Annotated in this window: 44 protein-coding genes and 1 other annotated feature (1 of these 45 cut by a window edge); of the genes, 24 read left to right on the top strand and 20 right to left on the bottom strand. The window is 68.5% G+C overall.

The features are described 5' to 3' along the window. Positions 1 to 2,978 carry the 3' portion of an efflux RND transporter permease subunit gene (locus ALIDE2_RS00235; protein WP_013721135.1) on the top strand. It extends 118 nt beyond the left edge of the window, so only the last 2,978 of its 3,096 coding nucleotides appear in the window; its start codon lies off the left edge, out of view; the stop codon is at positions 2,976 to 2,978. Between the two features lie 155 nt (positions 2,979 to 3,133). Here the strand turns inward: ALIDE2_RS00235 and ALIDE2_RS00230 are convergent, their stop codons facing one another. After that, positions 3,134 to 4,783: a methyl-accepting chemotaxis protein gene (locus ALIDE2_RS00230; protein ID WP_013721134.1), complete on the bottom strand. Its 1,650-nt coding sequence runs from the start codon at positions 4,781 to 4,783 to the stop codon at positions 3,134 to 3,136. 126 nt (positions 4,784 to 4,909) lie between these two features. Beyond that, on the bottom strand, positions 4,910 to 7,141 hold the full coding sequence (locus tag ALIDE2_RS00225) for a heavy metal translocating P-type ATPase (protein ID WP_013721133.1): 2,232 nt from the start codon (positions 7,139 to 7,141) through the stop codon (positions 4,910 to 4,912). Between the two features lie 169 nt (positions 7,142 to 7,310). On the opposite strand from ALIDE2_RS00225, the gene ALIDE2_RS00220 reads away from it, so the two are divergent. From ALIDE2_RS00220 to ALIDE2_RS00210, 3 genes are all read left to right on the top strand, one after another. Continuing rightward, the gene (locus ALIDE2_RS00220) at positions 7,311 to 7,508 is read left to right on the top strand and encodes a heavy-metal-associated domain-containing protein (RefSeq protein ID WP_013516962.1); all 198 of its coding nucleotides are present in this window, start codon (positions 7,311 to 7,313) and stop codon (positions 7,506 to 7,508) included. Beyond that, a complete protein-coding gene (gene cueR / locus ALIDE2_RS00215) occupies positions 7,505 to 7,942 on the top strand; it encodes a Cu(I)-responsive transcriptional regulator (RefSeq protein ID WP_013516961.1) in 438 nt (145 codons plus the stop codon). The genes ALIDE2_RS00220 and cueR overlap by 4 nt, the downstream gene beginning before the upstream one ends. 97 nt (positions 7,943 to 8,039) lie before the next feature. Further along, positions 8,040 to 9,917, top strand: a complete 1,878-nt coding sequence (locus ALIDE2_RS00210) for a beta-galactosidase (protein WP_013721132.1) — start codon at positions 8,040 to 8,042, stop codon at positions 9,915 to 9,917. Here the strand turns inward: ALIDE2_RS00210 and ALIDE2_RS00205 are convergent. The 3 genes from ALIDE2_RS00205 to ALIDE2_RS00195 all read right to left on the bottom strand — a co-directional run bounded on the left by ALIDE2_RS00205 (position 9,886) and on the right by ALIDE2_RS00195 (position 12,838). Next, positions 9,886 to 10,173: a DUF3297 family protein gene (locus tag ALIDE2_RS00205; protein WP_420796267.1), complete on the bottom strand. Its 288-nt coding sequence runs from the start codon at positions 10,171 to 10,173 to the stop codon at positions 9,886 to 9,888. The two genes, ALIDE2_RS00210 and ALIDE2_RS00205, sit on opposite strands and share 32 nt — an antisense overlap. A gap of 450 nt (positions 10,174 to 10,623) precedes the next feature. Then, the gene (locus tag ALIDE2_RS00200) at positions 10,624 to 11,877 is read right to left on the bottom strand and encodes a nucleoside recognition domain-containing protein (RefSeq protein ID WP_013721130.1); all 1,254 of its coding nucleotides are present in this window, start codon (positions 11,875 to 11,877) and stop codon (positions 10,624 to 10,626) included. Positions 11,878 to 11,896: 19 nt separating this feature from the next. Next, positions 11,897 to 12,838: a recombination-associated protein RdgC gene (locus tag ALIDE2_RS00195; protein WP_013721129.1), complete on the bottom strand. Its 942-nt coding sequence runs from the start codon at positions 12,836 to 12,838 to the stop codon at positions 11,897 to 11,899. Positions 12,839 to 13,054: 216 nt separating this feature from the next. On the opposite strand from ALIDE2_RS00195, the gene ALIDE2_RS00190 reads away from it, so the two are divergent. Together ALIDE2_RS00190 and ALIDE2_RS00185 are read left to right on the top strand one after the other, a co-directional pair. Beyond that, entirely contained in the window at positions 13,055 to 13,648 is a 594-nt protein-coding gene (locus ALIDE2_RS00190) for a Spy/CpxP family protein refolding chaperone (RefSeq protein ID WP_013721128.1), read from the top strand. A gap of 114 nt (positions 13,649 to 13,762) precedes the next feature. Next, positions 13,763 to 14,368: an acyloxyacyl hydrolase gene (locus ALIDE2_RS00185; RefSeq protein WP_013516955.1), complete on the top strand. Its 606-nt coding sequence runs from the start codon at positions 13,763 to 13,765 to the stop codon at positions 14,366 to 14,368. A gap of 259 nt (positions 14,369 to 14,627) precedes the next feature. Here the strand turns inward: ALIDE2_RS00185 and ALIDE2_RS00180 are convergent, their stop codons facing one another. Next, on the bottom strand, positions 14,628 to 15,392 hold the full coding sequence (locus ALIDE2_RS00180) for an IclR family transcriptional regulator (protein WP_013721127.1): 765 nt from the start codon (positions 15,390 to 15,392) through the stop codon (positions 14,628 to 14,630). 94 nt (positions 15,393 to 15,486) lie between these two features. Between ALIDE2_RS00180 and ALIDE2_RS00175 the strand changes: the two genes are divergently transcribed. Genes ALIDE2_RS00175 through ALIDE2_RS00155 form a run of 5 tightly spaced genes read left to right on the top strand, consistent with a single transcriptional unit; the run spans position 15,487 to position 21,665 of the window. After that, positions 15,487 to 16,287 (top strand): enoyl-CoA hydratase, encoded by an 801-nt coding sequence (locus ALIDE2_RS00175; protein ID WP_013516953.1) that lies wholly within the window; start codon positions 15,487 to 15,489, stop codon positions 16,285 to 16,287. Positions 16,288 to 16,301: 14 nt separating this feature from the next. Continuing rightward, positions 16,302 to 18,395, top strand: coding sequence for an acetate--CoA ligase family protein (locus ALIDE2_RS00170; RefSeq protein ID WP_013516952.1), 2,094 nt, complete (start codon positions 16,302 to 16,304; stop codon positions 18,393 to 18,395). 37 nt (positions 18,396 to 18,432) lie between these two features. Then, positions 18,433 to 19,398, top strand: coding sequence for a tripartite tricarboxylate transporter substrate binding protein (locus ALIDE2_RS00165; protein ID WP_013516951.1), 966 nt, complete (start codon positions 18,433 to 18,435; stop codon positions 19,396 to 19,398). A gap of 46 nt (positions 19,399 to 19,444) precedes the next feature. Next, positions 19,445 to 20,632 carry an acyl-CoA dehydrogenase family protein gene (locus tag ALIDE2_RS00160; protein WP_013516950.1) on the top strand — a complete coding sequence of 396 codons (1,188 nt, stop codon included), beginning with the start codon at positions 19,445 to 19,447 and terminating at the stop codon, positions 20,630 to 20,632. A gap of 4 nt (positions 20,633 to 20,636) precedes the next feature. Further along, positions 20,637 to 21,665 (top strand): acyl-CoA dehydrogenase family protein, encoded by a 1,029-nt coding sequence (locus ALIDE2_RS00155; RefSeq protein WP_013721126.1) that lies wholly within the window; start codon positions 20,637 to 20,639, stop codon positions 21,663 to 21,665. 10 nt (positions 21,666 to 21,675) lie between these two features. On the opposite strand, the gene ALIDE2_RS00150 is transcribed toward ALIDE2_RS00155, so the two are convergent. Continuing rightward, positions 21,676 to 22,647 carry a tripartite tricarboxylate transporter substrate-binding protein gene (locus ALIDE2_RS00150; RefSeq protein WP_013516948.1) on the bottom strand — a complete coding sequence of 324 codons (972 nt, stop codon included), beginning with the start codon at positions 22,645 to 22,647 and terminating at the stop codon, positions 21,676 to 21,678. A 186-nt stretch (positions 22,648 to 22,833) separates the two neighbouring features. On the opposite strand from ALIDE2_RS00150, the gene ALIDE2_RS00145 reads away from it, so the two are divergent. Beyond that, on the top strand, positions 22,834 to 23,637 hold the full coding sequence (locus ALIDE2_RS00145; RefSeq protein ID WP_013721125.1) for an IclR family transcriptional regulator: 804 nt from the start codon (positions 22,834 to 22,836) through the stop codon (positions 23,635 to 23,637). Between the two features lie 66 nt (positions 23,638 to 23,703). Here ALIDE2_RS00145 and ALIDE2_RS00140 read toward each other — a convergent pair whose 3' ends face one another. From ALIDE2_RS00140 to ALIDE2_RS00110, 7 genes are all read right to left on the bottom strand, one after another. Next, entirely contained in the window at positions 23,704 to 27,324 is a 3,621-nt protein-coding gene (locus tag ALIDE2_RS00140; RefSeq protein WP_013516946.1) for an EAL domain-containing protein, read from the bottom strand. Between the two features lie 592 nt (positions 27,325 to 27,916). Then, on the bottom strand, positions 27,917 to 29,020 hold the full coding sequence (locus ALIDE2_RS00135) for a 3-deoxy-7-phosphoheptulonate synthase (RefSeq protein WP_013516945.1): 1,104 nt from the start codon (positions 29,018 to 29,020) through the stop codon (positions 27,917 to 27,919). Between the two features lie 38 nt (positions 29,021 to 29,058). After that, positions 29,059 to 29,538: a C40 family peptidase gene (locus ALIDE2_RS00130; RefSeq protein ID WP_013516944.1), complete on the bottom strand. Its 480-nt coding sequence runs from the start codon at positions 29,536 to 29,538 to the stop codon at positions 29,059 to 29,061. 66 nt (positions 29,539 to 29,604) lie between these two features. Further along, positions 29,605 to 30,234 carry a 3'-5' exonuclease gene (locus ALIDE2_RS00125; protein ID WP_013721124.1) on the bottom strand — a complete coding sequence of 210 codons (630 nt, stop codon included), beginning with the start codon at positions 30,232 to 30,234 and terminating at the stop codon, positions 29,605 to 29,607. A gap of 12 nt (positions 30,235 to 30,246) precedes the next feature. Further along, positions 30,247 to 32,421 (bottom strand): ATP-dependent DNA helicase DinG, encoded by a 2,175-nt coding sequence (gene dinG / locus ALIDE2_RS00120; protein WP_013516942.1) that lies wholly within the window; start codon positions 32,419 to 32,421, stop codon positions 30,247 to 30,249. A gap of 159 nt (positions 32,422 to 32,580) precedes the next feature. Then, positions 32,581 to 33,966, bottom strand: coding sequence for a homoserine dehydrogenase (locus ALIDE2_RS00115; protein WP_013721123.1), 1,386 nt, complete (start codon positions 33,964 to 33,966; stop codon positions 32,581 to 32,583). Positions 33,967 to 34,283: 317 nt separating this feature from the next. Next, positions 34,284 to 34,556, bottom strand: coding sequence for an ATP-binding protein (locus ALIDE2_RS00110; protein ID WP_174764487.1), 273 nt, complete (start codon positions 34,554 to 34,556; stop codon positions 34,284 to 34,286). Between the two features lie 39 nt (positions 34,557 to 34,595). Between ALIDE2_RS00110 and ALIDE2_RS00105 the strand changes: the two genes are divergently transcribed. The 6 genes from ALIDE2_RS00105 to ALIDE2_RS00080 all read left to right on the top strand — a co-directional run bounded on the left by ALIDE2_RS00105 (position 34,596) and on the right by ALIDE2_RS00080 (position 42,779). Beyond that, positions 34,596 to 34,901, top strand: a complete 306-nt coding sequence (locus ALIDE2_RS00105) for an acylphosphatase (RefSeq protein WP_013516939.1) — start codon at positions 34,596 to 34,598, stop codon at positions 34,899 to 34,901. Between the two features lie 111 nt (positions 34,902 to 35,012). Continuing rightward, positions 35,013 to 36,623: an acyl-CoA carboxylase subunit beta gene (locus tag ALIDE2_RS00100; RefSeq protein ID WP_013721122.1), complete on the top strand. Its 1,611-nt coding sequence runs from the start codon at positions 35,013 to 35,015 to the stop codon at positions 36,621 to 36,623. Between the two features lie 131 nt (positions 36,624 to 36,754). Continuing rightward, on the top strand, positions 36,755 to 37,918 hold the full coding sequence (locus ALIDE2_RS00095; RefSeq protein ID WP_013516937.1) for an acyl-CoA dehydrogenase family protein: 1,164 nt from the start codon (positions 36,755 to 36,757) through the stop codon (positions 37,916 to 37,918). Between the two features lie 16 nt (positions 37,919 to 37,934). Then, a complete protein-coding gene (locus ALIDE2_RS00090; RefSeq protein WP_013721121.1) occupies positions 37,935 to 39,953 on the top strand; it encodes an acetyl/propionyl/methylcrotonyl-CoA carboxylase subunit alpha in 2,019 nt (672 codons plus the stop codon). Beyond that, positions 39,950 to 41,722, top strand: coding sequence for an acyclic terpene utilization AtuA family protein (locus ALIDE2_RS00085; RefSeq protein WP_013516935.1), 1,773 nt, complete (start codon positions 39,950 to 39,952; stop codon positions 41,720 to 41,722). Before ALIDE2_RS00090 ends, ALIDE2_RS00085 begins: the two co-directional genes overlap by 4 nt. 34 nt (positions 41,723 to 41,756) lie before the next feature. After that, positions 41,757 to 42,779, top strand: coding sequence for a Bug family tripartite tricarboxylate transporter substrate binding protein (locus tag ALIDE2_RS00080; RefSeq protein WP_013516934.1), 1,023 nt, complete (start codon positions 41,757 to 41,759; stop codon positions 42,777 to 42,779). Here the strand turns inward: ALIDE2_RS00080 and ALIDE2_RS00075 are convergent. Then, complete coding sequence (locus ALIDE2_RS00075; protein ID WP_013516933.1) at positions 42,776 to 43,618, bottom strand: LysR substrate-binding domain-containing protein; 843 nt, start codon at positions 43,616 to 43,618, stop codon at positions 42,776 to 42,778. The two genes, ALIDE2_RS00080 and ALIDE2_RS00075, sit on opposite strands and share 4 nt — an antisense overlap. 53 nt (positions 43,619 to 43,671) lie before the next feature. Between ALIDE2_RS00075 and ALIDE2_RS00070 the strand changes: the two genes are divergently transcribed. Together ALIDE2_RS00070 and ALIDE2_RS00065 are read left to right on the top strand one after the other, a co-directional pair. After that, on the top strand, positions 43,672 to 44,529 hold the full coding sequence (locus ALIDE2_RS00070) for an enoyl-CoA hydratase/isomerase family protein (protein WP_013721120.1): 858 nt from the start codon (positions 43,672 to 43,674) through the stop codon (positions 44,527 to 44,529). Positions 44,530 to 44,538: 9 nt separating this feature from the next. Further along, positions 44,539 to 45,732 (top strand): CaiB/BaiF CoA transferase family protein, encoded by a 1,194-nt coding sequence (locus tag ALIDE2_RS00065; RefSeq protein ID WP_013721119.1) that lies wholly within the window; start codon positions 44,539 to 44,541, stop codon positions 45,730 to 45,732. A 24-nt stretch (positions 45,733 to 45,756) separates the two neighbouring features. On the opposite strand, the gene ALIDE2_RS00060 is transcribed toward ALIDE2_RS00065, so the two are convergent. Next, positions 45,757 to 46,170, bottom strand: coding sequence for a YkgJ family cysteine cluster protein (locus ALIDE2_RS00060; protein ID WP_013721118.1), 414 nt, complete (start codon positions 46,168 to 46,170; stop codon positions 45,757 to 45,759). A gap of 496 nt (positions 46,171 to 46,666) precedes the next feature. Here ALIDE2_RS00060 and ALIDE2_RS25140 point away from each other — a divergent pair, with 496 nt between their 5' ends. From ALIDE2_RS25140 to ALIDE2_RS24145, 4 genes are all read left to right on the top strand, one after another. Continuing rightward, positions 46,667 to 46,831, top strand: a complete 165-nt coding sequence (locus tag ALIDE2_RS25140; RefSeq protein ID WP_158307686.1) for a hypothetical protein — start codon at positions 46,667 to 46,669, stop codon at positions 46,829 to 46,831. Positions 46,832 to 46,893: 62 nt separating this feature from the next. Then, positions 46,894 to 47,364: a hypothetical protein gene (locus tag ALIDE2_RS00055; protein ID WP_148262952.1), complete on the top strand. Its 471-nt coding sequence runs from the start codon at positions 46,894 to 46,896 to the stop codon at positions 47,362 to 47,364. 266 nt (positions 47,365 to 47,630) lie between these two features. Beyond that, a protein-coding gene (locus ALIDE2_RS00045) for an IS3 family transposase (protein WP_085945337.1) occupies positions 47,631 to 48,865 on the top strand; the annotation gives its coding sequence in 2 pieces (ribosomal slippage) (positions 47,631 to 47,919 and positions 47,919 to 48,865; 1,236 coding nt in all). Then, positions 47,909 to 48,025 (top strand) — a sequence feature (AL1L pseudoknot). Its footprint overlaps the gene before it by 117 nt. Before the next feature lie 493 nt (positions 48,866 to 49,358). Further along, positions 49,359 to 50,489, top strand: coding sequence for a helix-turn-helix domain-containing protein (locus ALIDE2_RS24145; protein WP_013721114.1), 1,131 nt, complete (start codon positions 49,359 to 49,361; stop codon positions 50,487 to 50,489). Here the strand turns inward: ALIDE2_RS24145 and ALIDE2_RS00030 are convergent. The 4 genes from ALIDE2_RS00030 to dnaA form a co-directional block, all read right to left on the bottom strand. Then, positions 50,480 to 51,112, bottom strand: a complete 633-nt coding sequence (locus ALIDE2_RS00030) for a hypothetical protein (RefSeq protein ID WP_013721113.1) — start codon at positions 51,110 to 51,112, stop codon at positions 50,480 to 50,482. The genes ALIDE2_RS24145 and ALIDE2_RS00030 overlap by 10 nt on opposite strands. 64 nt (positions 51,113 to 51,176) lie before the next feature. Next, on the bottom strand, positions 51,177 to 53,759 hold the full coding sequence (gene gyrB, locus ALIDE2_RS00025; protein ID WP_013721112.1) for a DNA topoisomerase (ATP-hydrolyzing) subunit B: 2,583 nt from the start codon (positions 53,757 to 53,759) through the stop codon (positions 51,177 to 51,179). Positions 53,760 to 53,877: 118 nt separating this feature from the next. Beyond that, the gene (gene dnaN / locus ALIDE2_RS00020) at positions 53,878 to 54,984 is read right to left on the bottom strand and encodes a DNA polymerase III subunit beta (protein ID WP_013516928.1); all 1,107 of its coding nucleotides are present in this window, start codon (positions 54,982 to 54,984) and stop codon (positions 53,878 to 53,880) included. Between the two features lie 126 nt (positions 54,985 to 55,110). Next, a complete protein-coding gene (gene dnaA, locus ALIDE2_RS00015) occupies positions 55,111 to 56,532 on the bottom strand; it encodes a chromosomal replication initiator protein DnaA (RefSeq protein ID WP_013721111.1) in 1,422 nt (473 codons plus the stop codon). Positions 56,533 to 56,635: the final 103 nt, after the last annotated feature.

The following is a 56,635-nucleotide window of genomic DNA, read 5'->3' as shown; positions in this document are numbered from 1 at the left end:
ACGTGACGGACACGCAGGTGACCATCATCGCGCTCTACCCCGGGCGCGCCGCCGAGGAGGTGGAAAAGCAGGTCACGCTGCCGATCGAGGTTGCCCTCTCGGGCCTGCCCAATGCCATCCGCGTGTTCTCGCACACGCAGTTCGGCCTGTCGTTCACCGTGGTCACCTACGACGACAACGCCAGCGTGCACATCGTGCGCCAGCAGGTGGGCGAGCGCCTGCGCAGCGTGGACCTGCCGCCGGGCGTGGAGGCCGAGATCGCCCCCAACGCCACGCCAGTGGGCGAGATCATGCGCTACCGCCTCCGGGGCGACGGCTACTCCACCACCGAGCTGCGCAGCACCGAGGACTGGGTGGTCGAGCGCGCGCTGCGCCAGGTGCCCGGCGTGGCCGACGTGGTGGCCATGGGCGGCTCCATCAAGCAATACGAAGTGCAGCCCGACCTGGACAAGCTGCGCGCCTACAAGCTCACGTTCCAGAACCTGCTCGACGCGCTCGGGCGCGGCAACGCCAACGCGGGCGGCAGCTACGTCGCCCAGGGAACCCAGCAGTACGCCATCCGCGGCATCGGCCTGCTGCAGTCGAGCGAGGACATCGGCCGCATCGTCGTCGCCGCGCACGGCGGCACGCCGGTGCTGATCCGCGACGTGGCCCAGATCAGGGTGGGCGCCGTGCCGCGCCTGGGCACCGTGGGCCAGGACGACGACGACGACGTGGTCACCGGCATCGTGGTGATGCGCAAGGGCGAGAACCCCAGCGTCGTGCTCAAGGACGTGAAGGCCAAGATCGCCGACCTGAACGCGCGCAGCCTGCCGCCGGGCATGCAGATCGTGCCGTTCTACGACCGCACCTGGCTCATGGAGAAAACGCTGACCACGGTGTTCCGCAACCTCGTGGAGGGCGCGCTGCTCGTCTCGCTCGTGCTCTACATCTTCCTGTCGAACCTGCGCGCGAGCTTGGCCGTGGTGGTGGTGATCCCGCTGTCGCTGCTGGCCACCTTCATGGGCCTGAAGTTCATGGGCGTGCCGGCCAACCTGCTGTCGCTGGGCGCGATGGACTTCGGCATCATCGTGGACGGCGCGGTGATCGTGATCGAAAACATCATGCACCGCCTGGCCGAACGCGGCGAGGACATGGACGACCGCGACCGGCGCGAGACCATCATCGAGGCCGCGAGCGAGGTGGGCCGTCCCACGCTGTTCTCGATGCTCATCATCATCGCTGCGCACATCCCCATCTTCGCGCTGCAGCGCCACGAGGGCCGCATCTTCCAGCCCATGGCGCTGTCGGTGACCACGGCGCTCGTCGGCTCGCTGATCTTCTCGCTCACGCTGGTGCCGCTGCTGGCCTACTGGATGCTGCGCAGGAAGCTGCCGCACGGCGACAACCGCGTGGTCGTCTCGGCCAAGCGCCTGTACGGCCCGGTGCTCGACTGGGCGCTCGCGCGCCGCCGCACGGTGGTGGTGATATCGCTCGCCATGTTCGCCGTCGCGCTGGCCGCGGCATCGCGCCTGGGGTCGGAGTTCCTGCCGGAACTCGACGAAGGCACGATCTGGGTGAACGTGCGCCTGCCCGCCAGCGTGTCCAACGACGAGGCCGCGCGCATGCTGCGCCAGGTGCGCCAGGCCCTGCGCACCGTGCCCGAGGTGCGCACCACCATCTCCAAGGCGGGCCAGCCCGAGGACGGCACCGACCCCAAGACCATCAGCATGGCCGAGGTGTTCGTGGACGTGAAGCCCGCGGACCAGTGGCGCGCCGGCCTCACGCACAAGCAGCTCATCGAGGAGATGGACCGCGCGGTCTCCGCGATCCCCGGCCTTGAGCCCGCGTTCTCCCAGCCCATCCGCGACAACGTGCTCGAATCGATCTCGCAGATCGACGGGCAGATCGTCATCAAGGTCTCGGGCGACGACCTGGGCGAGCTCAAGCGCATCACGCAGGGCATAGAGCGCGAGATCAAGCAGGTGCCCGGCGTCTACCGCGCGGAGATCGACCGGCTGGGCGACCTGCCCCAGCTCGTGATCGACATCGACCGCGACCGCGCGGCGCGCTACGGCCTCAACGTGGGCGACATCCAGGACGTGATCGAGGCGGCCCTGGCCGGCAAGGCCACCACCAGCCTGTGGGAGGGCGAGCGCAAGTTCGCCGTCGCGGTGCGCCTGCCCGAAGACCGGCGCGCCATCGCCAGCCTGCCGGGCACGCCCATCGCCACGCCGGACGGCGGCTACACCACGCTCGGCGCCGTCGCCAGCATCCGCGAGACCACGGGCGCGATGAACATCGCGCGCGAGAACGGCAGCCGCACCATGGCCATCGGCATCTTCATCAAGGACCGCGACATGGGCTCGGTGGTCAAGGACATGCAGGAGCGTGTGCGGGCCCGCATCCAGCTACCACCGAGCTACCGCGTGACCTGGTCGGGCGAGTTCGAGAACCAGGAGCGCGCCATGAAGCGCCTGTCGGTCGTGGTGCCCATCTCGCTGCTGCTGATCTTCGTGCTGCTGTTCGACGCGTTCAAATCGTTCAAGACCGCCTCGCTGATCCTCGTGAACGTGCCGCTCGCGCTCATCGGCGGCTTCATCGCGCTGTGGGTGCTGGACATTCCGCTGTCGGTGTCGGCGGCCATCGGCTTCATCGCGCTGTCGGGCCAGGCCGTGCTCAACGGCGTGGTCATGCTCTCGGTTTACCAGCAGCTGCAGGCTGGCGGCATGGGCGTGCTCGAGGCCGTGCGCCAGGGCTCCATGCAGCGCCTGCGCACCGTGCTCATGACGGCGCTGCTGGCCATGCTGGGCCTGCTGCCCATGGCGCTGTCGCACGAGATCGGCGCCGAGACGCAGCGCCCCCTGGCCATCGTGGTCATCGGCGGCCTGGTCACGGCCACGCTGCTGACGCTGGTGGTGCTGCCGGCCCTGTACGTGGCCTGGTTCGCGCCGCGCAGGAACGGCCCCGCACCCGATGCGCCCGTGGCCATCGCCTGACGGAGTGCCGGGCGGGGCGCATGCAGGAATTGCATAAAAAATGCCTGCAGCGCCCGCCCATAAAGTGCTTCTAGCTATTGAGTCGATAACAAAAAAGCGCACCCTGGGGTGCGCAAAGGGGGAGACCCATGGGGCGGCCCGCGCCGCCCCGGCGGTCAGGCCACGCCCAGGCGCGGCAGGGCCGGGTCGGACTCCAGGGCGGCCCGTGCCGGGGCGGCGGCGCGCGCCGCCGCCTGCTGGCCATCCGCCAGCTGGAACTGCTGCACCACCTGCGACAGGCGCGCGGCCTGCTCACGCAGCGACTCGGCGGCCGCGGCGGACTCTTCCACCAGCGCCGCGTTCTGCTGCGTCATGCGGTCGATCTCGCCCACGGAGGCATTGACCTCGCCGATGCCCGCGGCCTGCTCGGTGGCGGCGGAATGGATCTCGCCGATCATGTCCGTCACGCGCTGCACGCTGACCACGATCTCCTGCATGGCCTTGCCCGCGTCCTCCACGTGGCGCACGCCGCCTTCCACGGCCTGCACGCTCGACTGGATCAGGCCCTTGATCTCGCTGGCCGCCGCTGCGCTGCGCTGCGCGAGGTTGCGCACCTCGCCGGCCACCACGGCGAAGCCCCGGCCCTGCTCGCCCGCGCGCGCGGCCTCCACCGCCGCGTTGAGCGCCAGGATGTTGGTCTGGAACGCGATGGAGTCGATCAGGCCGATGATGTCGCCGATCTTGCGGCTGGAGGCCGAGATCTCGTGCATGCTGCTCACCGCCTGCTGCACCACCTGGCCGCCGCGCGTGGCCGTGCCCGATGCCGAGGCCACGAGCTGGTTGGCCACCTGCGAGGACGAGGCCGTCTGCTGCACCGTGGCCGTGAGCTGCGACAGCGCGGCCACGGCCTCCTGAGCGTTGCTGGCCGTCTGCTCGGTGCGCGCCGACAGGTCCTGGTTGCCCATGGCGATCTCCTGGCTGGCGGTGGCGATGTTGCCGCTGGCGTCGCGCACCTGCGAGACCAGCGCGCCCAGGCCACCCTGCATGTCCAGCAGCGCGCGCTGCAAGTCGGCCACCTCGTCGCGGCCGTCGACCTCGATGCGCTGCGCCAGGTTGCCGCCGGCGATGGACTGCGCCAGCGCGCGCGCCGCCTCCAGCGGGCGGCAGATCGACACCATGTTGAGCAGCGTGAACGGCACCACCACCGCCACGGTGATCAGCACCGCAAGGCCGAACAGCCACTGGGTCTGCTCGGCGATGCTGCCCTGGCGCGCAATGGCGCCGTCCACCTCGGCGCCCAGGGCCTTGTCCAGGGCCTGCAGCTTCTCGGCGGCGACCACGAACTGCGCCACGGCCTTGGTGCTCATGCGGTTGGCGATCGTGGCCGTGTCGTAGCCGCCCTCCTCCAGCTGGCGCGCCACATGGGCGAACTGCTCGCGGTAAGTGTCCAGATGCTTGGCGATGTCCCGCGCCAGGGCCTGTTCCTGCTCCAGATTCAGGCCGTCGATCCTGGTCGCCACGGCCTTAGCGCGGTCCAGCGCCGTCAGCCACTGCGTGTGCGCCGCGCGCACCGCCTCGGGCCGCTCGTAATGGATGATCATGTCCTTCTCGGCCTGGCGTATCTGCCCCATCTCCCCGCGCAGCTCGCCCAGCAGGCGCACCGCCGCATGGGGCTGGGCTATGAAATCCTGGCTCAGTCCATGGAGGCGGAACATGCCCAGCATGCCCGCGCCTCCCAGCATGAACAGCAGGGTGAGCACCACACCGATGGCGCCAATCATGCGCATGCGAATCGAGAACCAGCGCATGAGCGCGTACATAGTCATCACTGTCTTCCTTTTGTCATACGAGAGACACCGTCTTGCAGTGCCGTGCGTGAATATGCAACAAATTGCTGCGACCTAACAGACAAAATGGAGAATTTGTGGCAATTACTTACATTTTATGCGGTGCTATTCGGCGCGCCAGCGCTTGAGCAACAGGGCGTTGGTCATCACGCTGACCGAGCTCAGCGCCATGGCCGCGCCCGCCACCACGGGGTTCAGGTAGCCCAGCGCCGCCAGCGGTATGCCGGCCACGTTGTAGGCAAAGGCCCAGAACAGGTTCTGGCGGATCTTGGCCACGGTGCGGTGCGACACGTCGAGCGCCGCCGCCACCAGGCGCGGCTCGCCGCGCATCAGCGTGATGCCCGCGGCGTGCATGGCCACGTCGGTGCCGTTGCCCATGGCCATGCCCACGTCGGCCGCGGCCAGCGCCGGCGCGTCGTTCACGCCATCACCCACCATGGCGACCACCTTGCCGCCGACCTTGAGCGCAGCAACGGCCGCCGCCTTGTCGCCGGGCAGCACCTCGGCCATGACCTCCCCCGCCGCAGGGTCCAGGCCCAGGCGGCGCGCCATGGCCTCGGCCGCGCCGCGGTTGTCGCCCGAGATCATCACGCAGCGCACGCCCCGGGCCTTGAGCCGCTCCAGCGCCTCGCGCGCGCCGGGCTTGGGCTCATCGCCGAAGGCCAGCAGGGCGCGGGCCGCCAGCCCCTGGGTGACGCGCTCGGCCACGGCCGACACGGTGGCGCCCTGCCCCTGCAGCGCGGCGGCCTGCCCGGCCAGCGGCCCCAGGTCCACGCCCAGCTCCTGCATCCAGCGCAGGCTGCCCACCAGGTAGCTGCGGCCCGCCACCTCGCCCTCGGTGCCGCGGCCGGGCACGGCGCGCACGCCCTCGGGCTGGGCCAGGGCCAGGCCGCGCTCCTGCGCGGCGGCCACCACCGCGCGCGCCAGCGGATGCTCGCTGCCGCTTTGCACCGCCGCCACGGCGGACAGCAGCGCCGGTTCATCCGATTCAGGATGCGCGTGGAATGCCGTCAGGCGCGGGCGCCCCACGGTCAGCGTGCCGGTCTTGTCAAAGGCCACCGTGCCCACGCGGTGCGCCACCTCCAGCGCCTCGGCGTCTTTGATCAGGATGCCGTACTTCGCGGCCACGCCTGTGCCGGCCATGATGGCTGCGGGCGTCGCCAGGCCCAGCGCGCAGGGGCAGGCGATGACCAGCACCGCCACGGCGCGTATCAGCGCCGTTTCCAGCCCCACGCCGGCCCACAGCCAGCCAGCCAGCGTGACCAGCGCGATCGCGATCACCGCGGGCACGAACACGGCCGACACCTGATCCACCAACCGCTGGATCGGCGCCTTGGCGGCCTGGGCGTCCTCCACCAGGCGGATGATGCGCGCAAGCACTGTTTCGCCGCCCACGGCCGTGACCTGCATCACGATGCGGCCGTCGCCGTTGATGGAGCCGCCGGTCAACGTTCCGCCCGCCTCGCGCACCACGGGCAGGGGCTCGCCGGTCAGCATGGACTCGTCCACCTGCGTGTGTCCCTCCTGGACCAGCCCATCCACGGGAATGCGCTCGCCGGGGCGCACCACCAGGCGGTCGCCGGCCATCACCTCGGCGATGGGCACGTCCACCTCGCCGTCGCGGACCAGCAGGTGCGCCACCTCGGGCCGCAGCGCATGCAGCGCGCGGATGGCCGCCGTGGTCTGGCGCTTGGCCCGCGCCTCCAGCCACTTGCCCAGCAGCACCAGTGTGACGACCACGGCCGAGGCCTCGAAGTACAGGTGCGGCGCGTGGCCCGGCGCGGCCGTCCACCACAGCCACAGCGACAGGCCGTAGCCCGCGCTCGTGCCCAGGGCCACCAGCAGGTCCATGTTGCCCGTGAGCGCCTTCGCCGCATGCCAGCCCGCCTTGTAGAAGCGCGCGCCCAGGATGAACTGCACCGGCGTGGCCAGCAGGAACTGCGCCCAAGCCGGCAACATCCAGTGCCGGCCAAACAGGTCGCCGAACATCGGCAGCACCAGGGGCGCCGACAGCAGCAGGCCGATCGCCACCGACGTGAAGCCGGCCCAGGGCGACTGCTCCGCGGCGGCGTCCGCGTCCTGCTCCGCCACCGAGCGCGGCTCGTAGCCGGCATTGCGCACGGCGCGGCGCAGCACGGCATCCATGCCCGCAGCCGCGGCGGCGTCGACGACGATGTGCGCGCGCTCGGTCGCCAGGTTCACCGTGGCGTCCCGCACGCCCGGCACCTTGCGCAGCGCGCGCTCCACACGGCCCACGCAGCTCGCGCAGGTCATGCCGCCGACACCCAGGTCCAGGGTATCCGGGGCATCGGCAGTTCGAAGGGAGGCAGAGTTCATGGCTGGCATCTTGCAATCAACGATTGGCGCCACCTTAAACCCTGACATGATGGCAGAGTCAAGCATCGCCTCCGACCTTGACTTTGACACCATGTCAGGCTTCATGATGCAGCCGTCGGCCACGCGCTGGCCCGCACTTTCCTCCACAGCCCTCCACGAAAGGACCCCCATGCAATACACGTTCCAAGTCCAGGGAATGACCTGCGGCCACTGCGAGCGCGCCGTGGTGCACGCCGTGCGCCAGGTCGACACCGATGCCATCGTCAAGGTGGACCTGGCCACGGGCCAGGTCGCGGTCGAGAGCGACCAGCCGCGCGAGGTCCTGGCCGCCGCCATCCAGGAAGAGGGCTACAAGGTCGCCGCGTGAGCCGTCAGATCGCCGCACCCGCGCAAGACTGGCCCGTGCCCATAGGCACGGCGGCCGAGCGCGCCGGCGTCTCGGCGCGCATGGTGCGGCACTACGAATCGCTAGGCCTGCTCACCGGCGTGGCCCGCACAAGCAACGGCTACCGCCAGTACACCGAGGCCGACGTGCACACCCTGCGCTTCATCCGCCGCGCGCGCGACCTGGGCTTTTCCATGGAAGAGATCGCCGCCCTGCTCGGCCTGTGGCAGGACAAGGCCCGCGCCAGCAGCCAGGTCAAGCAGATCGCGCAAAAGCACATAGCAAGCCTGAGCGAACGCATCGCCGCCATGCAGGCCATGCAGCGCAGCCTGCAGGCGCTGGTGGGCTGCTGCCATGGGGACGACCGGCCGGACTGCCCCATCCTGGACGACCTTGCCGGGCCGGGCGCGCATTAGGGCTCCTGATGCGTCGGCGACGGACAGGGGATTGCGACGGTCTTCGAGCACGTTCGACTATAAGAGAATATGTGGTTCCCGGCATTCAAGAACGCACATGAACTTCCTTCTCCGCTCAGCCGCAGCACTGCTGTGCTCTCTGTTTGTCGGCGGTGCTGCAACTGCCAAGCCGCAGGTGGCCACCCTCATCGTCATGCCCCAGGATCTGCGTCAGAACCCGCAGATCGTCAGCGACCTACAGCGCCGAGGCATCAACCACGCCACGGTGTACCTTACCTGGGCCGACGTCGAAGCACAGCCGGGCCATTTCGACTTCTCGGCCTACGACCCGTACTTCGACCAGCTCACCCAGGGTGGACTATCGCTTGTCGTCGTGCTCGACATGGGGGGCCGCGCGTACTTCGATGGAACGGGCAAGCATTTCCCCGGCCGCACCACCGTGCCTGAATGGCTGTACAGGCAGGTGCCCGATGGGTTTATGAAGAACTTCTCGGGCCAGTCCACGCCGCAGCCCGACTTCATGAACCCCACGGTGCGCCAGTTCTCGGCCCAGTTCGTGCGCAATGCCGTGGCCCATCTCTCGCAGCGCTATCCCGGGAAGGTCACGGCCTACTCCATCGGCCTGCAAGAAGAGCATGAAATCAAATACGGCCAGACCGGCTACCAGTGGCGCGACTACGCCGACGCCGCGCAGGCTGCCTTCCGCCAGCAAACGGGCGCACCGCTGCCCGTCATCAACTACACCAGCGACATTGCCCTGGGCCTGCCCAGGACGGAGCCGCTGCTGCACGCGCACAAGCAGTTCCGCGAAGCGAATCTGAAGGAGGCCACCTGCTTCTACGCCGACGCCATCCGCAGCCAGGGCGGCCGCGCCATGAGCTACTTTGGCGAACTCTTCACCGCGCACGACGGCATCTACGCCACCAGCGTGGCCGAGCAACTGGCCGACTGCCTGGACATTGCCGTCATCGACTACAACTTCTACGACGGGTACAGCTTGTCGCCCGACGCGCGCGTGCTGCCCATGCTGGCCAACTACATGGCCTCGGTGGGCTACAAGCAGATCATGGTGGGCGCCTATGCCGAGCAGTGGGAGCGCGTGAAAAAATCCACCGAACTCCTGCCCGTCATCAGCCGCACCCTGTCCACCGCGCTGGCGCAGCCGAACGTGATCGGCTACGAGGTGGGCGGTCTGCAGCGCCAACTCGACACGCACCTCACCGGCACGGTGGATCTCGATAAGCTCCAGGCCCTGCGCGTGCAGCCCCCCGTGCCCGCCACTGCCAGCACGGGAAAGAAACTCACCGTGGGCATCCTCGCCTCCACCAGCAACTACTACGTATGGCACGGGGACCGCAGCGGCGGCGTCAACGTGCACCGCGAGGCGCTGCTCGAAGCCTACAACCTCCTGAGCACGCAGCCGGGCTTCGACGTCCACGTCATCGGTGAAAAGAACCTGCAGGAAGACGATCTGCTGCAGCGCCTGAACGCCATCGTAGTTCCACACCAAGCCGCCCTGCCCGCATCCATCAAGCAGCAGCTCAAGGCCTACTGGAAAAAGGGCGGCACGCTGGTCCAGGACATGCGCCTTGGCGAATTCGATGAGAACGGCAAACCCGTCTACGACTGGATGCACGAGGTTTTCGGCATCGAGAACATTACGTGGAGGCCGCGCGGCGGCATCTTCCTGACGGACGACGGCCAGATCCTGCGCCTGAAACCTGCGCGCAAGCTGTACACGGGCTACGCGGCCATGACCCCGCGTCCTGGCTATCGCCTGCTGGCCACCGACATCCTCAACAAGCGCCAAGGCATCATGGTGCGTGGCGAACGGACGCTGGTGTTCGGCTTTACGCCGCAATTGGTCGAAGATGCCACCCAGGCCATGTGGCAGCAGATTTTCGTGCGCGAAATCGCCAACGCCGTGCGATGCCCCACACTCGCTACTTGTAAAACGCCTCCACGCTCCCCTTGAGCGTGATAAGCAGCGGCCGCCCCCTGCGGTCCAGCGTCTTGCCCGCGGGCACCTTGATCCAGCCCTCGCTCACACAGTACTCCTCCACGTCGAAGCGCTCCTTGCCGTTGAAGCGGATGCCTATGTCGGCTTGCTGCTGGAACACGGCCGCCACGTGGTAGGGGCTGCGCGGGTCTACGGCCAGATGGTCGGGCAGGGGAATCAGGGCGGAATCGGTCACGGGAAGAGTCTCGGAAGAAAACGGACGGGCCCGCATTGTCCCGCAATCGCGCGGCCGCGACGGTCCGCACGCTTCATAGCTCCTGAAAAAATAGCTATCTGCGCCTGTTAGTAAAGCGCTTGGGCCACTTTTCACTCAAAAACCACGCCTGTGGATAAGTCTGCGGAGCGTTCCGGCACAACCCGCAGCTTATGCACAGGCGCAGGCCGGATCGCGGGCTTGTCCCCATTCGCGCGACAGCGGGCGCCCGTTCCCGTCCCCATGCTTTGGCACACTGCAAGTGGTTGATACGCAAAGTAAAAACTGGTTTGCCCACAGCCGGGCCGGGCCTCTACTACTACGACTATTCTTTATAAGAACATTAAAGAACAACCAGGAACGAACCGGAGCGCCGCGCAAAAGCTCCCTGCCCGGCCGCGCCGGTGCGTGGCGAAGCGGTACTCTGCCGGGTATTTGAGGGAGGAAAGGGAGCCGACCGGCCGCCGGTCAGCGCAGCATGGCGTAGCCCACGCCGATGGCGGCGATGAGCCCCACGGCGTCGGCCAGCAGCGCGCAGGCGAGCGCGTGGCGCGTGTGCTTCACGCCCACGCTGCCGAAGTACACGGCCAGCACGTAGAAGGTGGTCTCGGTGGAGCCCTGGATGATGGCGGCCAGGCGCCCCACGAAGGAGTCCACGCCGTGCGTCTGCAGCACGTCGATCATCAGGCCGCGCGCGCCCGCGCCCGAGAGCACCTTCATCAGCCCCACGGGCAGGGCGGGCAGGAAGTCGGTGTTCCAGCCCAGCGCCGCCACGCCCGCGCCCAGGGCGGCCAGTAGCGCGTCCATGCAGCCGGCGGCGCGGAACACGCCGATGGCTACCAGAATGGCGATCAGGTAGGGAATGATCTGCACGGCAACGCCAAAGCCCTCCTTGGCGCCGTCGATGAACGCGTAGTACATGTTCACGCGGCGCCAGGCGCCGGCCAGCAGGAAGAGCGCCACCACGCCCAGGATGACGGCCGCGCCCGTGGTGCCCGCCACCTGGGCCGCGCGCTCGGCAGGCAGGCGCGAGAGGGCCGCCACGGCCGCCGCCAGCAGGCTGCCCACGGCCAGCAGCGGCAGCAGCAGTCGCGCGCGCCACAGCGGCAGGCGCTGCGCCACGGCCACGGACAGCACGCCTGCAAGCAGCGAGGCGAAGGTGACCAGCAGCGTGGGCAGGAAGATATCCGCCGCGTTGAAGCCCGCGCCCAACCCCTGCTTGAGCGCCACGCTCTGGCGTATGGCGATGACCGAGGTCGGTATCAGCGTGAGCCCAGCCGTGTTCATGACCACGAACATGATCTGCGCGTTGCTGGCCTGGCCTTCGGGCTCGCGGTTCAGGGTCTGCAGCTCCTGCATGGCCTTCAGGCCCAGCGGCGTGGCGGCGTTGTCCAGCCCCAGCAGGTTGGCCGATATGTTCAGCGTCATCGCGCCCTGGGCCGGGTGGCCCGCGGGCACGCCGGGAAACAGCCGCCGCAAGAGCGGCCCGGCCAGGCGCGCCAGCAGCTCCACCATGCCGGCCTGCTCGCCCACGCGCATCAGGCCCAGCCACAGCGCCATGATGCCGGCCAGGCCCAGCGAGATCTCGAAGCCCGCGCGCGCGCCGTCGAACATCGCCGACAGCAGGGCCTGGAAAATGCCCGCCTCGCCCAGCAGCCAGCGCACGGCGGCGGTGGCGAAGGCGATCAGGAAGAAGGCGGTCCAGACCCGGTTGAGCGCCATGGCTTAGAGGCTGGAAGGGCTAGAAAGGCGCGCCGCCGTCGTCCTGCGGGGGCTGTGCGGGTGAGCCCAGCTCGGTGCGCCCTTCCCCGCCCAGCGCTTCGATCAGGTCGGGGATGAGCTTGGAGAGCTCACCCGTGGCGATGGCCACGTCGGCGTCGAAGCCGCCATCGTCCTGCGGCTGGCCCTCGAACACCGTGTCCAGGAAGGCCAACTTCTTGAGCTGCAGCCCCTCGGTGAGCACGAAGCTCACGCGGTCGTCCCAGGTCATGGCCAGCTTGGTGGGCAGCTTGCCGGCCTGGATGTGGGCCTGCACTTCCTCGATGTCCAGCGGGTGGCGCGCGTAGCGCACCACGGCCTTGCTCTCGTCCGCGGCCTTGAGCTCGCATTCGCGGTCGATGGAGAAGCCCGCGGGCGGCTCCTGCTCCTTGAGCCAGTGGGCCATGGCGGCCTGCGGGCTGGTTTGCGTATCGACGAGCGCGACCGACAGGCCCGGCAGCGCCTCGACCAGGGCCGTGACGACCTCGTCGGCACGGCCCTGGGCGCCCGTGTCCAGCACCAGCAGCCGCGCCTCGCAGTCCACCCACAACCAGGTCGATCCCTGCTTGGTGAAGGCCATGGGCAGCAGGTCGAGCTTGGCCTCGTCCTTCAGTTCGCGCGTTTCCTTCTTGCCGGGCTTGCGGCCGGTTTGCTGCTCGATCTGCGCGGCCTTCTCCTTGACCTTGCGCGCCAGCACCGTGCCCGGCAGCATCTTGGACTCGGTCATGAAGCGCAGGATCCACTGCCCGCCCACACTCTCGGCTAGCAGGCCATGGGCCTCGCCGCGCGGCGGCACCCAGCCGCTGGACTTTTCCTGCGTCGCGCCGCATTCTTGGAACGGTGCCTTGGCCAGAGCCTCCTCCAGCTGGGTCAGCTCTGCATGCCACTCGGGGGCGATGCGGTACACGATGATGTTCTTGAACACTGGAGACGCTTCCTTTTTAATAGCTTACAGCGCTTTATGGTAAAGCGCTAAGGCCTGTTTTTGCTTGAAATTACAGACTGCGGGCGCGGCGCGTGCGGCGCGGCCTGGCAGAACTTTACACAGGTGCAGGATTCGCACACGGTGGCGTTACACGGGCGCCGCACATTACTTCTCAAGCGCCGGGGTGGTCCCGGCGACGCAAGAAAGGAAGTCACCATGACCCGTTTCAAGATCACCCAGCGCCTGGCCTGCACCGCCCTGGCGGCCGCGTTGGCCGGCATGGCCATCCCGTCCATGGCCCAACCCGCGCCAGGCGCCGGCCCCACCGCGGAACAGGCGCAGCGCCAGGGTCCGCGCGCCATGACACCCGAGCAGCGCCAGCAGTTCATGCTCCAGCGCGCCGAGGCCTTCAAGCAGAAGCTGCAGCTCACGCCCGCGCAGGAGCCGGCCTGGAACACCTTCATGCAGTCCATGCGGCCGGACGCCGGATCGCGCAAGGCCTGGTTGGAAATGAAGGACATGGACAAGCTCACCATCCCCGAGCGCATCGACCGCATGCGGGCCATCCGCGCGCAGCGCGCGGCCGAGATGGACCGCCGCGGCGACGCGGTGAAGGCCTTCTACGCCACGCTGACGCCGGCCCAGCAAAAGACCTTCGACGCCGAGGGCACGCGCATGTATGGCCGGCGCGGCGCCCAATGGGACAGGCACATGGGCGATCACAAGGGCGACTGGCGTGGCCCCAGGAACGGCATGCACCGCCATGGCCCGGGCCCCATGCCGGCACCCGGCGCGCCCGCGGCGCAATGACCTCCCTCCACGGCCGCATGCCACGGCCGTGGCCTATGGCGCAGAGGATGCATGGGCTCATGGTTGTGGCTACAGTTGTTACGCTTGTGCGACACAACATCGTGGATGGATAGCATGCAACCTCTCGTCTCCCCTGGTCTCCTTTGCTTATCCGGCGCAGGCAGGCACGGCCGCCGCCCTCTTCTCTCGGCCACGGCCGCCTGCCTGCTTTGCGCCATTCCCCCCGCCTTCGCGCAGCAGGCTGCGCATTCCCCGTCGGTCTACCTGCAGGCCAGCCGCGCGCAGCACGGCACCGACGCCGTCACGCTCGGCGCCACCCTGCCCTTCGGCACATGGAGCATGCCGCTGTGGGGCGGCGAGCTGCGCGGGCATTGGGACATGTACCTGAGCCGCTGGTCCTTCGACGGCATCGCCGGCCACGACAGCACCCTGGTGTTGGGCGTCAAGCCCACGCTGCGCCTGCGCCCGGACCAGGGCCGCTCCGCGTGGTTCTGGGAGGCCGGCGTGGGCGGCACCCTGGCCAACCATCGCTACCGCACGGCGGAGCGCGAGTTCAGCACGCGCTTCAACTTCGCCTCCTACCTGGGCGTGGGCATCAACCTCGGCGCGCGGCGCCAGCACGAGCTGCTGCTGAGCGTGGAGCATCTCTCCAACGCCAGCATCAAGAAACCCAACCCCGGGCTGAACTTCGTGCACCTGCGCTACGCGCTGCACTTCTGACGCCCGCTGTGGACAAGGCTGGGGATGGCCGGCCAGTGAACTGTCGCTTGTCCACAGAAACGGGCCGCGCGCGGAAGTTGTTCCCTTTTCGCGCGCGGGTTGCACCGCCCTCCGGGCACAGGCTTGGCCATACCGCAAGTGCTTGCAGCCATTGGACAAAAGCACCTTGTCCACAAAAAATGGGCGGCTCTACTACTACCACCATGTATTGATAAATACCTTGATGGAATAACAGCGGGGCTGGCCGTGCCGATGCGCTTCAGGCGCCGCCGGCCTGGTTCGACACCAGCTGGTCCATGAGGAGCCGCGCCATCTCCCGCTTGCGCTCGGGTGGCAGGCGGGGCGTGATGGCGCCGAAGCTGATGGCAGCCAGCGTGCCGGTCGACGCCGCGAACGTGGCGCCCACGCCTGATACGCCGACGGTGAGCGTGTCCACGATGTCGGCGTAGCCGGCGGCGCGCGTACGCCGCACGGCCTGTTGCAGGCGCTCGCGCGTGAAGCAAGCCTGGGTGTATTCCTCCACGTGGCGGTCGAAGATGCGCTCCACCTCGGCGTCGGAGAGCTGCGCCATCAGCGCCAGCCCGCCCGCGCCCAAACCCAGCAGCCGGCGCCCGCCCACGTCGGTGGTGAACACCTTGACCGGGAAATGCCCTTCCTCGCGGTGCAGGCACAGGCAGTAGTCGCCCTGGCGTATCACGAGGAATACCGTGTCGCCCGACATGCGCGCCAGCCGCTGCATGAGCGGGCGGCAGTGGTCCACCAGCGGCACGCGCCGCATCGAGGCGAAGCCCAGCTGCATCGCGTCCAGGCCCAGGCGGTAGGCCTTGCTCCCGGGGTCGCGCTCGGCGAACTGCTCCTCCACCAGGCAGGACAGAAGGCGGTGGGCCGTGGAGCGCTCCAGGCCAGAGGCGGCCATGACCTCGGTGAGGCGGATGCCGTCCTCCTGGTGCTGCGCCAGCAGGCGCAGCAGCTGCAATGCCCGGCGCAGGCTCTGCGCGCCGGCGGTTCCCTGTGGTGTATCCATATTGTGGGAAAAAAGTCGGTTGTTGTTTGTTATGCAGGAATTCGCAAGTCTAGACTGCCCGCAGACCTGCTACCGATTCAATGGAGACAGCCCCATGGCGTTTGACACCCTCGAAATAGAAAACCACGGCGCGGTGCGCCGCATCCTGCTGGCGCGCGAGGCCCAGCGCAATGCCCAAAGCCAGCAGATGCTCGACGAGCTGATGACCGCTCTGGACGACGCCCGGCATGACGACGGCGTACATGCCGTAGTGATCGGCGGCAAGGGCGCGCATTTCTCGGCCGGGCACGACCTCAAGCAGGCCCAGGCCGAACGCTCCAGCTTTACGGTGGAGGAGCGCTGGGCCTACGAGGAGCTGCGCTACTTCGACTACTCGCTGCGCATATGGGACTTTCCCAAGCCCACCATCGCCCAGGTGCAGGGCGCCTGCGTGGCCGGCGGTTTCATGATCGCCAACATGTGCGACCTGGTGGTGGCCGGCGAGTCGGCGTATTTTTCCGACCCCGTGGGCCACACGCTGGGTGCGGCGGCCACCGAGGTACTGATCCACCCCTGGGTGATGGGCGCGCGCAAGGCCAAGGAACTGCTGTTCACGGGCGGCAGGCTCAGTGCCAGCGAGGCGCACGCCATCGGCATGGTCAACCGCGTGGTGAGCGATGCCGGGCTGGGCGAGTCCACGCTGGCCCTCGCGCAGCAGATCGCCAAGGCGCCGCCTTTCGGCCTGCGGCTGATCAAGCGATCGATCAACCGTACGCTGGACGCCCAGGGCCTGCGCACGGCACTGGCCGCGCATTTCGACACGCACCAGCTGTCGCACCTGAGCGAGGGTTTTCTGACGGCGCGCGACCGGGGCCTGGCCAACGCGATCCAGAAGAACCGGGAAGCATCCGCCTGAGGCGCGCCGCACCCATGACGACGCACCGCCTGGAACCACTGCTGAACCCGGCATCCATTGCCATCGTGGGCGCCAGCAGCAATCCCGCGCGCATCGGCGGCATGCCGCTGGCGCACCTGACGAGGTTCGGCTACGCCGGCCGGATCTACCCCATCAACCCCAAGTACGAGGAAGTGTTCGGCCTGCGCTGCTGGCGCGACATCGAGGCCCTGCCCGCCGCGCCCGACCTGGCGGTGCTGGCGATCGCCGCGCAGGACGTGCTGCCCATGCTCCGGCGCTGCGCGGCCAAGGGCGTGCGCGCCGCCATCGTCTACGCTGCGGGCTTTGCCGAGGCGGGCGCGCAGGGCGCGGCGCTGCAGGCCGAGCTGGAAGCCTTCGTCGCCGGCACGGACATGGTGGTCGCGGGCCCCAATGCCATGGGCTTCGCCAACCTGAACAGCCAGGCGCACACCAGCTTCGCCTCGGTGTTCAACACCGCGCCCATGCAACAGGGCCCCGGCAGCGTGAGCCTGCTCACGCAAAGCGGCAACGTGTGCGCGGCGGTGTATGCCATTGCGCGGCGCCTGGGCGTGGACTTCAGCCACTTCATCAACACCGGCAACGAGGCCTGCGTGGACTTTGCGCAGTACCTTGAATACCTGGCGCAGGACGCTGCCACGCAGGTCTGCGTGGGCTACATGGAGGAACTGCGCGACGGCCCGCGCTTCATCGCCGCGGCCGAGGAGTTCGCCAGGCGCGACAAGCTGCTCGTCCTCTACAAGGCGGGCGAGACCGACAAGGGCGCGCAGGCCGTGCGCTCGCACACCTCGGCGCTGGCGGGCGACCAGGCCATCTACCGGGCCGCCTTCCGGCAGCTGGACATCATCCAGAGCCACGATTTCGTGCAGATGGCGCAGCTGGCGCACCTGGCGGGCTACCGCCACAGGCGCGCGGGCCGGCGCGTGGCCATCATCACCATCAGCGGCGCGCTGGGCGCCATCCTGGCCGACAAGTTCATCGGCGCGGGCCTGGATGTGCCCACGCTGCCGCAGGCGCTGCAGGACCAGCTGCGCGCGGGCATTCCCGACTACGGCATGGTCTCCAACCCCGTGGACGTGACGGGCAACGTGGTCAACGACCCCGGCTTCGTGCGCACGGCCATGCAGGCGCTGGCGCAAAGCGATGCGGTGGACACCGTGCTCGTCTACGCGCCGGGCTACCTGCTCGACCGCATGGCCGACGACCTGTGCGCCGTGTCTCGGCAGTACCCCAAGCTGTTCGTGGCCATAGACACCGGCGCCGCCACGGCGCGCGAGCAGCTGCGCGCCGGCGGCGTGCCGGTGTTCGAGGACATAGGCGTGGCGACCTCGGCGCTCGCGCCCTTCCTGCTGTGGCAGGAGCGGCGCCGGCGCAACCGCTGGATGGCCGTGCGCCGGCAATCCGCCCCTGCCCGCGCGGCACTGCCGGACAGCCTGGACGAATACCGCACCAAGCGGCTGCTCGCGCAGCATGGCGTGCCCGCCGCCCCCGAGCGCGTGGCCGCCACGGCCGACGAAGCGGCGGCGGCGGCTGATGCGATCGGCTATCCGGTAGTGATCAAGGTGCTGTCGCCCGACATCGCCCACAAGACCGAGGCTGGCGGCGTGCGCCTGCGCCTGGCGGATGCCGCCCAGGTGCGCCAGGCCTTCGGCGAAGTGCTGGCCAGCTGCCGCCGCCACGACCCGCGGGCGCGCATCGAGGGCATCCTCGTCTGCAGGATGGAATCGGGCGTGGCCGAGCTCATCGTGGGCGCCACGCGCGACCCGGTGTTCGGCATGACGCTCACCGTCGGCCTGGGCGGCGTGCTGACCGAGCTCTACCAGGACGTGAGCCACCGCGTGCTGCCCGTGGACGAGGCCATGGCCCGCGAGATGCTGGGCGAGCTCAAGGCCTTCCCGCTGCTTGCCGGCTACCGTGGCCGCCCGCCGGGCGACGTGGATGCCGCGTGCGCTGCGATCGCCGCCTTCTCGCGCGCCGTGCTCGCCTTGGGCGACCAGGTGGCCGAGGTCGAGGTCAATCCGCTGCTCGTCAAGGAGGCGGGCCAGGGGGCCTGCATGCTCGACGCGCTGGCGATCCCCTCGGGCCAATGACTTTTTTTCACCACCACAAGCACCAGGAGACAGACCCATGATCAAGCAACTGATGGCGGGCATCGCCCTCGCCGCCGCGGCCCTGTGCGGCCCTGCCCAGGCCCAGAACTACCCCAGCAAGCCCGTCACCATCGTCGTGCCGTTCGCGCCCGGTGGTGCCACCGACATCATGGCGCGCACCCTGGCCGAGCGCCTGAACAAGCGACTGGGCCAGCCCGTGATCGTGGAGAACAAGCCCGGCGCCGGCACCATGATCGCCTCCGAGCATGTGGCCAGGGCGCAGCCCGACGGCCACACCGTGCTGCTGGCCGCCTCCTCGCTGGGCATTGCGCCGGCGCTCTACGCCAAGGTCAACTACGACCCCGTCAAGGACTTCACGCCGATCTCGCTGGTCGCCTCCGTGGTCCACGTGCTGCAGGTGCACCCCAGCATCCCCGTCAAGAACGTGGCCGAGCTCATCGCCTGGGTCAAGGCCAACCCCGGCAAGGCCAACTACGGCTCGGTGGGTGCGGGCACCTCGACCCATCTGGAGTCCGAGCTGTTCAACACCATGGCCGGCGTGAAGATGACCCATGTGCCCTACAAGGGCAGCGCTCCGGCCCTGATGGACCTGGTGGGCGGCAACCTGCAGGTCATGTTTGACGCCTGGGCCTCTTCCGGCCCGTTCGTCAAGGACGGCAAGACGCGCCTGCTGGCCGTGACCACGGCCCAGCGCTCCAAGCTGCTGCCCGACGTGCCCACCGTCGCCGAATCCGGCCTGCCCGGCTACGAGGCCATGCCCTGGCTGGGCTTCGTGGCGCCCGCAGGCACGCCTGCCGCCGCGGTGAACAGGTTCCATGCCGAGCTGATGGAAGTGCTCAAGGAGCCCGAGGTGCAGGACAAATTCCGCGCGCTGGGCCTGGACATCATCGGCAACACGCCGCAGCAGTTCGCCGACTTCATCAAGCGGGACATCGTCAAGTGGGCCAAGGTGGTCAAGGATTCGGGCGCCAAGGCGGATTGACTTCCCCCACCTCCCGAGGGAGGGAAAACCGAGAAGAGAAACAAGCATGCAAGTGGGCTACCCGGCGGAAGACGAAGCCTTCCGCCTCACGCTGCGCGAATGGTTCGAGACCCATTACCCGCGTTTCAAGGCCGGCTGGCCCGTCCAGCCCGATCCCAACGAGCTGGCCTGGCGCCGCGCCTGGGAGGACTACGTGTGCCGGGCCGGCTGGTCGGGCCTGGGCTGGCCGCTGGAGTACGGCGGCAAGGCCTGGCCGCTCACGCGGCAGGCCATCTTCCACGAGGAGCAGGCGCGCATCGGCGCGCCGCTGGGCGTCAACATCATCGGCCACGGCATCCTCGCCCCCACGCTGATCCACTTCGCGAGTGCGGCGCAGAAGGCCCGCTACCTGCCCGGCATCCTCGCCAACCGCGACATCTGGTGCCAGGGCTATTCCGAGCCCGGCGCGGGCTCCGACCTGGCGGCGCTGGCCACGCGCGCCGAGCGCCGGGGCGACCACTACGTGCTCAACGGCCACAAGATCTGGACCTCGTTCGCGCACATCGCCGACCATTGCTTCGTGCTGGCCCGCACCGACCCCGGCGCGCAGCGCCACAAGGGCATCAGCTTCCTGCTGGTCGACATGAAGAGCCCCGGCGTGCGCGTGGAGCCCATCCGCCAGATCACCGGCGAGGCCGACTTCAACGAGGTCTTCTTCGAGGACGTGCGCGTGCCGCTCGATGCCCTGGTGGGCGAGGAGAACGGCGGCTGGCGCCTGGCCATGGCGGCCGCGAGCTTCGAGCGCGGCACCTATTTCATCCCGCGCCAGGTGCGCTTCGCGCAGGAGGTCGAGGCGCTCGCGCGGCTCGCGGCGGGCATTTCCCGCGAGGGCGGCGAAAGCGCGCTGCAGGACCCGCACCTGCGCCGCGAAATCGCCCGCCTGGCCGTGGACAGCCATGTGCTCAGGCTCAAGGGCCTGCGCGCGCTCACCCATGCGCTGCGCGGCGGCCCGCCGGGGGCAGAGGGCTCGTCCGCCAAGCTGCATTGGAGCGAAGCGCACCAGAAGATGATGAGCATTGCCATGGAACTGCTGGGCGAGCGGACCCTGCAAGGCCCCGGGCCCGCGGGCGCCGACCCGGCCGCGGCGCTGTGGGCGCGCGACTACCTGTGGACGCGCGCCGAGACCATCCTCGCGGGCACCTCGGAAGTGCAGCGCAACATCCTGGCCGAGCAGATGCTGGGCCTGCCGAGGTGACCCCATGGATTTCGCATTGAACGAAGAGCAGCAGATGCTGCAGGCATCGGCCCGCCGCTTCCTGGCCGACCATCATCCGCTGGCGCGCGCGCGCCGTGCCCTGCCCTGGAGCGACGGCGCGCAGCAGCGGCTGTGGAAGGAAATGGCGGCCATGGGCTGGATGGCCCTGCTGCTGCCCGAAGCGCACGGCGGCCTGGAACTGGGGCTGACAGAAGCCAGTCTGGTGGCCGAGGAAGCGGGCCGCCAGCTGCTGAACCTACCCTGGGCCAGCAGCGCCGTGCTGCTCGCGCTGTGGTTCAAAGCCGCGCCCAACGACGCGCCCTCCGTGCTGCGCGACGCGGCGCAGGCCGCCACGGCCGGCACGCGCGCCCTGCACTGCGTGGCCGACACCGACGCCTGGTGGGACCATGCGGGCCAGTGCAGCGACATCGTCGTGGTGCGCGGCTGGCACGATGGCGCGGCGCCACTGCGGATCGCCCTGGTGGACGCCGCGCAAGTGGCCGCTGCGCCGGCGCTGGACCCCACGCTGCGCCAGGGCGCCGCAGCCCGGATGCCGCTGCAGTGGCACACGCTGGACGTTCCGGCGCGGCAGCGCATGCATGCCCGCGCCGCCCACCGGCTGATGCTGGCGGCCGAGCTGGTGGGCGTAGGTCAAGCGGCGCTCGACATGGCCAGCGCCCATGCGAAGGAACGCGTGCAGTTCGGAAAACCCATCGGCAGTTACCAGGCCCTCAAGCACCAGCTGGCCAATGCCTGGATGGGCGTGGACAACGCCCGCCTGGCCGTGCTCTACGCCACGGCCGCGCTCGATGGCGGTTTGCCGGACGCCCGCTTCGCCTGCGCCGTGGCCGAGTACACGGCCATCGACGGCGCCCTGCAGTCCACGCGCACTGCCATCCAGGTGCACGGCGGCATGGGCTTCACCTGGGAGCACGACGCGCACCTGCTCCTCAAGCGCGCGCAGCACCTGGCCGCGCGCCTGGGCGGCGCCTCGCGTGCTCTTGCGCAGGTCGAGACGCTGACGCTGCCTTGAGGGCAGCCGCCTACTTGCCCAGCCCGAGCTTGTCGATGATGACCTTCTCCGTCTTCATCGTGTCCAGCGCGTACTGGCGGTAGGTGGCGCTGTCCATGTAGTAGGTGTCCATGTCGAACTTGGCCAGGGATTCCTTGTAGTTGGGCATCTCCATGGCCTTCTTGAACGCGTCGTGCAGCACCTGCACGACCTTGGGATCCGTGCCCTTGGGCGCGGCCAGGCCGAATGGCGAGGTCTGCACCAGGTTGATGCCCGACTCCTTGAGCGTGGGCGTGTTCGGGAACTTGGCCGAGCGCTTGTCGCCCCAGGTGGACAGCAGGCGCAGCTTGCCCTGCTCCACGTAGGGCGCCCAGCCGGGCGTGTCGGCCACCGACATCACGTGCCCGCCCAGCACCGCCTGCAGCGATTCGGAGTTGCCCTTGAAGGGGATGTGGTTGAGCGTCACGCCCGCCTGCATGGCGATGTTCTCCATTGTCAGGTGCAGCGTGGTCAGCGCGCCCGGCGTGCCGTAGTTCAGCTTGCCGGGGTGGGTTTTGGCGTAGGCGATGTAGTCCTGCATGGACTTGATGGGCGAGTCCGCGGGCACCACCAGGCCGAAGGCGTAGCCGGCCAGGCCGATCACGTACTGCAGGTCGGTGGCCGGGTCCCAGTTGATCTTCTGCGTGTACGGCAGGCGGAACACCGGCAGCGGGATCTGCGCCAGCGTGTAGCCGTCGGCGGGGGTGTTCTGCATCATCTGCGCGGGCAGCACGCCGCCGGCGCCGGGCTTGTTCTCGATGATGACCGGCTGGCCCAGGATCTTGGAGGCGTTCTCTGCGAGCACGCGGAACGGCACGTCGGTCGAGCCGCCGGCCGTGAAGCCGATCAGCACCTTGATCGGGCGGTTCGGGAAGCGGTCGGCCTGCGCCAGGGCGGGGCCGGCGGCGAAACCGGCGGCCAGCAGCAGGGCCAGGGTGCGGCGGGAGAAGAGGGGTCGGGTCATGGAGTGCCTCGGGACGGGAAGCTGTATGGTGGATGGTTTCTCTCTGCGGAATTCAAAACAGAATTTTGCAGGAAGCATGGACAGTATCTCTCAGATGAGTTTTTGAATTAATAGGGAAATCCTCAAAAAACCTCATCTATTGACTCATGAAATAATTCCGCTTAGAGAAATTAATTGGAGAAAATCATGGCCAGAACCCGGCAAATCGACTTCGACGAGGGAGCGGACAGCCGCCGCTTCGTGACCGCGCTGGCCCGTGGGCTGGACGTGCTGGCCTGCTTCCACATGGACGAGAAGTGGCTGGCCAACGCCGAGATCGCCGCGCGCACCGGCCTGCCCAAGCCCACGGTGGTGCGCCTGGCCTACACGCTGTGCGTGCTGGGCTACCTGCGCCATTCGCGCGAGAGCGGCAAGTACGCGCTGGGCGACAGCGTGGCGGCGCTGGGCATCACCATGGTGTCCAACCTCAAGCTGCGGCGCATCGCGCGGCCCTACATGCAGGACCTGGCGGACCGCTACGACATTTCGGTGTCGCTGGGCATCCGCAATGGCCTGTCGGTGCTGTACGTGGAGAACTGCCGCTCGGGCGCGCCGCTGTCGCTGGGGCTGGACCTGGGCTCGCGCATCCCGGTCGCGGAAACGGCCATGGGCCACGCGCTGCTGGCCGTGATGGAGCCACGCGAGCGCGAGCGGCTGCTGGCCGAGGTCCGCCAGGCCGAGCCCGCGCGCTGGCCGCGGCTGCGCGAGGCCATCGAGGCCGGCTGCGCCCACTGGCAGGCGCGCGGCTTCACCGTGGTGGTGCGCGACTGGCAGACCGACATCGCCGGCGTGGGCGCCGCCATCCGCCAGCCCGACGGGCGCGTGATCACCTTCAACGCGGGCGGCTCGGCCAGCAAGTTCCCGCGCGAGCTGCTGGAGCAGGAGATCGGCCCGCAGCTCGCGCGCATGGTCAAGGGGCTGGAATCGTTCGTGCGCAGCGACGATGCCTGAATTACTATAGAAAAAGTAGCATGAAGCGCTTTTGCAGAAAGCACTGGAGGCACTTTTGATGCTAGATCAATCCAGCCCGCCGGGCGGGCCGAGATAGGAGCGCAGCAGACCGTCCAGCCGGTCCGAGGACAGCGGGCGGTTGAAGAAATAGCCCTGGTAGACGGTGCAGCCGGCGCGGGTGAGCCAGTTGCGCTGCTCGTCGGTCTCCACGCCCTCGGCGATGACGCTCAGGCCCAGGCTGGCCGCCAGGGCGACGATGGTGCGCACGATGGCCGCGTTGTTCTCGTCGGCGAGCAGGTCGCGCACGAAGCTGCGGTCGATCTTGAGCTGCTCCAGCGGCATGCGCTTGAGATAGGCCAGCGATGAATAGCCCGTGCCGAAGTCGTCCAGCGAGAAGCCCACGCCGTGGGCGCGCAGCGCCTCCATGGTGGCGATGGTGGACACCATGTCCTCCACCAGCAGGCTTTCCGTCAGTTCGAGCTTGAGCTGCGCCGACGGCGCCCCGGTGACGGCCAGCACGCGCGCTACGTCGCCCACGAAGCCCGGGTCGCGGAACTGGCGCGAGCTCACGTTGACCGCCATGGTCAGGTGCGCCAGGCCGGGGAACTTCTGCCAGGCCGCGAGCAGGGTGCAGGCCTTGTGCAGCACCCAGCGCCCCAGCGGCAGGATGAGGCCGGTCTCTTCGGCCACGGGGATGAATTGCGCGGGCGAGACCATGCCGCGCTGAGGGTGGGTCCAGCGCAGCAGGGCCTCCACGCCCAGGATCCCTCCGCGGGAGTCCACCTGGGGCTGGTAGTGCAGCGTGAATTCCTGCTGCGACAGTGCGTTGCGCAGGTCCGCCTCCAGCGTCGCGCGCTCGTCCACCGCCCGCTGCATGCCCGGGTCGAAGAAGCGCAGCGTGCTGCGCCCCGCGTTCTTGGCCTGGTACATGGCCAGGTCGGCCTGCTTGAGCAGATCGCCCATGCTGGTCGGCGTGTCGTCGAACAGCGCGATGCCGATGCTGGGCGTGCTGCGGTACTGGTGGCCGGCCAGCGCATAGGGCACGCACAGCACGTTCAGGATCTTCTCGCCGACCTTGTTGGCGTGTTCGGCCAGGGTGGCGGCGTGGGCGGTGAGCTGCTCCAGCAGGACCACGAACTCGTCGCCCCCCAGGCGTGCCACCGTGTCCACGCTGCGCACGCAGGTGGAGAGCCGCTGGGCCACCAGCTGCAGGAGCCGGTCGCCCTGGTCGTGGCCCAGGGTGTCGTTCAAGGTCTTGAAGTTGTCCAGGTCGATGAACAGCAGCGCCCCGCCCTGGTGCTGGCGCCGGGCCGTGGCCAGGGCATGGCCCATGCGTTGCATGAACTGCGCGCGGTTGGGCAGGCCGGTGAGCGGGTCGAAGAACGCCAGGCGCTGGATCTCGCGCTCATGGCTCTTGCGCGGCCCGATGTCGGAGTCGATGGCCAGGATGGATTCGGGCTCGCCCTGGTCGTTGCGCACCAGGGTCCAGCGCCCTTCGACCTCGATGGAGCGGCCATTGCGGGAGCGCTGCACGATCTCGCCGCTCCAGTCGCCGTGCTGCAGCACCTGGGCGGTTGCGTGCAGGAAGTCCTCGGGGTCGTGGTGCAGCAGGCTGGCCATGGAGCGCCCCAGCGCCTCCTCGCGGCTCCAGCCGTACATGCGCTCGGCCCCCTCGTTCCAGAAGGTTATGCGGTGCTCCAGGTCGCGCACGATGATGGCGTCGCGCGCCCTGTCCAGCAGCGATGCCTGGTGGCGTATGCGCGCGTCGTCCATCTGGCGCTGCAGCTCGGCCGACGCGCGCGCGGCGAAGATCTGCAGCGCGCTGCAGACGAACTCCACCTGCGCCAGCGGCTCGCGGAACATCACCATGACCATGCCCATGGGCGTGCCGTCGCTGCTGGCGAGCTGGCGGCCGACGTAGCTGCGCACGCCGGCGCGCGCCAGCACGGCATCGCGGGGATAGCGCTGCGTGAGGTGGTCGCGGATCACGAGCTGGCCCTGGCGCAGCAGCTCCTGGCTGGGCGTGCCGTCGAGCGCGTATGCGCCCGTGGGTTGCGCCACGCCGCCGCAGACGTGCGACAGCGTCACAGCCTGCAGGGGCTCGCCCTGCACGGGCGCCTGCAGCCGCACCACGCAGGCCACCTGCGCCGAGAGCGTGTCGGCCATGTGGTGCGCAAGGCGCTCGAAGAACGCCCCTCCCGTGCCGGCCGAGACGGCCGTGGCCACCTTCACCATGGCGGCCTGCAGGCGCTGCTGTTCAGCGCGGGCGCGCAGGTTCTGGATGCCGAAGGCCAGGTCCGCGGCCATGGCTTCGAGCAGTTGCGTCTCCTGCGGGCCCACGTGTAGCACCTGGGGCGCGGACAGCGTGAGCAGGCCGAAGGTGCGCCGCGCGTCGCGCAGCGGCAGGCACACCACGGCATGCAGGCCGAGCCGGGCCATGCGTTCGGTCCAGCCCTTGAGGGCCGGGCTGTCCTGCACGTCGCGCACGATCACCGTGCGGCCGCTGCGCAGGCACACGCTGGCCGGGCCCTGGCCGCCATTCTCCTGCGGCGACCAGCTCAATTGCATATGCTCCAGGTACTCCCGGGCGGCCCCGGCATGCGCCACGACCTCGATGCGCTTGCGCGAGTCGTTGCGCGCCATGCCCACCCAGCCCATGCGGTAGCCGCCGATCTCCACGGCCGCGCGGCACACGGCGTGCAGCAGGTCGGACTCGCTGGTGGCGCGCACCAGCGTCTCGCTGCAGGCGCTGCGCAGGCGCTTGGCCCGGTTCAGGCGCGCCAGCTCCTCCTCGATGCGGTAGCGCTCGGTGATGTCGTTGGCCAGTATCTGCCATGCGGGGCGGCCGTCGAACTCCGTGTCGCCGACGAAGACCTCCATGTCGATGCGCGTGCCGTCCTTGCGCATGTGGTGCCAGACGGTGGGCGCGAGCGCCGGGGAGCGGGCGGCCCGCTCGTCGGAGCACATGGTCATGGCGCTGTCAGCCTCGTCCCGGTGTTCCGGCGCCCAGAGCATGCGCATGTCCATGCCCGGCAGCTCGTGCGCGTCGTAGCCGTACTGCCGCGCCATGGCGTGGTTGGCGAGCAGCAGGCGCAGGCTGTCGCGTTCGCAGACCCACATGGGCTGGGGGTGCTCGGCAAACAGGCTGCGGTATTGCCGCTCGGAGGCGCACAGCTGGCCGTGCACGCGGCGCAGCTGCACCATCGCGCCCAGGGATTCGGCCAGCACGTGCAGGTGCCCCAGGTGGCGCGGCGCGAAGCCCTGGCCCGGCGCCGCGATCACCTGCAGCATGCCGGCCAGCAGCGGGCCCGTGCGCAGCGGCATGGCGACGAAGTGGCGGGCCGGCGCGCCTTCCTCCGTGTCCTGCACATGGTCGGCGGACATGTCGCCGGCCTCGCCCGGCAGCTGCTCCAGGCGCCGCCACAGCGCCTCGGCGGCCTCTGGCGGGGGCCGGGGCGCTTCGCCCGCGCGGGCCTGCACGTCCAGCGGCGCCTCCCCGCGCAGCGCGATCACGGCCCCCGCCGCCCCTGTGATCTCGCAGGCGGCGCGCGCCGCCTGCTCCAGCACCTGCTCCAGGGGCTGCTGCAGGTCGGCGATGCGCTGCTGCACGCGCAGCAGGTGCGCGTGGGCCAGAGCCTCTTCCTGCGTCTGCCGCTCCATGAGCTCGATGGCGCTGATGTCGGTCATGCGGCGGGGCCCGGTGTCATGCGCCGGCCGGTGCCGGGGGGCGGGTGCAAGAAACGCGAGCCTGCGGCCATGCTCTTTCTCTTCAGAGCCTGTTCAAAGTCTTTTCATGGAGCCCGTTGTCTCGCTGGGGGCTCGGCTGCAAGGCGCACACCGCAGCCGGGCTGGTGGCCCGGCGAGGATTTGCAACGCCGCAGACGGGCTTCAAGCGAGGCAACCCTTCGGGCATGGCAGCAAACCGCCACGCTCGTCGTTGCCCCCCTTGCCCAGGCCGCCAGCATGGGCTGCGGCGGGCGCCTAGATCGTGACGGTTTGCTGCCATGCGGGCTCCATGAAAAGACTTTGAACAGGCTCTGAGGGCGCTGCGTCACCTGCGGCAACGGCAGGGTCTTCACGCGACGGGGCAGGACGGTTCAGTGGCACGGCATGGGGCTCCTCACGCCGCGAGGGCGAGCAAGCGAGATTATTTTTACGTAATGTTACATCATGGTGGGGAAATCCATGTCGGCTCCGGAATACACCCTCGGCCGTGTGCTAAAGGATCTCAGGAAAATTCGCATCCAACGCCCATCCATCAAGCCCAAGCAGCTATCAATCAGGAAGCAGCGGCCCGCCGCGCGCGCACGGCGGCCGCGAGCTGCTCCAGCACCGGCACCGTCTGTGCGAAGCTAATGCAGGCGTCCGTCACCGAAACGCCGTGGCGCAGGGCCTGGCCGGGGACGATGTCCTGGCGGCCTTCCTCCAGGTGGCTTTCGATCATCACGCCGGTGATGCGGGCGTCGCCCGCGGCGATCTGCCGGGCCACCTCGGCCGCCACGGTGATCTGGCGCGCGTGCTGCTTGCTGCTGTTGGCGTGCGACAGGTCGATCATCACCTGCGCGCGCTGGCCGGCCTTCTCCAGCAGATCGCAGGCGGCCTGCACGTCGGCCGCGCCGTAGTTGGGGGCCTTGCCGCCGCGCAGGATCACGTGGCAGTCGCGGTTGCCGCGCGTCTCGAAGATGGCGGCCTGGCCCATCTTGGTCATGCCCATGAAGGCGTGCGGCGCCTGCGCGGCCTGGATGGCGTCGGCCGCCACCTTCACGCCGCCGTCGGTGCCGTTCTTGAAGCCCACGGGGCAGGACAGGCCGCTGGCGAGCTGGCGGTGGCTCTGGCTCTCGGTGGTGCGCGCGCCGATGGCGCCCCAGCTCACCAGGTCGCTGATGAACTGCGGGGAGAGCAGGTCCAGGAACTCCGTGCCCACGGGCAGGCCCAGCGCCAGGATGTCGAGCAGCAGCGCGCGGGCGCGCTCCAGGCCCTCGTTGATGGCGAAGCTGCCGTCCAGGTGCGGGTCGTTGATGTAGCCCTTCCAGCCCACGGTGGTGCGGGGCTTCTCGAAGTACACGCGCATCACGATCAGCAGGTCCTGCGCCAGCGCGCGGGCCTGGGCCAAAAGCTGCCGCGCGTACTCCATGGCCTGGTCGTGGTCGTGGATGGAGCAGGGGCCGACGACGACGATGAGCCGGTCGTCCTGCCCGTGCAGCACGCGCGAGATCTGCAGGCGGCTCTCCTCCACCAGCGCCTGCGCGGCATCGGACGCGGGCAGCCATTCCTCGAGGATGGCGGGCGTGATCAGGGGGCGCACGGCCTTGATGCGCAGGTCGTCGATGCGCGTGGTGTCGTGCGTGGAGGGCGTGGGGTGGGGTCGGTCGGTCAGGGTCATGATCCCGCCATTTTCCCCTTTGGCACATCCGGGCGGCTTCAGGGCCGCCTGAAGCTCGCGTGCTGTTGCGCCCAGTAGCGCGACTGCAGGTGGTCCAGCCGCACCGTGCCGCCCGTCGATGGCGCGTGCACGAAGCGCCCCCCGCCCACGTAGATGCCCGCATGCGTGGGCCGGCTGCCGCCGAACACCACCAGGTCGCCGGTGCGCAGCTCGTCCTCATCCACCGGCTCGCCGAAGCCGCTCAGCAGGGCCACCGTGCGCGGCGGCGCCACGCCGGCGCGGCTGCCGTACACGTAGCCGATCAGGCCGCTGCAGTCGAAGCCGCCGTCGGGCGTGTTGCCGCCATAGCGGTAGGGCGTGCCCACCAGCCCCAGCGCGTGGATGGCGATGTCGCTCGACTGCTCGGACGACAGGCGGGGGTAGGCGCTGGCGCGCGGCGCGCCGTGCGGCGCCGTGCCGCAGCCGGCCGCCAGCAGGCCGGCCGCGAGCATCAGGGCGGGGAGTGCGAGGCTGCGCATGGCGCCCAAGCGTAGCAGCCACTGCCGCGCGGTGCGCAAAAGACCGGCATGCGCCAGGGGCTGCGGTCAGCCGCTTGCGTTGGCGATCTGGCGCTGCTCCAGCAGCATCCGGCCCATGGACTGGCGCGCGCAGCGCTGCAGCCGCATGAGCAGCGCGTGATCGGGCCAGTCCAGGCCGAAGCGCCGACACAGCTCGTGCTGCATGCGCGCGAGCAGCGCGGCGGCCATCTCGGCGTCGGCCAGCGCGCGGTGGGCGCGGCCCGTGCGCGGCAGGCCCAGGTGGTCGGTCAACCGGCCCAGGCTGTGGCTGGGCGCGTCCGGGTAGATGCGGCGCGACAGCAGCACCGTGCAGGCGAACGGGTGGGGCGCGTCCAGGCCCGCATGCCGCAGCTCGGACTGCCAGAACCTGCTGTCGAATGCCGCGTTGTGCGCCACCATGGGCGCGTCGCCCACGAAGCGCGCGGCCTCGCGCATCACCGACTCGGCCGCGGGCGCGGCATCCACCATGGCGTTGGTGATGCCCGTGAGCCGGGTGATGAAGGGCGGTATCCACACGCCCGTCTTCATCAGGCTGGCAAAGCGGTCCACGACGCGCTCGCCCTCCATGAGCACGATGGCCACCTCGGTGGCGCGCGCGCCCTGGGCCGGGGTCATGCCGGTGGTCTCGAAGTCGATGACGGCGATGGGGGAGGGCATGGCGTGGATTGTCTATGCCGCGCGCCGCTGCAGCGCGAACGGCGGCAGGCCTGCCAGCAGGCGCTGGCCGTAGCCCGTGCGCACCAGGCGCTTGTCGTAGCAGTACACGTGGGCGCGGTCTTCCTCGGTGCGTATCGCGCGGCCCACCCATTGCGCCAGGCGTATGGCGGTGGCGGGCACCACGAGCTCGCTGAACGGGTCGCGCCCCGCGCCGCGCAGCCATTCGGCGCGCGCCTCGCCCACGGGGTCGTCGGGCGGGGCGAAGGGCAGCTTGGTGATGAAGAGCGACTCGCACAGGCGCCCGGGCAGGTCCAGCCCCTCGCCGAAGGACTGCATGCCGAAGATGATGGAGGGCAGGCCGTCGGCCACGCGCTCGCGGTGGCGCGCCAGCAGCTGCGGGCGGGGCAGGGTGTTCTGCACCAGCACGGCGCCGCGCATGGCGGTGGGCAGCAGGTCCACGGCCTGGCGCATCTGCTCGCGCGAGGTGAACAGCACCAGCGCGCCGGCCTCGACCAGGGCCAGGTCGGACAGCAGGGCGTCCACCATCTCGGCCGTGAAGGCCTGGGCGTCGCGCGGCTCGGCCCGGGTCTCGGTGGCCACCAGCGTGCCCTGCAGCGCGTAGTCGAAGGGGCTGGGCACGGCCAGCGTGGTCACGGCATCGTCGCCCCACAGGCCGGCTTCGCGCAGGAAGAAGTCGAACTGCCCGCAGCCCGTGAGCGTGGCCGATGTGAGCACCGCCCCGCGCACGGCCGACCACAGGTGGTTCTGCAGCGTGGACCCGGGCAGCACGGGGCTGGCGTGCGCGCGCACGACGATGAAGTCGCCGTCGGTCTCCAGCGTGAACCACTTCGCGGCGGGCACCGCCCCGTCGGGCGCGTCCTGCAGCAGCAGCTGGGCCGCGGCGTGCACGCCTTCCAGCCGCGGTGCCAGCGCGCCGATCTGCGCGTACAGCTGCGACAGGCGCCGTGCCTCGTCTGGCTTGTCGCGCATCTCGCCGCGCAGCGCCTTGGCAATGGCGCGCAGGGCATCCAGAAAGCCCCCGGCATGGTGCGCGGCCTGGGAGAAGGGCTCGGCGAGCGCCTCGGGCAGCACGCCGCCCTGCACGCGGGCTCGCGTGGGCATGGAGGCGCTGAACTGCCGGCGGCCCGGCAAGGGAGCGCGCAGCTGTTCGCCGTACAGGTCCATGACCAGCCGCGCCGCGTCCTGCAGCGCGGCGCGCAGGCGCGCGGCATGGTTGGGGATGTCGGCGATCTCCTCCACCTCCACCAGCTGGCCTATGCGCAGCGCGCGACTGGCGAGCTTGTCGATCCAGGTCAGGCGCGAGAGGTCGGCCTCGCAGGCGAATTGCTGCAGCGCCGTGGCGGGCAGGTGGTGCGCCTCATCGATCACGAGCAGGCAGTTGTCGAGCTCGGGCAGCAGCCGCGCGCCCAGCGACGACAGCAGCAGGTCGTGGTTGGCCACGATGACCTGCGCCGCCACCAGGGCCTTGCGCCGCTCGTAGTAGGTGCACTGGCTGAACAGCGGGCAATGCTTGCCGGTGCACGAGCTCGCCTCGGCCGCCACCGGGCTCCAGGCCTCCGGCTCGGGCGGGCTGTCCAGGGTGTCGCGGTCGCCGTCCCAGCCGCCCGTGGCCAGCGCGTCGGCCATGCTGGCGTAGAAGCGCATGCGCGCCTCGGCGTCGTGGCGCGGCCGCTGTCGCTGCGCCGCGGCCTCTTCGGGGAACAGGTCGTCGTCGGGCACCCCATCCTCGCCGCCCGCGGCGCCGCCGGCCAGGCGCTCCAGCTTGAGCTTGCACACGTAGCGCCCGCGCCCCTTGGCCAGCGCGAACTGGAAGGGCTGCTCCATGCGCGCGGCGAGCGCCGGCAGGTCCTTGTGCACCAGCTGCTCCTGCAGCGCCACCGTGGCCGTGGAGATCAGCACGCGCGTGCCGCGCGCCAGCGCCATGGCGATGGCCGGCACGCTGTAGGCCAGCGACTTGCCCACGCCCGTGCCGGCCTGCACCACGGCGATGGCGCGCCGGGGCTGGGAGTCCTCGTCCTCCAGCTTGCCCAGCTGCGCCTGGGCGAAGGTCTGCGCCACCTGCTCGGCCATGCGCCGCTGGCCCTCGCGCACGCGAAAGCCGGCGGTGGACTGCACTACCGCCTCGAACGATTGCAGGGCCTGGCCGGCCCATGGCTGCGTGGACATGGATGGAGGATGGGGTGACGTCAACGGCGGCTTGGGTGCCACTGTTTTTTCATCCAGCAATGGTAGCCGATCGCGGGCCACGGACCGCCGGCCTGCGGGTTCTATTGCTATATGAAAAATAGCTGCTTGCGCTCATGAATAGGGCGCTAGAGGCCGATTTCATGCATATTCCGGAGAACTGAAGTCCTCCACCCGCAGCCGCCGCACTATGGCGCCGGTGCGCTCGTGCAGCCGCGCGGCCGCGTGCGCGGCCACGGCGTCCGGGGCGGGTGCGGTGAGCAGCAGCAGCGTGGGCGCCGCGCCGCCCTCCGGCGCCGGGCCCCAGGCGCGGCGCTGCACGGACAGGCCCGCGCGCGCCAGCAGGCGCAGCGCCTCGGCCTCGTTCAGCGCCGGGCCCGGCAGCAGGCGCAGGAAATGGCGCGTGCGCACCTGCGCCATGGGCAGCGGCGCGGGCTGCTCCGCCGCGCGGCTGTGCACGCCCAGCGTGGGCACGCCGGCGCGCGCGTGGGCGCCCGCGGGCAGCCGCGCCAGGTCCACCAGGTCGGCCAGCACGGCCGAGGCCGTGGGTTCGCCGCCTGCGCCCGCGCCGCCGTAGAACGCTTCCCCGGCGGCATCGCCCTGCACTAGCAGGCCGTTGGCCGCGCCGGAAAGCCGCGCCAGCGCGTGGCGCTCCGGCACCAGGGCGGGATGCACGCGCAGCTCAACACCTTCCGCGCCGCGGCGCGCGATGGCCAGCAGCCTGACCGCATAGCCCAGCTGCGCGGCCGCCGCCACGTCGCCCTGCCGCAGGCCGCGCAGGCCCTCCACGTGCACCGCGTCCAGCCGCACGGGCATGCCGAAGGCGTTGGCGGCCAGCAGCGCGAGCTTGTGGGCGGCGTCGGTGCCGTCCACGTCGAGGGCCGGGTCGGCCTCGGCGTAGCCCAGGGCCTGGGCCTCGGCCAGCGCGGCGGCCAGGTCCAGGCCGCCCGCCTGCATGCGCGTGAGGATGTAGTTGCTGGTGCCGTTGAGCACGCCCGCCAGCGCGTGGATACGGTTGGCCGCCAGGCCCTCGCGTAGCGCCTTGACGACGGGCACGCCGCCGGCCACGGCCGCCTCGTAGGCCAGCGTGCGGCCATGGCGCGCGGCCACCGTGGCCAGCTCCTCGCCATGCTCGGCCAGCAGGGCCTTGTTGGCCGTCACCACGTGCTTGCCGTGGGCCAGCGCGGCCAGCACCCAGCCGCGCGCGGCGCCGCTGCCGCCGGCCAGCTCCAGCACCACGTCCACGCCGGGATCGGTGGCCAGCCGCATGGGGTCGGCCAGCAGGCGCACGCCCGGCGCGCCCTCCAGCACGGCCGCCGCCCGGGCGGGGGTGCGCGCGGCCACGGCGACGATGTCGATGGGCCGCCCCGCGCGCGCCGCGATCAGCGCCTGGTTGCGCCGCAGCACGCGCCACACGCCGGCGCCCACGGTGCCCATGCCGATCATGCCCACACGCAGGGCAGGGGGCGTGGCCGGCGCGTGGGCGCGCGTTTCGGGCAAGAGGCTGGGCTGGGGTTCTAGGAACATGGTTTTCTCCAAACGAGGGCGGCGAAGGCCCGAAAAAAAACCCAGCGGCCGGGGCTGGGTTTCGTTCGGAGGGGGAATGAGACACCAGGCGGCCGCCGGTGCGGCCACCTGCGCGTGCGCTAGGCAGCCGCGGTGGTCATGGTGCTAATCATTCGTGCGTCTACGCCGCGCGCGCAGGCCGGCGACGCGCCCATGGGGGCGGGGCGGTTGGCGGTGCGTGCGGGCTGGAACGGCATGGCGCGCAGTGTAGCGCAGCCGCTGCTACAACCCTCGATGCTCCCGTATCGATAGCTGCAGGCGCTTGGTAATCAAGCGCCTTAATCCACTTTGGCCTCGATGTCTTGGCCGTGCTCGCCGCGGCGCGCCGTGGTGCGCACCATGCGGATGGCGTCGAACGGGCAGCGCAGGGCACACAGCGCGCAGCCGGTGCAGCCTGGCGCGTCGTGCAGCACCGAGCGCTTGGCGCCGAAGCGCTCCATGCCCTGCACCTGCAGCGACAGCACGTGCGGCGGACAGGCGGCCACGCACCAGCCGCAGCCGGTGCAGCGGTCCGGGTCGATGGCGGGCAGTGCCTTGCGCGGTGCGTGCATGGGGGAGAGCATGCCACCAACGCTCTACAGTGCAGTGCCATGTCCCAAGCCAATGCCACCATTGCCCGGCACCTGCACATCCATGGACGGGTGCAGGGCGTGTACTACCGCCAGTCCATGATCGAGGCCGCCCGGCGCCTGGGCGTGCGGGGCTGGGTGCGCAACCGCAGCGACGGCAGCGTGGAGGCCCTGGCCGCCGGCCCCGCCCCGGCCGTGCAGGTGCTCATCGACTGGGCCCGCGCGGGCCCGCCCGCTGCGCGCGTGGAGCGCGTGGACGTGCAGGAGGCGGACGCGGCGCAGCTGTCCGGCCTGCCCGCGGGCTTCGATCGCCGCGAGACCCTTTGAGCGCAGTCCTCATTCATAAGAGTTTCTTGTGGATGGGCGGCAAAGTTATTGTTGGAAACCTGCCGCGTCGTTCGCCATGATGGGCCTCACTTCAGCACAGGAGACGCAACGATGGCAGAGAAGACCGGCACCGGTCAGGCATCGGGCGGCGCGCAGCGCAACCGCGCGCACATGCTCGAACGCATCGACGAGGTGAGACGGCTGGAGCAGCGGGCGGTGGAGCGCTCCGCGCGCTCGGCCCGGCATTTCCATGCGCAGGGCAAGCTGCTGCCGCGCGAGCGGCTCGCGCATCTGCTCGATGCCGACAGGCCCTTCTATGAGCTGATGACGTTGTCGGGCTACTGCGGCCTGGAGGATCCCAACCCGGCGACCAGCGTGCCCGGCAGCGCGCTGATCGTGGGCATAGGCCACATCAGCGGCGTGCGCTGCATGGTGGCGGTCAACGATTCGGGCATCAGCGCCGGCGCGATGCAGGCGCTCACGGGGCAGAAGCTCATCCGTGCGCAGGAGATTGCGCTGGCCCAGAAGCTGCCCTTCGTGCAGCTGGTGGAGAGCGCGGGCGGCAACCTGCGCAAGTACCGGGTCGAGCGCTTCGTCGTGGGCGGCGGCATGTTCTACAGCCTGGCGCGGCTGTCGGCCGCGGGGCTGCCGGTGGTGGCGCTGATCCACGGCTCGTCGGCGGCCGGCGGTGCCTACCTGCCGGGCCTGTCGGACTACGTGGTGATGGTGCGCGGCCAGGCCCATGCCTACCTGGCCGGGCCGTCGCTGCTCAAGGCCGCCACCGGCGAGGAGGCGAGCGACGAGGAGCTGGGCGGCGCCGACATGCACGCCGCCGTGTCGGGCCTGGCCGACTACGTGGCCGACAACGACCTGGACGGCATCATGCGCGTGCGCGAGATCATGCAGCGCATCGGCTGGCATGGCGCGCCCGCGCCGCAGGCGGCGCCCCCGCTGCACGACGCCGACGAGCTGCTCGCCATCATGCCCGCCGACATGCGCACGCCCGTGGACATGCGCGAGGTGATCGCGCGGCTGGTGGACGGCTCGGAGTTCCACGCGTTCAAGGAGCGGTTCGGCCCGGCCACGGTGTGCGGCTACGCGGCCATCGAGGGGCATGCGGTGGGCATCCTGACCAACAACGGCCCGCTGGACAGCGACGGCTCCAACAAGGCGGCGCAGTTCATCCAGCTGTGCGTGCAGCTGGGCCGGCCGCTGGTCTTCCTGCAGAACATCACCGGCTTCATGGTGGGGCGCAGGCACGAGGAGGCCGGCATGATCAAGCACGGCGCCAAGCTCATCCAGGCGCTGTCGAACGCGCCGGTGCCGCGCTTCACGGTGCTGTGCGGCGCCTCGTACGGCGCGGGCAACTACGGCATGTGCGGGCGCGCCTTCAAGCCCGACCTGCTGTTCTCCTGGCCCAACGCCAGGACGGCGGTGATGGGCGGCGAGCAGGCCGCGATGACCATGCGCACCGTGGCCGAGAACGCCGCCCGGCGCGGCGGCAAGGATGTCGACGAACAGGCGCTGGCGGCCGAGAGCCGGGCCATCGTCCATACCTTCGAGTCGCAGTCCAGCGCCATCCACACCAGCAGCCTGCTGCTGGACGATGGGGTGATCGACCCGCGCGAGACCCGCGCCTGGCTGGGCATGGCGCTGGCCACTGCCTTTGACGCCCGCGAGCGCGCGGTGCAGCCCATGCAGTTCGGCGTGGCGCGCCTGTAGCGGGTGCGGCGCGGCGGCTCAAAAAAGAGAGCTGCCAGCGCTTGTCACTAAAGGTTTTCAGGCACTTTTCATTCCAGAAACAAGGGATGAAGGGCGCTGGCAGCTCACATTTTTTCAAAGGAGACCAGATCATGATGACTTCCGACCATATCGCCCTGCAGGACAGCGTGCGCAAGCTGATCGAGCGCGAGATCGAGCCGCACGTGGACGAGTGGGAGGCGGCCGAGATCTTCCCCGCGCACGAGGTGTTCAAGAAGCTGGGCTCGGCCGGCTTCCTGGGCGTGAACAAGCCCGTGGAGTTTGGCGGCATGGGGCTGGACTACAGCTACGAGATCGCCTTCTGCGAGGCCATCGGCGGCATCAGCTCGGGCGGCGTGGGCATGGCCATCGCGGTGCAGACCGACATGGCGACGCCGGCGCTCACGCATTTCGGCTCGGACGAGCTGCGCGAGTTGTTCCTCAAACCCACGGTGGCGGGCGACATGGTGGTGTGCCTGGGCGTCTCCGAATCGGGCGCGGGCTCGGACGTGGCATCGCTCAAGACCACGGCGCGCAAGGACGGCGACGACTACGTCATCAACGGCTCCAAGATGTGGATCACCAACGGCACGCAGGCCGACTGGATGTGCCTGCTGGCCAACACTAGCGAGGGCGACGTGCACCGCAACAAGTCGCTCATCTGCCTGCCGCTGCGCGAGAACGGCAAGCTGCGCCCCGGCATCAGCATGCAGAAGATCAAGAAGGTGGGCATGTGGGCGTCCGACACCGCGCAGGTCTTCTTCGACGAGGTGCGCGTGCCGCAGCGCTACCGCATCGGCGAGGAGGGCAAGGGCTTCACCTACCAGATGCGCCAGTTCCAGGAAGAGCGCCTGAGCGGCGCGACGCGGCGCGTGACGGCGCTGTCCAACGTCATCGACGAGACCATCGCGTACACGCGCCAGCGCAAGGCCTTCGGCCGCTCCATCCTCGACAACCAGGCGGTGCACTTTCGCCTGGCCGAGCTCAAGACCGAGGTGGAGATGCTGCGCTCGCTGATCTACCGCGCGGCTCAGGTGCACATGGGTGGCGGCGACATGACCGAGCTGGCCTCGATGGCGAAACTGAAGGCCGGGCGCCTGTGCCGCGAGGTGACGGACTCGTGCCTGCAGTACTGGGGCGGCATGGGCTTCACCTGGGAGAACAAGGTCTCGCGCGCCTGGCGCGACCTGCGCCTGATCTCGATCGGCGGCGGGGCCGACGAGATCATGCTGACCATCATCTGCAAGCACATGGGTATTTTGCCCAAGCGGGCCTGAGCGGGGAGGACGCACGATGCGTTTCGACACGCTGCTCGTGGCCAACCGGGGCGAGATCGCCCTGCGCATTCTGCGCACTGCGCGGCGCATGGGCCTGCGCACGGTGGCCGTGTATTCCGACGCCGACGCGCACGGCCCGCACGTGCGCGCGGCGGACATGGCCGTGCACATAGGCCCCACGCCGGCCGACCAGAGCTACCGCAACGGCGCCGCGCTGATCGAGGCCTGCCGCCGCACCGGCGCCCAGGCCATCCACCCGGGCTACGGCTTTCTGTCCGAGAACGCCGAGTTCGCGCAGGCCGTGGCCGATGCGGGCCTGGTCTTCGTCGGCCCCTCGGCGCGGGTGATCGCGCTGATGGGCAACAAGGCCCAGGCCAAGCAGGCCATGCAGGCCGCGGGCGTGCCCACGGTGCCGGGCGAGCAGGGCTGCGCCACGCAGGAGCAGATCGCCGCGGCGGCGCGGCGCATCGGCTTTCCGGTCATCCTCAAGGCCGCGGCCGGTGGCGGCGGGCGCGGCATGCGCGTGGTGCGCGAGGCGGGCGACCTGGCCGAGATGTTCCGCCAGGCGCAGTCCGAGGCGGCGGGCGCCTTCGGCTCCGGCGAGATCATCATCGAGCGCGCGATCGAGCGTGGCCGCCACATCGAGGTGCAGGTGCTGTGCGACGAGCACGGCCGCTGCCTGCACCTGGGCGAGCGCGATTGCTCCACGCAGCGGCGCTTCCAGAAGCTGATCGAGGAGGCGCCTTCGCCCGCGGTCGATGCCCCACTGCGCGAGGCCATGGGCCAGGTGGCGCGCCAGGCCTGCGAGGCCATCGGCTACACCGGCGTGGGCACGCTGGAGTTTCTGCTCGACGACCAGAAGCGCTTCTACTTCATGGAGATGAACACCCGCCTGCAGGTGGAGCACGGCGTGACCGAGCTGGTCACGGGGCTGGACCTGGTGGAGCAGCAGATCCGCGTGGCCCAGGGCGAGGCCCTGACCTTCGGCCAGCAGGACGTACGGCTCAAGGGCCACGCGATCGAGCTGCGCCTGTGCGCCGAAGACCCCTGGGCCGGATTTTTGCCGCAGGTGGGCACCGTGGGCGAGTGGCAAGCGCCCGCCGGCATCCGCACCGACAGCGCGCTGGCGAGCGGCATGGCGATCAGCCCGTTCTACGACTCGATGGTCGCCAAGCTCATGGCCTGGGGCGAGAGCCGTGAGGCCTGCATCGCCCAGCTGGCGCGCGCCTGCGAGCGCACCACGGCGCTGGGCGTGCGCACCAACCTGGGGTTCCTGGCGCGCTGCCTGCGGCACCCGCGCTTCGCGCAAGGCCAGGTGACCACGGACTTCCTGGCGCAAGAGGACCTGCAGCAGCCGTTCTGGCGGCGCGCGCCCTCGGCGCACGCGCTGGCCGCGGCGGCGCTGGTGCTGGGCGGCGCGGTGAAGACCGCCATGGCCGGGCCGGCGGAGCGCCTGGGCGGGCGCTCGCTGTGGCTGCGCGACGCCACCGCCGGCGCCGACGGCAAGGCCGTGCAATGCACGCTGGCGTCCGGTGCCGCGGGCCTGGTGCTGCAGTGCAGCGAACGTGCGCCGGGCAAGGCAGCAGCCGAGGATGCGCAGGCATCCAGTTGGCAGATAGCCCATCTGCGCTGGCACGACGAGGCAGGCGGCGCCCGCCTGGGGCTGGCCATCGACGGCATCTACCGCGAGCTGGCGTGCTGGCAGGAGGCCGCGGGCCGGCTGTGGGTGCAGGACGGCGCCGACGCCTTCGTCTTCGAGCGCGTCGAGCGCTTCGAGGCCGCCGGCGCCCGGCAGGGCAGCGGCCTGCTGCGCGCGCCCATGAGCGGCCGCGTGATCGCGGTGCTCGCAGGCGAGGGGCAGAGCGTGGCGCAGGGCGATCCGCTGGTCGTCATCGAGTCCATGAAGATGGAAATGCCGCTGGCCGCGCCCTGCGCGGGCCGCATCGCGCGGCTGCACGTGGGCGAGGGCCAGCAGCTCGACGCCGGCCAGGCCGTCCTGGAAGTGGACAGTGAAGAGGAGAAGGAGACGCCATGAATCAAACCGTTCTGATCGGAGGCGCCTCCGGCTTCTGGGGCGACTCGCAGATCGCCGTGCCGCAGCTGCTGCGCCAGCCCGGGCTGCAGTACCTGGTGTTCGACTATCTGGCCGAGACCACCATGTCCATCCTGCAGCGCGCCCGGCTGCGCGCGCCGGAGCTGGGCTACGCGACGGACTTCGTCACCGCCGCCGTCGGACCGCACCTGCGCGAGATCAAGGCCAAGGGCGTGCGCCTGGTCTCCAACGCCGGCGGCCTGAACCCCGCGGGCTGCCGCGACGCCATCCTGGCGCTGGCGCGCGAGCAGGGCGTGGACCTGAAGGTGGCCATCGTCACCGGCGACGACGTGCTGGACCTGCAGCCCCGGTTCGAGCCCTGGGGCGACGAGGCCACGGCGGACCTGCCCGCATTGATGTCGGCCAACGCCTACCTGGGCGCGGCGCCCGTCGCGCAGGCGCTGGCTGCGGGCGCCGACATCGTGGTCACGGGCCGCTGCGTGGACAGCGCCTCGCTGCTGGGCATCGCCATCCATGAGTTCGGCTGGCGCATGACGGACTACGACCGGCTCGCCCAGGCCAGCCTCGCGGGCCATCTGGTGGAATGCGGCGCGCAGGCCACGGGCGGCCTGTTCACCGACTGGGAGCAGGTGCCCGACTGGGCCGACATCGGCTACCCGCTGGTGCGGCTGCAGGCCGACGGCAGCTTCGAGCTGTCGCAGCCCGAGGGCGCGGGCGGGCTGGTCACGCGGCAGACGGTGGGCGAGCAGCTGCTGTACGAGATCGGCGACCCCGCGGCCTACGAGCTGCCCGACGTGGTGTGCGACTTCACGCAGGTCGCGATCACCGACCTGGACGGAGGGCGCGTACGCGTGCAGGGTGCGCGCGGCCGCGCGCCCGGCGGCCGCTACAAGGTCACGGCCACCTACCAGCAGGGCTGGCACATCGCCATCATGATGGCCATCCGCGGCCAGCGCGCGCTGGCCAAGGCGCAGCGCACGGCCGACGCGCTGCTGGCACGCACGCGCCGGCAGATGCAGGCGGCGGGCTTCGCCGACTACGAGGACACCCTGGTCGAGCTGCTGGGCGCCGAATCCATGTACGGACCGCACCGGCGCGTGGCCGACAGCCGCGAGATCGTGCTGCGCATCGCCGCCCGGCACCGCGACAGGCGCGCGCTGGCCTTCCTGCAGAAAGAGGCCTCTTCCGCCGGCACCTCGATGGGGCCGGGCACGCGCAGCCATTTCGGCGGCCGCTCCGACGTGCAGAGCATCATCCGCACCGCCTCGTTCCTGCTGCCCAAGGCGGCGGTTGCGGTGCAGGTGCAGGCCGCGCCGGACGAAGCGCCGGCGGCGGTCGAAGCGGCCGATGCCGCGGCGGCGCCGGCCGCGCCCAATCCGCCCGAGGCCACGGCCGCAGGCGCCGCTGCCAGCGGCCCCACGGTGCGCATCGCGCTGGGCCGCATCGCACACGGCCGCAGCGGCGACAAGGGCGACGACGCCAACATCGGCCTGATGGCCCGCGATCCGAAATGGCTGCCGGTGCTGCGCGGGCAGCTCACCGCCGAGCGGGTGCTTCAGTACTTCGCCCACCTGGTGCAGGGGCCGGTGCAGCGCTACGAGCTGCCGGGCCTGGGCGCCTTCAACTTCGTGCTGCGCCGCGCGCTGGGCGGCGGCGGCTCGTGCAGCCTGCGCTCGGACCCGCTGGGCAAGTGCTACGCGCAGATGCTGCTGGACATGGAGATCGATTGCCCCGAAGACCTGGCGCCCTGAGCGTCTTTCCATAGCGATACCAAGGAGACAGACCATGCAGATACTGAATCACGAGTCCCGGTTGTCACGCCGCGAACTGCTGCGCAGCGCGGGCGCCATGGGGTTGGGCATGGCGGCGGGCCTGCCCGCCCTGGCCCAGGGCGCGGGCGCCGCAGACTTCAGGCTCGACAAGCAGGTGCGCATCATCGTCGCCTATGGGGCGGGCGGCGCGTCGGACGCCATTGCGCGCTACGTGGGCGACGCCATCGCCCAGCGCGGCGGCAAGCCGGTGATCGTGGAGAACCGCCCCGGCGCGGACGGCAACATCGCGGCCGAGGCCGTGGTGCGCGCGCCGACCGATGCCTACAACCTGCTGGTGTCGGGCTCGTCCACCCATGCGGCCAACGCCACGATATACAAGAAGCTGGCCTACGACCCGGACAAGGACTTCACGCCGCTGGCCACCATGGCCAATACGCCGTACGCAATGCTGGTCAACCCCAAGCGCATCGCGCAGACCACGGCCGCGGACTTCCTGGCCTGGGCCCGCAAGGACGGACAGACCCTGTCGTTCGCCAGCGCCAACGTGGGCGGGCGCATCGCGGGCGAGCGCTTCAAGCAGCTCACCAGGATCAACGCGGTGAACGTGCCCTACAAGAGCAGCGCCCAGGCCATGACGGACCTGATCGGCGGCCAGTTCGACTACTACTTCTGCGACATGCTGACGGCGCTGCCGCAGATCAAGGCCGGCACGGTGCGGGCGCTCGCGCTGTCGAGCAGCAAGCGCATCGCCAGCCTGCCGGACGTGCCCACCGTGGCCGAGCTGGGCTATCCCGACTTCGACGTCAGCTCCTGGATCGCGATCTGGAGCGCCAGGGCCACCACGCCGCAGCCCGTGTCGGCCGCGTTGTCGCGCTGGATCGGCGAGGCGCTGGAATCGCCCGCGGGGCAGGACTTCCTCGTCAAGAAGGGCCTGGTGCCCACGCCGGTCTCGCCCGAGCACTTGCTGCACCTGCAGGCACGCGACACCAGGGACTGGGGCCGGATCATCATCGAAGCCGGGATGCAGCAGCCCTAATGGGGTGCAATGAGATGGCGGACCTTCATCGCGCTTTCATGGCTGGCGTCGGCGCGCCAGTACAGGCAGAAGCTGATCGGCGGCAGCGCCGGCAGGCGGGCCTGCGGGTCGAGCACGCGCAGGTCGGGCGCCAGCATCTCCACGGCGCGCGCCGTGACGCCCAGCCCCGCGCGCAGCGCGGCGCGCACGCCGGCCAGGGTCGATGTCTCGAAGGCCGCGTGCCAGGGGATGCCGGCCTCGGTCAGCGCCTGCACCATGCTGCTGCGGAAAGGGCAGGCCGCCTCCATCAGGATCAGCGGCACCGAGGCGCCGGCCTGCGGGTGGTAGCGCGCTCCGGCGATCCAGGCCACGGGCGAGGTGCGCAGCACCGTGTGCGCGAACTCGGGGTGCGGGGTGATGTCCAGCATCAGGTCGATGTCGCCCTTGCGCAGCGCCGACGCGAGCCAGCGGCTGCGGCCGACCTGGATGTCGATGCTCAGGTTGGGGAAGTTCTCAGCGCAGATCTCCAGGTAGGCGGGCAGCAGGGTGTCCACGGCGTCGGCGCAGGCGCCGATCTTCACGGGCTGGGTGGCCGCCTGCTGGGTGATGACGCGGTAGGCCTCGTCGTTGAGGCCGACCATGCGCCGCGCGTATTCCAGCAGCCGCACGCCCTCCACGGTCAGCTTCTTGCGCCGGCCCACGCGCTCGAACAGCGCGCAGCCCAGCACGGATTCGAGCTTCTGCATCTGCTGGGACACCGCCGCCTGCGTGCGGTAGACCTTCTCGGCGGCGTTGGTGAAGCTCTCGCGCTCCGCCACCGCCACGAAGGTGCGCAGCAGGCCGATATCGAGGTTGCGCATGCCCTTGCTCATGCGCGGCCATTGTAGGTAGCTCTTTGGGAAAGAGGTTTTCGATGCAAGCAGAAGACAGCGAAGCCTGGGTGCTCGCATCCCGCGTGGGGCCGGTGGCCCGCATCCATCTCAACCGCGGCGATGCCCGCAACCCTCTGGGGGCGGAGATGGTGCAGGCATTGTCCGCAGCGGTGGGCGAGGCGTCCGGCCAGAGCGGGGTGCGCGTCATCCTGCTGACGGCCGCGGGCCCTGCGTTCAGCGCCGGGGGCAACCTGGGCAACCTGGGCGACAGGCTGGCTGCCGCGGCGGGGCCCGACGGGCGCGACCCCATCGCCGCCGGCAACCGCCGCTATGGCGAGTTCCTGACGCAGCTGGTGAACGTGCCGCAGGTGACCGTGGCCTGCGTCCAGGGCGCGGCCATGGGCGGCGGCGCGGGCCTGGCCTGCGCGGTGGACATCGCTGTCGGATCGCCCGAGGCCAGGTTCGGCTTTCCCGAGGCCGCGATCGGCCTGGTGCCTGGGCAGATCCTGCCGTTCGTCGCGGCGCGCCTGGGCCTGCCCGCGGCCCGGCGGCTGGTGCTGACCGGGCGGCGCATCGACGCGGCCGAGGCCCACCGCATCGGCCTGCTGGACTACGTGGCCGACTCGCACCAGGCGCTGGGCGCGCTCACGCGGCAGGTGCTGGAATCCGTCGTGGCCACGGCGCCGCAGGCCTCGGCCTGCACCAAGCGCATGCTGGGCCGGCTGCCCGTGGCGCCGCTGCAGGCCAGCGGCGCGCTGCAGGGCTACCTGGACGAGGCCGCGGAGCTGTTCGCCGGCCAGATGCGCTCGGAGGCGATGGAGGGCGTGAGCGCCGCCCGCGAAAAGCGGCCCGCCCGCTGGAATGAGGCCGGCGAGCTGTCGGCACTGGATCTTGCATAGGAGGCCGCAATGGCGTCATTGGATGGTTTGAAGGTGGTGGACCTGTCGCGCGTGCTGGGCGGTCCGCTGTGTGCGCAGATCCTGGGCGATCACGGGGCGGACGTCGTCAAGGTCGAGGGCCCCGCAGGCGACGAGACCCGCACCTGGGGGCCGCCGTTCAACGATGCCGGCATGGCCTCGTACTTCGCCGGCATCAACCGCAACAAGCGCACCGTGTGCGTGGACCTGGCCGCGCCCGAGGGGCGCGACGTGGTGATGCGCCTGCTGCAGGACGCCGACGTGCTGATAGAGAACTTCAAGGTCGGCACGCTGGAGCGCTGGGGCATGGGCTACGACGAGGTGCTGCGCGAGCGCTTCCCGCGCCTGATCCACTGCCGCGTGACCGGTTTCGGCGCCACCGGCCCGCTGGGCGGGCTGCCGGGCTACGACGCGGCGGTGCAGGCGCTCAGCGGCCTGATGAGCATCAATGGCGACCCCGAGGGCGTGGCCACGCGCATGGGCGTGCCCATCGTGGACGTGACCACGGGACTCAACGCCGTCATCGGCATCCTGATGGCGCTGCACGAGCGCGAGCGCAGCGGCCGGGGCCAGTCGGTGGAGTCGGCACTGTTCGACAGCGCGCTCTTCTCGCTGTACCCGCACTCCATCAACACCCTGTTCACCGGGCGCGCGCCGCAGCGCTCGGGCAACGGGCATCCCAACATCGCGCCCTACGACACCTACGCCACCGCCACCGAGCCCATCTACCTGGCCGTGGGCAACAACGGCCAGTTCCAGCGCCTGTGCGAGGCCGTGGGCCATGCGCACCTGGCTGAGGACGAGCGCTATGCCACGAACGCCCAGCGCGCCGTGCACCGCTTCGAACTCAAGAAGGATTTGCAAAGCGCCTTCAGCAGCTTCGACGCGCAGACGCTGTTCCAGAAGCTGGTGGCGGTGGGCGTGCCCTGTGGTGTGATCCAGAACGTGGTCGAGGCGCTGGCCCACCCGCACACGGCGCACCGCGGCATGGTGGCCGAGGTGGAGGGCTTCCGCTCCGTGGCCTCGCCGATCAAGTTCAGCCGCACGCCGGCCAGCTACCGCCTGCGGCCGCAGGAGATCGGCCAGAGCACCCTGCAGGTGCTGGGAGAGGCCGGCCTGTCGCAGGAGCAGATCGCGCTTCTGCTGGAGCGGGGCGTGATCAGGCAGGCGCCCCGGCCCGGATAGCGGCGACGGGCATGCCGCGGGCGTTCAACCGCGGCGCTGCAATGTCCTCGCCCCATAGGCGCAATACCCTGGCCTGGGGCTCTTCGTCTGCGGATGCAGGCGGCAGGTCTCGGGCCGCCGCTCGTACACCGTGCACAGCCGGGTCGCGGCGTCCAGAAAGCCGCAGTCCCCATCGGCGCGCCGCGCCATGGTGAAGAGCCCGTGCCTGGGGCTGTAGTGGTCCACGAGCCTGGCCTTGAGCAGCCGCCTGGCGATCAGCTTCGGTGCGACATGCTCCGCCTCGAACGGATCGACCAGCCCCAGCCGCACAAGGTCGGGCAGCTGCACCTCCAGCGGCATGGTGCAGCAGTTGGCCGCGCAGCTGTTGCACAGGCCGGCGCGGTAGCGGGTCCAGGTGTCGGGGCGATCGACGTCGACGATGGCGATGGGGGATCTCATGGTGCCATGTGGTGGCAAGGGAGCGTCATGGCCGGCGCCTGCCGCCCGGCCCCGAGTTCGGCGGCGGCAAAGTGTAGGTGACCTCATAAGCCGAGAATTTCATGCCTTATGAATCAACGACTTACGCGTCATGGGTAAGCATAAGTTGAGAAATTTGGACGCATAAGCTGAGAAATTTCTACCAGCGCTGTTTTTGCAGGCATCTCTGAGTCCGCCGCGATGCGGCGTCTCCCATCAAAAACAGCGTGGGTCATCAATGAAAAAGCGTCTTCTGCGTCTGAAAAAGCACTATACGCCTTGTTTGACTAGAGCCAACCAGGCATCGCAGGTCACACCTGCTATCCAAACAGCCTTCCTCTTCACGGGGGGCAACCGGTGTGCGCTGCACCAGTGGCTCGTGGCCTGACCCTTTCACATTTTTGGACACAGCATCCAAAAACGACATGACCTGTCGGTTCACTGCGTAAGACTGCAGTTTTCAACCACGGAGATTGCAATGTTCTGGACAGCCGTTTTGGTCGTTTTCTCAAGCGCTATGTTGGTAAAACTCGGGGCGCTCTCTGTGACCGCTTCGATACTGTCGATGGCCCTCAAGGTCAGCGTTGCCACGATTCTGTTTTTCCTTGCGCTGGGAGCTTGGATGTGGCTGCGTCATCGCTGATTTTTTCGCTTGGGCGACCTGCATAATGAGTGAGATTCAGCCCGCCTTAAGAAGGAAAAACCGTGACGATGAAGCCCGAAGTAGCACTGCTTGAACTGACAGTTATCAACGCTGAGGCTCAGCAGGCCGAAAGCTTCGCAGCCGCAGCCAAGGCGCTGCTCGACCGCGGCCTCCCTCCCGAAGTTGTTACTCGGATGCAAGACCTCTGGGACAAAACAAAGGTCATCGGTGGCGAGGTCGTCGCAGTCGGAAAAATCATCATCAAAAAGATTGTTGATTTCTTCTTGGCGAACCCGGGCCTCGCGATTGGCGTAGCCATTGGGGCGGCGGTCTCCGCCCTCGTATCCGCGTCAATTCCTTTCATCGGTGCTTTGCTCGCGCCCCTGGTCGGCGTACTCGTCGCACTGTATGGGTACAACATCCAAGAGGGAGGACGCGACTCCATGCTGCACAGCACTGTCAAGCTGGCAGTGGAGTTTTTTAAACTGCTTGTCGATATTTTCAAAGCGGTAGTGAACTACATAGTGGCCTAAGGCGCAGGGAACTCGAATGGAGCACAAAGGACCCGAGCCTGGCCAAAAATCGGCACAAGAAAAATTGGAAGGGTCGGACCGGGTGGAGGTCGCGGCCCATGTTGTGCAGGGAGCCGTCGGTGTCGCTGCGGGTGTCGCCGTCTCCGGTGTGGTGGCAAAGATGGCTGGTGTTGCGACCGTTATGGGTTCAACCAAACTGGCGGCACTGGTCGGTGGTGAACAGCCCCGGATTTCGAGGAGGCACCAACTCTTGAGAAGATGGAGCCATGAACAAGTCACCGAAGTTCTCCCCGGAAGTCCGCGAGCGCGCCGTTCGCATGGTGCAGGAGCACCGAGCCGACTACCCGTCGCTGTGGGCAGCCATTGAATCGATTGCGCCCAAGATTGGCTGCGTGCCGCAGACCTTGAATGACTGGGTCAAGAAGGCCGAGGTCGACAGCGGCCAGCGCCCCGGCACCACCACGGCAGACGCCCAGCGCATCAAGGAACTGGAGCGTGAGGTCAAAGAGCTGCGCCGGGCCAACGACATCCTGAAGACGGCCAGCGCGTTTTTCGCGCAGGCGGAGCTCGACCGCCGATTGAAGTCTTGAAGAACTACATCGACCGCCACCGTGATGACTACGGGGTCGAGCCCATCTGCCGGGTGCTGCAGATGGCCCCGTCGTGTTACTGGCGCCACGCAGCCCGGCAACGCAACCCGCAACTGCGCAGTCAACGCGTCCAGCGTGACGAGGGTTTGAAAGCCGACATCCAGCGCGTGTGGCACGCCAACTGGCAGGTCTACGGGGCCGATAAGGTCTGGCTGCAGATGAACCGCGAGGGCATCGCAGTGGCGCGCTGCACGGTCGAGCGCCTGATGCGTGCCATGGGCTTGCAAGGAGCACGCCGTGGCAAGACAGTGCGCACCACCACGCCGGACACATCGGCACCGTGCCCGCTGGACCACGTCAACCGGCAATTCAAGGCCAGCCGGCCCAACGAGCTGTGGGTGTCGGACTTCACCTACGTCTCCACCTGGCAGGGCTGGTTGTACGTGGCCTTCGTGGTGGACGTGTACGCCCGGCGCATCGTGGGCTGGCGGGTCAGCCGCAGCATGCAAACGGACTTCGTGCTGGATGCGCTGGAGCAGGCGCTGTATGACCGCCAGCCAGCAGCCCATGCCTTGACGCACCATTCCGACAGGGGCAGTCAATACGTTTCCATACGCTACACCGAACGCTTGGACCAGGCGGGTATCCAGCCATCAGTGGGCAGCCGGGGTGACAGCTACGACAACGCACTGGCCGAGACCATCAACGGGCTGTACAAGGCCGAGCTGATTCACCGCCGGGGACCCTGGAAGACCAGGGAATCCGTGGAGCTGGCCACCCTGCAGTGGGTGCACTGGTTCAATCACGTCCGACTGCTCACGCCGATTGGGGGCATCCCTCCGGCAGAAGCTGAGGCAAACTACTGGAGGCAACTCGCCGTCAGCGACACCTCGACAGAGGTGTCAACTTAAACCAATCGGCCTCCTTGAAAGCCGGGGCGGTTCAGCGTGGTTTCGCGGGAATATTTCCTGCAGTGCCTGGCGCAGGCTGGGCTTGAGCCCGTCTGGGTGATAGCTGGTGAAAAGAATGTCTACGGGGGTCAGGATGTTGGGCTCAGCAATGGGTTCGGAGGCTGTCTGTACCACACCACAGTTTTCACCATTAGCGACAGTGACGTGAAGCAGTTCGGGCAGAGAACGAGGTATCGCCCGGGCAGCAAGGAGCAGTTGGCGGCGCTACGGGCGGTCGGCTAGCATGGTGCATACCGTGGCTATTCCTGATTCAGAGTTGGTTTCATTCAGCAGCTTCACCCTGACAGCCGGCTCCAGGACCGAGCTCTTCGAAGTGGCGCCAGTCGAACAGCTGTGTGGTGCCACACGGGCAGTCCTCAAGCTGCTTGCGACGCAGCAAGCCTTGAGAGCGACAACTTGACGAAACTTGACGTCCGCCATATCATCACTCGCTATGCTGAATATCCCTGCCATTGAAGGCGCAATGCGCAGACTCGGCATGTCCGGTACGGCCTTGGCAGAGGCTTGCACGGTGAGCAAGGAAGCGACCTCCAATTGGCTGAACGGAGAGTCAATTCCCCGTCCAAGTAAACTCACCAAATTGTCCGAAGTGCTTGGCATACCGGTCGAGACCCTGCTGAACGTTGTTCAGCCGCCTACGCCGGTGTTTGCTTACCGGACCAAGTTCAATAAACCTGTTTCGGGCCCCATGCGCGATGCTGCAGAAGAGCAGGCGCGCCATTTAGAGCAGCTCTTGCCTTTCGTGGATGAAAGGCCTGATTTCGAGCCGCCACTTCTGCGGGAACCTTCCCTAGATGCAGAGCGTATTCGCAACGCTGCGACGCGAGCTCGAGCTTCGCTTGGATTATCGAACCACGACGTTCTAAGCAACGAGAACCTTGAGAGACTTTTCCATATTTTTGGGGCTATCTTTGTGCCGGTCATGTGGGGCCTGAACAAGGAGCGCCACGAAAACGCGCTGACCGTTTACTTGCCAGAGTCCAAAACGTTTTGGGTTGTGTTCAATCTGGGTTGCAGAAGTGATGACTATAAGTATTGGCTTGCACATGAGTACGGCCACTGTCTGACCATGCACGCTCTCTCGGAGGAAGATGGCGAGACCTTTGCAGAGAAGTTTGCGCAACAGTTGGTCTTCCCCGATGAGGTTGCGAATGAATGCTTGGCTGCCGTAAGGGCATCAAGCGATGGATTGGTGGTCATCACCGAGTACGCGAAACGGTTCGGTGTTTCTGTTATCACAATCTTGCGCGCTATAGACCGTTTGAGCGAACAGCTATACGGTATGAAAACGGGCCTGGATACCCCAAAGTTTTATGCTGCTTGGAATAGGGGCCGTGCTAATGTGCCGACGATGACGCGGGTGATTTCCGGAAGTGATACCCCCTCACAACAGGAGTATGTGGTTAAGGCTGGGGAGTATTACAAGACGCCTGTTTTTAGGGCCATTCAGAGCTTCCAAGAGACCGAAGGCGGGCGTAACCCGGCCTTTATTGCCAGTGTTTTAAACCTTGGTATAGGCGACGCCCTAAGCTTGTCGCACGTGCTTTGGGAGCATCAGTCCTGAGCAGTCGGTGGGGGCTCATTGAATAGTCGAGAGTAGATGTCTGGCGACTCTCTTAGTAGCTTCTCTCCGTTTTTTAACCAGTCCGCATAGGTCCTAATCCTGGTCTCGCGGTTGATTAGCCCTTCGTGCTCTAACAACGCAATTAACTCCACACTCGAAAAGAGCCGAACAGAGTCCCCGTTGTCGTAGTCATACATCTCGGACACGAGGCGGAGTGGCCACTCATCGGTTGATAGCGCGGCATTCAGCTCAAGGCAGGCCGCCAGAGCTTTCGAATCGGCCAGCGTAAGCGCTCGACGTACCTTAAGCTTTCTATCTCTGTAGTCTTCATAGAGGGCTGCGTTGCCAACCTTCTGGATTTCTAAAGCGTCTTGGTCGATTGCTTGGCGCTGCGCCTTCGTAAGCGTGACGGTGGCCGCGTCAACTTCGTTAACGATGACTTGGTCACTGAGCCAAGCCAAGTCTGGGCGTTTCGCTAAATTTTTCAGCTCCGCCGCCAAGCCATTGAGCGTCTTTAGCTCGTAGCCCGCCACCGGCCTCCCAAGAATGGGGCGTAGTGGAGAGAAATACGCTCTCACCAAGCAATTTGTATCAATGAGTACAAGCTGAGGGGCGGCGTTCATGGGGCGGCATTTCTCAACTTATGGGTCTCGATTTCTCAGGTTATGAGGCTACCTACACAAAGAATCAGACGTCGATGTTGCCGGCGCGCAGCGCATTCGTCTCGATGAAGTCCCTGCGCGGCTCCACTTCGTCGCCCATGAGCATGGTGAACACGCGGTCGGCCTCGATCGCGTCGTCGATCTGCACGCGCAGCAGGCGGCGCACCTCGGGGTCCATGGTGGTTTCCCAGAGCTGCTCGGGGTTCATCTCGCCCAGGCCCTTGTAGCGCTGGCGGGCGGTGGTGCGCTCGGCTTCGCCGATGAGCCATTGCATGGCCTGGCGGAAGTCGGAGATCTTTTCCTCCTTCTGCTTCTCGCCCTCGCCGCGCATGACCTTGGCGCCCTCCTGGATCAGGCCGCGGAAGCTCTCGGCGGCCTCGGCCAGTGCGGCGTAGTCGTCGCCGGCCACGAAGTCCTGCGTGATGAGGCTGCTCTTGATGTTGCCGTGGTGGTGGCGGCTGATGCGCAGGATGGGCTTGTCGGTGCGCGGGTCGATCTCGCCCGTCACGTCGGCGGGCACGCCGCTGGTGTTCAGTTCGCGCAGCCTGGCCTGCAGCTGCACGGCGCTGGCCTGGGCGTCCTCCAGGGTGTCGAGGTTGAAGGCCACGCCGTCGGCCGCGGCGCGCAGGGCCTCGGCGTCCATGAAGGCCGACAGGCGGTCGATGACGCGCTCGGCGTGCTGGTGCGTGCGCGCCAGGGTGGCGAGCTCGTCGCCGGCCAGCGTGCGGGGCGCGTCGCCGCCGGTGCTGATGCTGGCGTGGTTCAGCGCCACGCGCAGCAGGAAGTTGTCGAGCGCGGCGGCGTCCTTCAGGTACAGCTCTTCCTTGCCGTTCTTGACCTTGTAGAGCGGCGGCTGGGCGATGTAGATGTGGCCGCGCTCGACGAGCTCGGGCATCTGGCGATAGAAGAAGGTCAGCAGCAGGGTGCGGATGTGCGCGCCGTCCACGTCGGCGTCGGTCATGATGATGATGCGGTGGTAGCGCAGCTTGGCGGCGTCGAAGTCGTCGGCGCCGCTCTTGCCGTTGCCGTCCTCGCTGGCCTTGCCGATGCCGGTGCCCAGCGCCGTGATCAGGGTGATGATTTCGTTGCTGGACAGGAGCTTCTCGTAGCGCGCCTTCTCCACGTTCAGGATCTTGCCGCGCAGCGGCAGGATGGCCTGGAACTTGCGGTCGCGCCCCTGCTTGGCGCTGCCGCCGGCGGAGTCGCCCTCGACGATGTAGATCTCGCACAGCGCCGGGTCTTTCTCCTGGCAGTCGGCCAGCTTGCCGGGCAGGCCCATGCCGTCGAGCACGCCCTTCCTGCGCGTCATCTCGCGCGCCTTGCGCGCGGCCTCGCGCGCGCGCGCGGCCTCGACGATCTTGCCGCACAGGATCTTGGCGTCCTGGGGCTTTTCCTCCAGGTACTCGGTGAGCGCCTTGGCGACGATGTCCTCCACGGGCGCGCGCACCTCGCTGCTGACGAGCTTGTCCTTGGTCTGGCTGCTGAACTTGGGCTCGGGCACCTTGACGCTCAGCACGCAGCACAGGCCTTCGCGCATGTCGTCGCCGCTCACGTCCACCTTGGCCTTCTTGGCGAGCTCGTTCTGCTCGATGTACTTGCCGATCACGCGCGTCATGGCGGCGCGCAGGCCCGTGAGGTGGGTGCCGCCGTCACGCTGGGGGATGTTGTTGGTGAAGCAGAGCACCTGCTCGTTGTAGCCGTCGTTCCACTGCATGGCGACTTCGACGCCGATCTCGGTGCCGGGGATGCCGCCGTAGCTCTCGGCCGGGCGCGAGCCCGTGGCGTGGAAGGCCGTGGGGTGCAGCACCTTCTTCGTGCCGTTGATGAACTCCACGAAGCCCTTGACGCCGCCGGCGCCGGAGAAGTCGTCCTCCTTGCCCGTTCGCTCGTCGATGAGGCGGATGCGCACGCCGTTGTTGAGGAACGAGAGCTCGCGCAGGCGCTTGGCCAGGATCTCGTAGTGGAAGTCGCTGTTCTCCTTGAAGATCTCGGTGTCGGGCAGGAAGCGCACCTCGGTGCCGCGCTTCTCCGTGGGGCCTACGATCTTCATGGGCGAGACCTCGAAGCCGTCCACCACCTCGATGAGGCGGTTCTGCACCACGCCCTTGGAGAATTCGAGCTGGTGCGTCTTGCCGTCGCGGCGCACGGTGAGGCGCAGCTTCTTCGACAGCGCGTTCACGCACGACACGCCCACGCCGTGCAGGCCGCCCGAGACCTTGTAGCTGTTCTGGTTGAACTTGCCGCCCGCGTGCAGCTCGGTGAGCGCGATCTCGGCCGCCGAGCGCTTGGGCTCGTGCTTGTCGTCCATCTTCACGCCCGTGGGGATGCCGCGGCCGTTGTCGATCACCGAGATCGAGTTGTCGGTGTGGATGGTGACGACGATGTCGTCGCAATGCCCGGCCAGCGCCTCGTCGATGGAGTTGTCCACCACCTCGAACACGAGGTGGTGCAGGCCCGTGCCGTCGCTCGTGTCGCCGATGTACATGCCCGGACGCTTGCGCACGGCCTCCAGGCCCTCCAGGATCTGGATGGCGCCTTCGCCGTAGCCGCCGGCGTCAACGCTTGCGGGGGCCGTGGTCTGGGGATCGGGCTGGTTCTCGTCGGTCATGGAATGCCTTGGGGCCGGTGGGCCCCTGGCGCGTGGCGAGGGGCCGAAATTCTTCTCTAAGCGGAAATAGGTGCTAGCGCCCGTCCATCAAGCGCTTGCAGCTATTAAAACAATAGTTTCAAATGCGCATGGGCATCACGACGTACTTGAAGTGCGTGTTGTCGGGGATGCCGAAGACGACCGAGCTGTTGCCGTCGGCCAGTTCCATCCTCACCATGTCCTGGCCCATGTTGGCCAGCACGTCGATGAGGTAGGTCACGTTGAAGCCGATCTCGATGCTGTCGCCGCCGTAGTCGATGTCGAGCTCGTCCACGGCCTCCTCCTGCTCGGCGTTGCTGGACGCCACGCGCAGGCTGCCGGGCTCGATGTTCAGGCGCACGCCCTTGAACTTCTCGCTGGTCATGATGGCCGTGCGCTGCAGGCTGGCCAAGAGCGGCGCGCGGCCCAGGGTGATGACGTTGTGGTGGTTGCGCGGAATGACGCGGTTGTAGTCGGGGAACTTGCCCTCGACCAGCTTGGTGACGAACTCCATGCCGCCGAAGCCGAACTTGGCCTGGTTGTTGGCGAAGCGCATCTCGATGGCGCCGTCGGCGTCGGACAGCAGGCGCTGCAGCTCCAGCACCGTCTTGCGCGGCAGGATCACCTCCTGCTTGGGCACCTCCATGTCGAGCTCGCTGCTCGCGAAGGCCAGGCGGTGGCCGTCGGTGGCCACCAGCGAGAGCGTCTTGCCCTCGGCCACGAACAGGATGCCGTTCAGGTAGTAGCGGATGTCCTGCACCGCCATGGCGAACGACACCTGGGACAGCAGGGTCTTGAGCGTCTTTTGCGGCACGCTGAACGCGGGGCCGAAGCTGGCGGCCTCCTGCACCAGCGGGAAGTCCTCGGCCGGCAGGGTCTGCAGCGTGAAGCGGCTCTTGCCGCCCTTGAGGATCAGCTTGGTCTGGCTGTTCTCCAGGCTCACCGTCTGGTCGGCGGGCATGGTCTTCAGGATGTCGATGAGCTTGCGCGCCCCCACCGTGGTCGTGAAATCGCCCGTGTCGCCACCCAGCTCGGCCGTGGTGCGGATCTGGATCTCCAGGTCGCTGGTGGTGAACTGCAGCGCATTGCCGGTCTTGCGGATCAGCACGTTGGCCAGTATGGGCAGCGTATGCCGGCGCTCGACGATGCCGGACACGGATTGCAGGACGGCGAGAACCTTGTCTTGTGTTGCCTTCAGGACAATCATGTCGTCAACCTTTGGTGGTTTTGGAATGGGTGCGCAGACGGCGGCATGGGCCATGCCCCTCCCTGGCCGTCGAACCTGCCATTTTGCCCGCGAACGGGCGTGCTTCCGCGGGGCGTCGGGCTTTCATCATCCCTTGAGCGTCTGCTCTAGCACGTGCAGCTGCTGGTTGAGCTCGGTCAGCTGCTGGCGCTCGGCGCCGATCTTGCGCACCGCGTGCAGCACCGTGGTGTGGTCGCGCCCACCGAACAGCTCGCCGATCTCGGGCAGGCTCTTCTGCGTGAGCTCCTTGGCCAGGTACATGGCGATCTGGCGCGGCCGCGCGATGCTGGCCGGGCGCTTCTTGCTGTACATGTCCGCCACCTTGATCTTGTAGTAGTCGGCCACGGTCTTCTGGATGTTCTCCACGCTGATCTGGCGGTTCTGGATGGACAGCAGGTCGCGCAGCGCCTCGCGCGCGAGCTGTATCGACACTTCCTTCTGGTTGAAGCGCGAGTACGCCAGGATCTTGCGCAGCGCGCCTTCGAGCTCGCGCACGTTGGAGCGCACGTTCTTGGCGACGAAGAAGGCCACCTCCTCGGGCATCTCGGCATGCTCGGCGCGCGCCTTGTTGATCAGGATGGCCACGCGCATCTCCAGCTCCGGCGGCTCGATCGCCACCGTCAGCCCCGAGTCGAAGCGCGACACCAGGCGCTCGTGGATGTTGGCCAGGCCCTTCGGGTAGGTGTCGCTGGTCATCACGATGTGGCTCTTCTTGGCCAGCAGCGCCTCGAAGGCGTTGAAGAACTCCTCCTGCGTGCGGTCCTTGTTCGCGAAGAACTGCACGTCGTCGATCAGCAGCAGGTCGAGCGAGTGATAGCGTTCCTTGAAATCGTCGAAGGTGCGCCTTTGGTACGACTTGACCACATCCGAAACGAACTGCTCGGCATGGATGTAGAGAACTTTGGCGTCGGGCCGGTCCGCGAGCAGCTTGTTGCCCACCGCGTGCACCAGGTGGGTCTTGCCCAGGCCCACGCCGCCGTAGATGAATAGCGGGTTGTACAGGTGCCCCGGCGAGCCCGCCACGTGCATGGCGGCCGAGCGCGCCATGCGGTTGGCCGTGCCCTCGACCAGGGTCTCGAAGGTCAGCGCGGGGTTCAGGCGCGTGCGGAAGGCGCCGGCGGGCGGCTCCTCGGCAGCGGCGCCGGCCGGCGCATTGGCGGCCGGCGCCTCGATACTGGCCGGCACGGGGCGAACATAAGTCCTGGCAACGGATTCACGCTGAGCGAGCGCTAACTCCAGTGTGACCGGCTGGCCGTACAGTTCCTCCAGCAGGGCGGAGATCCGCCCCGCATACTGGGCGCGGATCCAGTCGAGCTTGAAGCGGTTGGCCACCAGCAGGGTGACCTTGGAGAAATCGGGGGAGACCTGGGCCACGAGGGGCTTGATCCAGGTGTTGAACTGCTGCTCCGGCAGGTCTTGTGCGAGCTGCTCGGTGCAGGCCTGCCACAGGCCCTGGCCGGCGCTGTCGCCGTCCGTGTCGTGGCTGGAATGGGAGGGTCCCTCGTGCATTACGGGAAGTTCTAGTTGTGGATAGGAGGAACTGGGAAAGGCCGTGGATTCTAGCTTGTCAAGGAGTTATCCACAATTCGTCGGGTGCGCGGGGCGGCGATAT

It is taken from the genome of Alicycliphilus denitrificans K601 (assembly GCF_000204645.1).
Lineage (GTDB): Bacteria > Pseudomonadota > Gammaproteobacteria > Burkholderiales > Burkholderiaceae_C > Alicycliphilus > Alicycliphilus denitrificans.
This window is presented reverse-complemented; position numbering and strand designations above follow the sequence as displayed.

Bases quoted from the DNA above. Each gene is read 5' to 3' on its own strand.
- ALIDE2_RS00100 (WP_013721122.1), top strand. From the start codon at position 35,013: ATGGCAGAGAAGACCGGCACCGGTCAGGCATCGGGCGGCGCGCAGCGC.
- ALIDE2_RS00060 (WP_013721118.1), bottom strand. From the start codon at position 46,170: ATGAGATCCCCCATCGCCATCGTCGACGTCGATCGCCCCGACACCTGG.
- ALIDE2_RS00115 (WP_013721123.1), bottom strand. From the start codon at position 33,966: ATGTTCCTAGAACCCCAGCCCAGCCTCTTGCCCGAAACGCGCGCCCAC.
- ALIDE2_RS00140 (WP_013516946.1), bottom strand. From the start codon at position 27,324: ATGACCGACATCAGCGCCATCGAGCTCATGGAGCGGCAGACGCAGGAA.
- ALIDE2_RS00165 (WP_013516951.1), top strand. From the start codon at position 18,433: ATGATCAAGCAACTGATGGCGGGCATCGCCCTCGCCGCCGCGGCCCTG.
- ALIDE2_RS00080 (WP_013516934.1), top strand. From the start codon at position 41,757: ATGCAGATACTGAATCACGAGTCCCGGTTGTCACGCCGCGAACTGCTG.
- ALIDE2_RS00205 (WP_420796267.1), bottom strand. From the start codon at position 10,173: ATGCGGGCCCGTCCGTTTTCTTCCGAGACTCTTCCCGTGACCGATTCC.
- ALIDE2_RS00145 (WP_013721125.1), top strand. From the start codon at position 22,834: ATGGCCAGAACCCGGCAAATCGACTTCGACGAGGGAGCGGACAGCCGC.
- ALIDE2_RS00030 (WP_013721113.1), bottom strand. From the start codon at position 51,112: ATGAACGCCGCCCCTCAGCTTGTACTCATTGATACAAATTGCTTGGTG.
- ALIDE2_RS00110 (WP_174764487.1), bottom strand. From the start codon at position 34,556: ATGCACGCACCGCGCAAGGCACTGCCCGCCATCGACCCGGACCGCTGC.
- ALIDE2_RS25140 (WP_158307686.1), top strand. From the start codon at position 46,667: ATGTTCTGGACAGCCGTTTTGGTCGTTTTCTCAAGCGCTATGTTGGTA.
- ALIDE2_RS00160 (WP_013516950.1), top strand. From the start codon at position 19,445: ATGCAAGTGGGCTACCCGGCGGAAGACGAAGCCTTCCGCCTCACGCTG.
- ALIDE2_RS00180 (WP_013721127.1), bottom strand. From the start codon at position 15,392: ATGGATACACCACAGGGAACCGCCGGCGCGCAGAGCCTGCGCCGGGCA.
- ALIDE2_RS00155 (WP_013721126.1), top strand. From the start codon at position 20,637: ATGGATTTCGCATTGAACGAAGAGCAGCAGATGCTGCAGGCATCGGCC.
- dinG (WP_013516942.1), bottom strand. From the start codon at position 32,421: ATGTCCACGCAGCCATGGGCCGGCCAGGCCCTGCAATCGTTCGAGGCG.
- ALIDE2_RS24145 (WP_013721114.1), top strand. From the start codon at position 49,359: ATGCTGAATATCCCTGCCATTGAAGGCGCAATGCGCAGACTCGGCATG.
- ALIDE2_RS00090 (WP_013721121.1), top strand. From the start codon at position 37,935: ATGCGTTTCGACACGCTGCTCGTGGCCAACCGGGGCGAGATCGCCCTG.
- ALIDE2_RS00170 (WP_013516952.1), top strand. From the start codon at position 16,302: ATGACGACGCACCGCCTGGAACCACTGCTGAACCCGGCATCCATTGCC.
- ALIDE2_RS00095 (WP_013516937.1), top strand. From the start codon at position 36,755: ATGATGACTTCCGACCATATCGCCCTGCAGGACAGCGTGCGCAAGCTG.
- ALIDE2_RS00070 (WP_013721120.1), top strand. From the start codon at position 43,672: ATGCAAGCAGAAGACAGCGAAGCCTGGGTGCTCGCATCCCGCGTGGGG.
- dnaN (WP_013516928.1), bottom strand. From the start codon at position 54,984: ATGATTGTCCTGAAGGCAACACAAGACAAGGTTCTCGCCGTCCTGCAA.
- ALIDE2_RS00150 (WP_013516948.1), bottom strand. From the start codon at position 22,647: ATGACCCGACCCCTCTTCTCCCGCCGCACCCTGGCCCTGCTGCTGGCC.
- ALIDE2_RS00175 (WP_013516953.1), top strand. From the start codon at position 15,487: ATGGCGTTTGACACCCTCGAAATAGAAAACCACGGCGCGGTGCGCCGC.
- ALIDE2_RS00105 (WP_013516939.1), top strand. From the start codon at position 34,596: ATGTCCCAAGCCAATGCCACCATTGCCCGGCACCTGCACATCCATGGA.
- ALIDE2_RS00185 (WP_013516955.1), top strand. From the start codon at position 13,763: ATGCAACCTCTCGTCTCCCCTGGTCTCCTTTGCTTATCCGGCGCAGGC.
- ALIDE2_RS00075 (WP_013516933.1), bottom strand. From the start codon at position 43,618: ATGCGCAACCTCGATATCGGCCTGCTGCGCACCTTCGTGGCGGTGGCG.
- ALIDE2_RS00085 (WP_013516935.1), top strand. From the start codon at position 39,950: ATGAATCAAACCGTTCTGATCGGAGGCGCCTCCGGCTTCTGGGGCGAC.
- ALIDE2_RS00065 (WP_013721119.1), top strand. From the start codon at position 44,539: ATGGCGTCATTGGATGGTTTGAAGGTGGTGGACCTGTCGCGCGTGCTG.
- gyrB (WP_013721112.1), bottom strand. From the start codon at position 53,759: ATGACCGACGAGAACCAGCCCGATCCCCAGACCACGGCCCCCGCAAGC.
- ALIDE2_RS00125 (WP_013721124.1), bottom strand. From the start codon at position 30,234: ATGCCCTCCCCCATCGCCGTCATCGACTTCGAGACCACCGGCATGACC.
- ALIDE2_RS00135 (WP_013516945.1), bottom strand. From the start codon at position 29,020: ATGACCCTGACCGACCGACCCCACCCCACGCCCTCCACGCACGACACC.
- ALIDE2_RS00230 (WP_013721134.1), bottom strand. From the start codon at position 4,783: ATGACTATGTACGCGCTCATGCGCTGGTTCTCGATTCGCATGCGCATG.
- dnaA (WP_013721111.1), bottom strand. From the start codon at position 56,532: ATGCACGAGGGACCCTCCCATTCCAGCCACGACACGGACGGCGACAGC.
- ALIDE2_RS00225 (WP_013721133.1), bottom strand. From the start codon at position 7,141: ATGAACTCTGCCTCCCTTCGAACTGCCGATGCCCCGGATACCCTGGAC.
- ALIDE2_RS00220 (WP_013516962.1), top strand. From the start codon at position 7,311: ATGCAATACACGTTCCAAGTCCAGGGAATGACCTGCGGCCACTGCGAG.
- ALIDE2_RS00200 (WP_013721130.1), bottom strand. From the start codon at position 11,877: ATGGCGCTCAACCGGGTCTGGACCGCCTTCTTCCTGATCGCCTTCGCC.
- ALIDE2_RS00210 (WP_013721132.1), top strand. From the start codon at position 8,040: ATGAACTTCCTTCTCCGCTCAGCCGCAGCACTGCTGTGCTCTCTGTTT.
- ALIDE2_RS00130 (WP_013516944.1), bottom strand. From the start codon at position 29,538: ATGCGCAGCCTCGCACTCCCCGCCCTGATGCTCGCGGCCGGCCTGCTG.
- ALIDE2_RS00190 (WP_013721128.1), top strand. From the start codon at position 13,055: ATGACCCGTTTCAAGATCACCCAGCGCCTGGCCTGCACCGCCCTGGCG.